Annotated in this window: 65 protein-coding genes, 1 pseudogene and 2 riboswitches (2 of these 68 running past the window's edge); of the genes and pseudogenes, 50 read left to right on the top strand and 16 right to left on the bottom strand. The window is 41.9% G+C overall.

Translation table 11 applies throughout. The features are described from left to right. Positions 1 to 53: the final stretch of a metallophosphoesterase family protein gene (locus tag DHBDCA_RS05685; protein ID WP_051014019.1), read on the top strand. Its footprint begins 259 nt before the window's first position; 53 of the gene's 312 nt are visible here — the last part of the coding sequence; its start codon lies beyond the left edge, outside the window; its stop codon occupies positions 51 to 53. Between the two features lies 1 nt (position 54). On the opposite strand, the gene DHBDCA_RS05680 is transcribed toward DHBDCA_RS05685, so the two are convergent. Both DHBDCA_RS05680 and DHBDCA_RS15555 read right to left on the bottom strand, forming a co-directional pair. Further along, positions 55 to 1175 (bottom strand): IS3 family transposase gene (locus DHBDCA_RS05680; protein ID WP_144020272.1). Its coding sequence is split into 2 segments (ribosomal slippage): positions 55 to 926 and positions 926 to 1175, totalling 1122 coding nucleotides; the frame shifts between segments, so codons are not numbered across the junction. 626 nt (positions 1176 to 1801) lie between these two features. After that, positions 1802 to 2218 (bottom strand): TOTE conflict system archaeo-eukaryotic primase domain-containing protein, encoded by a 417-nt coding sequence (locus tag DHBDCA_RS15555; RefSeq protein ID WP_015045250.1) that lies wholly within the window; start codon positions 2216 to 2218, stop codon positions 1802 to 1804. Between the two features lie 176 nt (positions 2219 to 2394). Here DHBDCA_RS15555 and DHBDCA_RS05665 point away from each other — a divergent pair. Both DHBDCA_RS05665 and DHBDCA_RS05660 read left to right on the top strand, forming a co-directional pair. Next, a pseudogene (locus DHBDCA_RS05665) lies at positions 2395 to 2544 on the top strand (oxygenase); the annotation flags it as partial. Between the two features lie 179 nt (positions 2545 to 2723). Next, positions 2724 to 3407, top strand: a complete 684-nt coding sequence (locus tag DHBDCA_RS05660; protein WP_015043231.1) for an SOS response-associated peptidase — start codon at positions 2724 to 2726, stop codon at positions 3405 to 3407. A 4-nt stretch (positions 3408 to 3411) separates the two neighbouring features. Here DHBDCA_RS05660 and DHBDCA_RS05655 read toward each other — a convergent pair whose 3' ends face one another. Further along, positions 3412 to 4665 carry a DNA polymerase Y family protein gene (locus DHBDCA_RS05655; protein WP_015043230.1) on the bottom strand — a complete coding sequence of 418 codons (1254 nt, stop codon included), beginning with the start codon at positions 4663 to 4665 and terminating at the stop codon, positions 3412 to 3414. A 12-nt stretch (positions 4666 to 4677) separates the two neighbouring features. After that, positions 4678 to 4938, bottom strand: coding sequence for a hypothetical protein (locus tag DHBDCA_RS05650; RefSeq protein ID WP_015043229.1), 261 nt, complete (start codon positions 4936 to 4938; stop codon positions 4678 to 4680). 363 nt (positions 4939 to 5301) lie between these two features. Between DHBDCA_RS05650 and DHBDCA_RS05645 the strand changes: the two genes are divergently transcribed. From DHBDCA_RS05645 to DHBDCA_RS05610, 8 genes are all read left to right on the top strand, one after another. Further along, a complete protein-coding gene (locus DHBDCA_RS05645; RefSeq protein ID WP_015043228.1) occupies positions 5302 to 5952 on the top strand; it encodes a cobalamin B12-binding domain-containing protein in 651 nt (216 codons plus the stop codon). A 6-nt stretch (positions 5953 to 5958) separates the two neighbouring features. Continuing rightward, positions 5959 to 6684, top strand: coding sequence for a GntR family transcriptional regulator (locus tag DHBDCA_RS05640; RefSeq protein ID WP_015043227.1), 726 nt, complete (start codon positions 5959 to 5961; stop codon positions 6682 to 6684). 117 nt (positions 6685 to 6801) lie between these two features. Continuing rightward, positions 6802 to 7401 carry a GTP-binding protein gene (locus tag DHBDCA_RS05635; RefSeq protein ID WP_015043226.1) on the top strand — a complete coding sequence of 200 codons (600 nt, stop codon included), beginning with the start codon at positions 6802 to 6804 and terminating at the stop codon, positions 7399 to 7401. A gap of 9 nt (positions 7402 to 7410) precedes the next feature. Further along, positions 7411 to 7842, top strand: a complete 432-nt coding sequence (locus DHBDCA_RS05630) for a hypothetical protein (RefSeq protein ID WP_041225777.1) — start codon at positions 7411 to 7413, stop codon at positions 7840 to 7842. Between the two features lie 78 nt (positions 7843 to 7920). Further along, complete coding sequence (locus DHBDCA_RS05625) at positions 7921 to 8547, top strand: cobalamin B12-binding domain-containing protein (RefSeq protein WP_015043225.1); 627 nt, start codon at positions 7921 to 7923, stop codon at positions 8545 to 8547. Further along, positions 8544 to 9671 carry a uroporphyrinogen decarboxylase family protein gene (locus tag DHBDCA_RS05620; RefSeq protein ID WP_015043224.1) on the top strand — a complete coding sequence of 376 codons (1128 nt, stop codon included), beginning with the start codon at positions 8544 to 8546 and terminating at the stop codon, positions 9669 to 9671. Before DHBDCA_RS05625 ends, DHBDCA_RS05620 begins: the two co-directional genes overlap by 4 nt. 10 nt (positions 9672 to 9681) lie before the next feature. Next, on the top strand, positions 9682 to 10485 hold the full coding sequence (locus tag DHBDCA_RS05615) for a dihydropteroate synthase (RefSeq protein WP_015043223.1): 804 nt from the start codon (positions 9682 to 9684) through the stop codon (positions 10483 to 10485). A 225-nt stretch (positions 10486 to 10710) separates the two neighbouring features. Next, positions 10711 to 11043 carry a class I SAM-dependent methyltransferase gene (locus DHBDCA_RS05610; protein ID WP_015043222.1) on the top strand — a complete coding sequence of 111 codons (333 nt, stop codon included), beginning with the start codon at positions 10711 to 10713 and terminating at the stop codon, positions 11041 to 11043. A gap of 48 nt (positions 11044 to 11091) precedes the next feature. On the opposite strand, the gene DHBDCA_RS15705 is transcribed toward DHBDCA_RS05610, so the two are convergent. The 6 genes from DHBDCA_RS15705 to DHBDCA_RS05585 all read right to left on the bottom strand — a co-directional run bounded on the left by DHBDCA_RS15705 (position 11092) and on the right by DHBDCA_RS05585 (position 14116). Then, positions 11092 to 11232: a WYL domain-containing protein gene (locus DHBDCA_RS15705; RefSeq protein ID WP_242825005.1), complete on the bottom strand. Its 141-nt coding sequence runs from the start codon at positions 11230 to 11232 to the stop codon at positions 11092 to 11094. Between the two features lie 241 nt (positions 11233 to 11473). Further along, positions 11474 to 12241, bottom strand: coding sequence for an ABC transporter permease (locus tag DHBDCA_RS05605; protein ID WP_041225898.1), 768 nt, complete (start codon positions 12239 to 12241; stop codon positions 11474 to 11476). Positions 12242 to 12305: 64 nt separating this feature from the next. Continuing rightward, complete coding sequence (locus tag DHBDCA_RS05600) at positions 12306 to 13067, bottom strand: ABC transporter ATP-binding protein (RefSeq protein WP_015043220.1); 762 nt, start codon at positions 13065 to 13067, stop codon at positions 12306 to 12308. A gap of 15 nt (positions 13068 to 13082) precedes the next feature. Next, the gene (locus tag DHBDCA_RS05595; RefSeq protein WP_015043219.1) at positions 13083 to 13433 is read right to left on the bottom strand and encodes a DUF1048 domain-containing protein; all 351 of its coding nucleotides are present in this window, start codon (positions 13431 to 13433) and stop codon (positions 13083 to 13085) included. A 9-nt stretch (positions 13434 to 13442) separates the two neighbouring features. Next, positions 13443 to 13790, bottom strand: a complete 348-nt coding sequence (locus tag DHBDCA_RS05590) for a DUF1048 domain-containing protein (protein WP_015043218.1) — start codon at positions 13788 to 13790, stop codon at positions 13443 to 13445. Then, positions 13790 to 14116 carry a PadR family transcriptional regulator gene (locus DHBDCA_RS05585; protein WP_015043217.1) on the bottom strand — a complete coding sequence of 109 codons (327 nt, stop codon included), beginning with the start codon at positions 14114 to 14116 and terminating at the stop codon, positions 13790 to 13792. The genes DHBDCA_RS05590 and DHBDCA_RS05585 overlap by 1 nt, the downstream gene beginning before the upstream one ends. Positions 14117 to 14642: 526 nt before the next feature. Between DHBDCA_RS05585 and vanR the strand changes: the two genes are divergently transcribed. Next, entirely contained in the window at positions 14643 to 15341 is a 699-nt protein-coding gene (vanR, locus tag DHBDCA_RS05580) for a VanR-ABDEGLN family response regulator transcription factor (protein ID WP_041225775.1), read from the top strand. Beyond that, a complete protein-coding gene (gene vanS / locus DHBDCA_RS05575) occupies positions 15331 to 16485 on the top strand; it encodes a vancomycin resistance histidine kinase VanS (RefSeq protein WP_041225774.1) in 1155 nt (384 codons plus the stop codon). The genes vanR and vanS overlap by 11 nt, the downstream gene beginning before the upstream one ends. Before the next feature lie 21 nt (positions 16486 to 16506). On the opposite strand, the gene DHBDCA_RS05570 is transcribed toward vanS, so the two are convergent. Then, positions 16507 to 17220 (bottom strand): VanZ family protein, encoded by a 714-nt coding sequence (locus DHBDCA_RS05570; protein ID WP_242824979.1) that lies wholly within the window; start codon positions 17218 to 17220, stop codon positions 16507 to 16509. A 282-nt stretch (positions 17221 to 17502) separates the two neighbouring features. On the opposite strand from DHBDCA_RS05570, the gene DHBDCA_RS15215 reads away from it, so the two are divergent. From DHBDCA_RS15215 to DHBDCA_RS05535, 9 genes are all read left to right on the top strand, one after another. Continuing rightward, positions 17503 to 17673 carry a hypothetical protein gene (locus DHBDCA_RS15215; protein WP_343205479.1) on the top strand — a complete coding sequence of 57 codons (171 nt, stop codon included), beginning with the start codon at positions 17503 to 17505 and terminating at the stop codon, positions 17671 to 17673. Further along, complete coding sequence (locus DHBDCA_RS15210; RefSeq protein WP_015043212.1) at positions 17657 to 17833, top strand: DUF3102 domain-containing protein; 177 nt, start codon at positions 17657 to 17659, stop codon at positions 17831 to 17833. The genes DHBDCA_RS15215 and DHBDCA_RS15210 overlap by 17 nt, the downstream gene beginning before the upstream one ends. A 125-nt stretch (positions 17834 to 17958) precedes the next feature. Beyond that, positions 17959 to 18270, top strand: coding sequence for a hypothetical protein (locus DHBDCA_RS05565; protein ID WP_015043211.1), 312 nt, complete (start codon positions 17959 to 17961; stop codon positions 18268 to 18270). A 14-nt stretch (positions 18271 to 18284) separates the two neighbouring features. Beyond that, a complete protein-coding gene (locus tag DHBDCA_RS05560) occupies positions 18285 to 19607 on the top strand; it encodes a reductive dehalogenase (protein WP_015043210.1) in 1323 nt (440 codons plus the stop codon). A 471-nt stretch (positions 19608 to 20078) separates the two neighbouring features. Beyond that, complete coding sequence (locus DHBDCA_RS05555) at positions 20079 to 20780, top strand: Crp/Fnr family transcriptional regulator (RefSeq protein WP_015043209.1); 702 nt, start codon at positions 20079 to 20081, stop codon at positions 20778 to 20780. Positions 20781 to 21015: 235 nt separating this feature from the next. Then, positions 21016 to 21399 (top strand): dehalogenase, encoded by a 384-nt coding sequence (locus DHBDCA_RS05550; protein ID WP_242824978.1) that lies wholly within the window; start codon positions 21016 to 21018, stop codon positions 21397 to 21399. A 1-nt stretch (position 21400) separates the two neighbouring features. Further along, complete coding sequence (locus tag DHBDCA_RS05545; protein WP_015043207.1) at positions 21401 to 22795, top strand: reductive dehalogenase; 1395 nt, start codon at positions 21401 to 21403, stop codon at positions 22793 to 22795. Between the two features lie 116 nt (positions 22796 to 22911). Then, positions 22912 to 24090: an FMN-binding protein gene (locus DHBDCA_RS05540; protein WP_015043206.1), complete on the top strand. Its 1179-nt coding sequence runs from the start codon at positions 22912 to 22914 to the stop codon at positions 24088 to 24090. Positions 24091 to 24118: 28 nt separating this feature from the next. Further along, a complete protein-coding gene (locus DHBDCA_RS05535) occupies positions 24119 to 24325 on the top strand; it encodes a hypothetical protein (protein WP_015043205.1) in 207 nt (68 codons plus the stop codon). An 11-nt stretch (positions 24326 to 24336) separates the two neighbouring features. On the opposite strand, the gene DHBDCA_RS05530 is transcribed toward DHBDCA_RS05535, so the two are convergent. Continuing rightward, positions 24337 to 25026, bottom strand: coding sequence for a Crp/Fnr family transcriptional regulator (locus DHBDCA_RS05530; RefSeq protein ID WP_242824977.1), 690 nt, complete (start codon positions 25024 to 25026; stop codon positions 24337 to 24339). A gap of 384 nt (positions 25027 to 25410) precedes the next feature. On the opposite strand from DHBDCA_RS05530, the gene DHBDCA_RS05525 reads away from it, so the two are divergent. The 3 genes from DHBDCA_RS05525 to DHBDCA_RS15415 are packed head-to-tail and all read left to right on the top strand — an operon-like array spanning position 25411 to position 27385. After that, the gene (locus tag DHBDCA_RS05525; RefSeq protein ID WP_015043203.1) at positions 25411 to 26049 is read left to right on the top strand and encodes a cobalamin B12-binding domain-containing protein; all 639 of its coding nucleotides are present in this window, start codon (positions 25411 to 25413) and stop codon (positions 26047 to 26049) included. Positions 26050 to 26052: 3 nt separating this feature from the next. Then, entirely contained in the window at positions 26053 to 27225 is a 1173-nt protein-coding gene (locus DHBDCA_RS05520; protein ID WP_015043202.1) for a uroporphyrinogen decarboxylase family protein, read from the top strand. Between the two features lie 16 nt (positions 27226 to 27241). Next, positions 27242 to 27385 (top strand): hypothetical protein, encoded by a 144-nt coding sequence (locus tag DHBDCA_RS15415; protein WP_015043201.1) that lies wholly within the window; start codon positions 27242 to 27244, stop codon positions 27383 to 27385. A 306-nt stretch (positions 27386 to 27691) separates the two neighbouring features. Here the strand turns inward: DHBDCA_RS15415 and DHBDCA_RS05515 are convergent, their stop codons facing one another. Then, positions 27692 to 27997: a pyridoxamine 5'-phosphate oxidase family protein gene (locus DHBDCA_RS05515; RefSeq protein ID WP_015043200.1), complete on the bottom strand. Its 306-nt coding sequence runs from the start codon at positions 27995 to 27997 to the stop codon at positions 27692 to 27694. A 125-nt stretch (positions 27998 to 28122) separates the two neighbouring features. Between DHBDCA_RS05515 and DHBDCA_RS05510 the strand changes: the two genes are divergently transcribed. The 16 genes from DHBDCA_RS05510 to DHBDCA_RS05435 all read left to right on the top strand — a co-directional run bounded on the left by DHBDCA_RS05510 (position 28123) and on the right by DHBDCA_RS05435 (position 45765). Continuing rightward, positions 28123 to 28497 (top strand): winged helix-turn-helix transcriptional regulator, encoded by a 375-nt coding sequence (locus DHBDCA_RS05510; RefSeq protein ID WP_144020271.1) that lies wholly within the window; start codon positions 28123 to 28125, stop codon positions 28495 to 28497. A 405-nt stretch (positions 28498 to 28902) separates the two neighbouring features. Further along, on the top strand, positions 28903 to 30444 hold the full coding sequence (locus DHBDCA_RS05505; RefSeq protein WP_015043198.1) for a reductive dehalogenase domain-containing protein: 1542 nt from the start codon (positions 28903 to 28905) through the stop codon (positions 30442 to 30444). A gap of 12 nt (positions 30445 to 30456) precedes the next feature. Then, a complete protein-coding gene (locus tag DHBDCA_RS05500; protein ID WP_015043197.1) occupies positions 30457 to 30762 on the top strand; it encodes a hypothetical protein in 306 nt (101 codons plus the stop codon). A gap of 258 nt (positions 30763 to 31020) precedes the next feature. Further along, the gene (locus DHBDCA_RS05495; protein WP_015043196.1) at positions 31021 to 32226 is read left to right on the top strand and encodes a 4Fe-4S binding protein; all 1206 of its coding nucleotides are present in this window, start codon (positions 31021 to 31023) and stop codon (positions 32224 to 32226) included. Positions 32227 to 32545: 319 nt separating this feature from the next. Beyond that, positions 32546 to 33211 (top strand): Crp/Fnr family transcriptional regulator, encoded by a 666-nt coding sequence (locus tag DHBDCA_RS05490; RefSeq protein WP_015043195.1) that lies wholly within the window; start codon positions 32546 to 32548, stop codon positions 33209 to 33211. A gap of 117 nt (positions 33212 to 33328) precedes the next feature. After that, positions 33329 to 33529 carry an FmdB family zinc ribbon protein gene (locus DHBDCA_RS14855; protein WP_041226353.1) on the top strand — a complete coding sequence of 67 codons (201 nt, stop codon included), beginning with the start codon at positions 33329 to 33331 and terminating at the stop codon, positions 33527 to 33529. 57 nt (positions 33530 to 33586) lie between these two features. Continuing rightward, positions 33587 to 33767: riboswitch (cobalamin riboswitch) on the top strand. 120 nt (positions 33768 to 33887) lie between these two features. Beyond that, complete coding sequence (locus tag DHBDCA_RS05480) at positions 33888 to 35381, top strand: ABC transporter ATP-binding protein (protein ID WP_015043194.1); 1494 nt, start codon at positions 33888 to 33890, stop codon at positions 35379 to 35381. Next, positions 35368 to 36093: an energy-coupling factor transporter transmembrane component T family protein gene (locus tag DHBDCA_RS05475; protein WP_015043193.1), complete on the top strand. Its 726-nt coding sequence runs from the start codon at positions 35368 to 35370 to the stop codon at positions 36091 to 36093. Before DHBDCA_RS05480 ends, DHBDCA_RS05475 begins: the two co-directional genes overlap by 14 nt. Positions 36094 to 36195: 102 nt before the next feature. Next, entirely contained in the window at positions 36196 to 36732 is a 537-nt protein-coding gene (locus DHBDCA_RS05470; protein WP_015043192.1) for a hypothetical protein, read from the top strand. A gap of 45 nt (positions 36733 to 36777) precedes the next feature. Next, complete coding sequence (locus DHBDCA_RS05465; RefSeq protein WP_015043191.1) at positions 36778 to 38145, top strand: UbiD family decarboxylase; 1368 nt, start codon at positions 36778 to 36780, stop codon at positions 38143 to 38145. Between the two features lie 40 nt (positions 38146 to 38185). Then, complete coding sequence (locus tag DHBDCA_RS05460; RefSeq protein ID WP_015043190.1) at positions 38186 to 40261, top strand: hydantoinase/oxoprolinase family protein; 2076 nt, start codon at positions 38186 to 38188, stop codon at positions 40259 to 40261. Beyond that, positions 40258 to 42009 carry a hydantoinase B/oxoprolinase family protein gene (locus DHBDCA_RS05455; protein ID WP_015043189.1) on the top strand — a complete coding sequence of 584 codons (1752 nt, stop codon included), beginning with the start codon at positions 40258 to 40260 and terminating at the stop codon, positions 42007 to 42009. The genes DHBDCA_RS05460 and DHBDCA_RS05455 overlap by 4 nt, the downstream gene beginning before the upstream one ends. Before the next feature lie 60 nt (positions 42010 to 42069). Beyond that, positions 42070 to 42630 carry a UbiX family flavin prenyltransferase gene (locus DHBDCA_RS05450; RefSeq protein WP_015043188.1) on the top strand — a complete coding sequence of 187 codons (561 nt, stop codon included), beginning with the start codon at positions 42070 to 42072 and terminating at the stop codon, positions 42628 to 42630. Next, entirely contained in the window at positions 42627 to 42986 is a 360-nt protein-coding gene (locus DHBDCA_RS05445) for a prenylated flavin chaperone LpdD (RefSeq protein WP_015043187.1), read from the top strand. Before DHBDCA_RS05450 ends, DHBDCA_RS05445 begins: the two co-directional genes overlap by 4 nt. Before the next feature lie 39 nt (positions 42987 to 43025). Beyond that, complete coding sequence (locus tag DHBDCA_RS05440; RefSeq protein ID WP_015043186.1) at positions 43026 to 44480, top strand: amino acid permease; 1455 nt, start codon at positions 43026 to 43028, stop codon at positions 44478 to 44480. A 7-nt stretch (positions 44481 to 44487) separates the two neighbouring features. After that, positions 44488 to 45765, top strand: a complete 1278-nt coding sequence (locus DHBDCA_RS05435; protein ID WP_015043185.1) for a DUF2284 domain-containing protein — start codon at positions 44488 to 44490, stop codon at positions 45763 to 45765. 6 nt (positions 45766 to 45771) lie between these two features. On the opposite strand, the gene DHBDCA_RS05430 is transcribed toward DHBDCA_RS05435, so the two are convergent. Next, entirely contained in the window at positions 45772 to 46149 is a 378-nt protein-coding gene (locus DHBDCA_RS05430) for a hypothetical protein (RefSeq protein ID WP_015043184.1), read from the bottom strand. Positions 46150 to 46487: 338 nt separating this feature from the next. Then, a riboswitch (cobalamin riboswitch) is annotated at positions 46488 to 46688 on the top strand. A 94-nt stretch (positions 46689 to 46782) separates the two neighbouring features. On the opposite strand from DHBDCA_RS05430, the gene DHBDCA_RS05425 reads away from it, so the two are divergent. From DHBDCA_RS05425 to DHBDCA_RS05385, 9 genes are all read left to right on the top strand, one after another. After that, complete coding sequence (locus tag DHBDCA_RS05425) at positions 46783 to 47826, top strand: zinc-dependent dehydrogenase (protein WP_015043183.1); 1044 nt, start codon at positions 46783 to 46785, stop codon at positions 47824 to 47826. 85 nt (positions 47827 to 47911) lie between these two features. Beyond that, positions 47912 to 49036: an anthranilate phosphoribosyltransferase gene (trpD, locus tag DHBDCA_RS05420; RefSeq protein WP_242824976.1), complete on the top strand. Its 1125-nt coding sequence runs from the start codon at positions 47912 to 47914 to the stop codon at positions 49034 to 49036. Further along, positions 49036 to 49251, top strand: a complete 216-nt coding sequence (locus DHBDCA_RS05415) for a hypothetical protein (protein WP_015043181.1) — start codon at positions 49036 to 49038, stop codon at positions 49249 to 49251. The genes trpD and DHBDCA_RS05415 overlap by 1 nt, the downstream gene beginning before the upstream one ends. 202 nt (positions 49252 to 49453) lie before the next feature. Next, entirely contained in the window at positions 49454 to 50317 is an 864-nt protein-coding gene (gene fdhD, locus DHBDCA_RS05410; protein WP_015043180.1) for a formate dehydrogenase accessory sulfurtransferase FdhD, read from the top strand. Between the two features lie 133 nt (positions 50318 to 50450). Further along, positions 50451 to 50816 carry an iron-containing alcohol dehydrogenase gene (locus DHBDCA_RS15700; RefSeq protein ID WP_343217392.1) on the top strand — a complete coding sequence of 122 codons (366 nt, stop codon included), beginning with the start codon at positions 50451 to 50453 and terminating at the stop codon, positions 50814 to 50816. Continuing rightward, on the top strand, positions 50782 to 51144 hold the full coding sequence (locus tag DHBDCA_RS15695) for an iron-containing alcohol dehydrogenase (protein ID WP_015043178.1): 363 nt from the start codon (positions 50782 to 50784) through the stop codon (positions 51142 to 51144). Before DHBDCA_RS15700 ends, DHBDCA_RS15695 begins: the two co-directional genes overlap by 35 nt. Next, the gene (locus DHBDCA_RS05395) at positions 51116 to 52600 is read left to right on the top strand and encodes a sensor domain-containing diguanylate cyclase/phosphohydrolase (RefSeq protein ID WP_015043177.1); all 1485 of its coding nucleotides are present in this window, start codon (positions 51116 to 51118) and stop codon (positions 52598 to 52600) included. Before DHBDCA_RS15695 ends, DHBDCA_RS05395 begins: the two co-directional genes overlap by 29 nt. A gap of 180 nt (positions 52601 to 52780) precedes the next feature. After that, on the top strand, positions 52781 to 54343 hold the full coding sequence (gene hcp / locus DHBDCA_RS05390) for a hydroxylamine reductase (RefSeq protein ID WP_015043175.1): 1563 nt from the start codon (positions 52781 to 52783) through the stop codon (positions 54341 to 54343). 221 nt (positions 54344 to 54564) lie between these two features. Next, positions 54565 to 55698 carry a GGDEF domain-containing protein gene (locus tag DHBDCA_RS05385; RefSeq protein ID WP_015043174.1) on the top strand — a complete coding sequence of 378 codons (1134 nt, stop codon included), beginning with the start codon at positions 54565 to 54567 and terminating at the stop codon, positions 55696 to 55698. Positions 55699 to 56195: 497 nt separating this feature from the next. On the opposite strand, the gene hpt is transcribed toward DHBDCA_RS05385, so the two are convergent. Both hpt and DHBDCA_RS05375 read right to left on the bottom strand, forming a co-directional pair. After that, a complete protein-coding gene (gene hpt / locus DHBDCA_RS05380) occupies positions 56196 to 56729 on the bottom strand; it encodes a hypoxanthine phosphoribosyltransferase (protein ID WP_015043172.1) in 534 nt (177 codons plus the stop codon). After that, positions 56726 to 56991, bottom strand: partial view of a cytidylate kinase family protein gene (locus DHBDCA_RS05375; RefSeq protein ID WP_242824975.1) — the 3' portion only. 673 nt of this gene lie beyond the right edge of the window; the window shows 266 of its 939 coding nt (coding positions 674–939); its start codon lies off the right edge, out of view; its stop codon occupies positions 56726 to 56728. Before DHBDCA_RS05375 ends, hpt begins: the two co-directional genes overlap by 4 nt.

Genomic DNA, 56991 nt, shown 5'->3' with positions numbered 1-56991 from the left:
AAGATCTAGATGCCCAATCGGTGGAATGGATAAAATTGGATTGTCAACAGTAAACTAGACAGATTTGTTAAGGTAAATGGTTTTATACTCCAGAGGACTAAGGTAGCCTAGTGTTGAATGAATTCGCTTTTCATTGAACCACTTAATATAAGACTTCAATTCATTCTCTAGGTGTTCCAGTGATACAAAGCGTCGGTTTTTCACAAGCTCTGTCTTAACTAGTTTGAAGGTAGCCTCGGATACGGCGTTATCATAAGGACAGCCCTTCATACTCAAAGAACGCTGAATATTAAAGGTTGAAATTACTTCATCAATTAGCTGGTTTTTAAACTCGCTGCCACGGTCTGTATGAAACATCCTAATATTATGTAGATTGGACTTCACGCTAGCAAAAGCCCGATATACCAGGGCAGCGTCTTTCGCTTTGCCACAGCTCTGTCCAATTATCTCCCGATTAAATAAATCAACGAGAAGGCAGATATAATGCCATTTGGTTCCTACTCGAACATATGTCAGGTCGCTAACAACGGTCTCCAATGGCACCGCTTTTTCAAATTCCCGATTCAATTCATTCTTGATTTCAGCTTCGTTGCATTTGGTTTTGAATGGCTTATATTGAGCTACTGTGTATGTTGAAACTAAGCCATTTTTCTTCATCAATCGACCGATTCGGCGACGAGAGACTGTTAAATTCTTCTTTTGAAGCTCAATCTTAATCTTTCTGGTACCATAGACCCGTTGATTTGATTCAAAAATCTCGATAACGTGCTGCTCAACATCGTCTTCAACTTCCTGATAGGTTGATTTGTAGTAATAACTACTGCGATTCACTTGTAGGACTTTACACATTGCTGATACCGAGTATTTGTGGGCATTTTGCCTTATCACGTCTACTTTCGTCCCATGATCAGCGCGGCTTGCTTTAAAATATCATTTTCCATCAACAAGCGCTGGTTTTCTTTGCGAAGTTTTATGAGTTCTTTCTGTTCATCACTAAGATTATCTTTTTCACGAAATGAACCTGTTTTCTCATGGTGTTTCGTCCATCTGTCAAAGGTTGAACCACCTATATCATATTCCTTCAGAATTTCGGCTCTCGGTTTGCCGTTCAGATATAACTGAACCATTTGATTCTTGAATTCATCGGTAAAAGATCTTCGTTCTCTTTTGGTCATTGTCTTTTGCTCCTTTGATTATTACTTTTAATTTACAAGACCTTAAGAAAACTGTCCAGTTTAGTGTAGCCTATTCAAATCATTAAGTAGTACATGTGTATTTCAAGATAATTATTTCCTCTGTCATGGTACACCTGAAGTCGATGATAAATACTTACTTGAAAATATTACTCAAAATAATATAAGTTTGCGACCTGAAATCGAATTGATAAAGGACCTGAAGAATATAAATCAGCAAATTATACTTTGTGGACATAGTCATATATCAAGAACGGTGTATGTATCTTCCGGAAAGATGATTATTAATCCAGGAAGTGTTGGATTACAAGCTTACGAAGATGACATACCATATAAGCATTCTATGGAGTCTGGCAGCCCACATGCCAGATATTCTATAATAACCAAAAAAGACGGAGACATAGAAGTGGAGAATATAGTAATTCCCTATTGTTATGAAAAGGCAGCCTAATGTGCATTCAAAATTGAAGTTGATCTTTCTCATCTGAAAAGGATCAACCTCATTCACCGCCACACCAATATATCCGAGATGTCACACTCTTCTTGGTTGAGCTGTAAAACTCCGCTGTCGACACGAGCCATATCCAATAAATTATTAATTAACCGGTTCATCCGTGTATATTTGGTTTGAAAATAAGATTTGCACCTGCTAATCGTATGGAATTAAGCATATCTAAAAAAGCAGACTTATCCTTTTCCTTATAATCCGTTTCCGGCCTTGTGACTATTGTGATCTTAGCCCCATTATTAATGCCGGAGGACAGGATATTGAGCATGTGATTTAGCTGTTTATCGATAGCTGCTAAATCAAAGATTGCGTAATCCTTATTCATGCAACCTGAACATTTAGTCTTAGGTTTATTGCAAACCTCTTTAGCCCACTCATTCAGGCAAACAGGCGAATATCCGAATTTACCCTCTTTGTTCTGCCATTTCCTTGCATATACATCATCCCTACCTCTGAACAGCGACATAAATAGATTAATTTTTTCCAGTGGAGAACTGTTATTGGTTACTTGCTCCAAATCATCTGCTCTATGGCTTGGGGGAATTAATCACACCAAATATACCATGCCGCCAAGGGGGTTCCAGAGGGATGCGGCATCTTTTTTGTATCCTCAAGGCATACAGAAGTTGTAGTCCTGTTGCAGAAAAAATAGTTAGAGAATATCATTAATGCTGAACTTGGAGGTAAATTAAAATGAAAAAAATAAATATTAATGAAAAGCTGAATACTTTCAGTGAGTACTGGAGTCCCAAAATTGTTGGTGACATCAATGAGTCATATGTCAAGCTTGTAAAGCTTAAAGGCGAATTCGTATGGCATATGCATGAAAATGAAGGAAAGATAAGGAACTTAGACCACAAGATGTAGTGGTTTGGAACAAAAAATGGGCAAAAATTAGGGTAAAAAAGTGCGTTTTTTGACCTGGTTTTTTGAGGCATTTTATAGATGACATACATTGGAGTTATGAAATATTATTTTTGATAAGAAATGAAAACAGATCAAACAGACGGAGTGAATGCGTTATGTGCGGCAGATTCACCTTGACGTTAACATTTCAAGAAGTTGCAGAAATCCTGAAAATTACTGACGAAATTGATTGGAAACCGCGTTACAACATTGCACCGATGCAACCGATTCTCGCCATGACCAATGACGGAATGAACCATGTAAAACTGTTTCAATGGGGGCTTGTTCCTTTCTGGGCTAAAGATCCATCCAGTGGCAGCAAAATGATAAATGCCAGAGCAGAAACGGTTGATACAAAACCAAGCTTTAAAAATAGTTTTCAAACAAAACGGTGCCTGGTTCTGGCTGATGGTTTCTATGAATGGAAGCGAGAAGGGAAAAGTAAGATTCCATATCGTTTTACGCTTAAAGACAGGAACGTATTTGGCTTTGCTGGAATATGGGATTCTTGGACGAGTCTAGACGGAAAAACAATCGACAGCTGTTCCATTATTACTACGGAAGCCAATGCGTTAATGGCATCCATTCATGACCGGATGCCGGTTATCCTGGATAAAGAAAAAGAAGAAATTTGGCTTGACCCAACGCTAAGTGATCCGATTTTGCTTAAATCGCTATTGATCCCGTATAATGCCAAGCAAATGAATCATTATGAAGTATCCCCAAAAGTAGATTCACCTAAATATGATTTAAACGAATGCATTCAGCCGATAAATAAACAAGCAGTACTATTCTGCTAGATAATCATAATAAGCTGGACATCATGGGATATTCCTCGTCAGTAACCGTTCCGCCGGATATGGCACTCAGCCCGCTATGGAGGAAAGAAGCTCTCATAACGGATCTCAGACCAAATCGACTACGAATCTCATCGACAGCGTGATCCATGGCACGCTGTTTTTCTATATCCTGTTCAAATAAACTCGGTTGAATAAAGCTGTTGGTGCACAGTTCAGATACCCGGACCCCGAGGTGCCTGATGGGCTCATTTTTCCAGATTTCGTCGAATAAGTCACAGGCAATTTTATGGATCTTATTCGTGGAATCGGTAGGGGTATACAATTTCCGTTGGTGGGAGTAAGAATAAAGGTCATTGGTTCGGATAGAAACAGAGACAAGCTGAGCTAAATAGTCTGCCTGACGCAATCTGGCGGCAACACTTTCAACCAAAGAGAGTAAGACAAGATGCGCTGTTGGTGTATCTGTTACATCGAAAGCAATCGTCGTCGAATTGCCGATACCTTTGATTATCGGCCTCCGATTGATCTTGACAAAGGATTCGTCTCGGCCATTGGCGAAATTCCAGATCAGAAAGCCAAAACTTTTGAGAAAAAGCTTTAGTTGATTGGGATCGGCATTAGCCAGATCCCCAATCGTATAGATTCCTCGGTCATTTAATTTTGGTGCGGTTGCCCTGCCGACACCAAAAAGTTCTGCCACCGGAAGCGGCCACATTTTAACAGGCATTTCCTCAGGGAATAGTGTATGAACCCTGTCGGGTTTTTTTAGCTCCGATCCCATTTTAGCCAGAAGTTTATTGCTGGAGATTCCGACATTGACGGTGAAGCCTAATTGCTCCCTGATCTGATCTTTTAGGTGGTAAGCAGCGGCAATCGGATCACCAAGCACTTTCTCCATTCCGATATAATCCAGAAAGTATTCATCTATCGAGTATTGCTCAACTAGTGGGGAGTATTCCCGTAATATATCGCCAAAAGCGGAACTGCATTGCATATAAAGATAATAATTAGGCGGGACAATGATCAGGTTCGGACATTTTAGTTTTGCTGCAAAGAGAGATTCGCCTGTAACGATGCCATAGTTTTTGGATGGAATCGATTTCGCTAAAATAATACCATGCCGTGTTTCTTGATTGCCGCCAACAACGGAAGGCACAGTTCGTAAATCCAAAGGATCACCATGCTGAAGCCGATGGACTGCTTCCCATGAGAGATAGGCTGAATTCACGTCGACATGAAAAATAATACGCCTGCTCAAAAAAAGTCACTCCTAAATCTTAAACAAAAACCATTTGCCGGTACCTGGTTCAAACTTCAATTCAAATACTTTTAGTAATCCGTTAATCGTACTCTGACAGCGAAATGTAATCATTTTATTGCCTGCCAATTTATCCTCGGACCTGAAACAGACCTGTTCAACGGTAATGATGGAAGGGGAATCATGTTCATCGATTCTAAACCTTAATGGTGTGGACATTCCGTCAATTTTGAAGGAGGCTATAACTTCGATGGGTTTCATTACGACTTTCATAAGCATCCCGCCTAAAAAACAGATTCACACAGAACGTGTGTTCGTATTATAGATTATACAGTTGCACTGAATATATGACAACATCTTGAGGGGTGGAAATATAAACCATAGATTGAATCATATACTCCTCCGGAGTTTTGTATCCATTACCGGCATGAAGCCTTTTTCTTTTGTAGTAGACCTCAATATACCAGAATATTTCAGATTTTGCCTGCTCCCTTCTTAGGAAAGTTCGTCTAGTGACTGTAAGGCGTTTATATATCAATTCGGTATAATTAATTATGAGGGTGTGCAAAACATATGCAAAATAGCAGTATGTGTGTATAATAAATATACGTACATGTACATGTACGTAGGGGGGTGATGTTTTTGAGAAATAATCTTGTCGAATATGTCAGCGAACTGAATGTTGATAAAGCTGAGGCCGAAGTTAAGAAAATGCTTAATGAAGGTGTATCCCCGAAAGAAATCTATCAGTCTATGCTGGACGGATTATATGAAATCGGCAAGAAATACGAGGCGGGAGAATCCTTTATTGGAGATCTTATTGTATCCGGGATGTTAATGAAAGAGGTCTTGTCAATTGACGAGATGAAAACATACAATACAAATAAATACACTACATATAAAGGACGAATCCTTATGGGGACTGTATCTGAAGATATCCATGATATTGGCAAGGACATCATGATTGAAATGTTGACTGCAGAAGGTTTTAAAGTTATGGATTTAGGAGTCGATGTAAGGCCGGAAAAATATGTGGAGGCAATTATAGCATTTAAACCACATATTGTGGGTATCAGCTGTGTGCTGACTACATCGATCAATTATATATTTGAAACAATTAAAGCAATAGAGAAGTCGGGACATAGAGATTCACTTAAGATAATTGTGGGTGGAGCTGTAATAAATAAGAAATGTTACCGCATTGGTAATGCAGATGCTACTACCAATGACGCTTACGAAGGACTTCATATATGTGAAAATTGGATTAAGGAAATGGACGTAAGGTAGAGGATTATGACGAATGTACTTTATTTAACGATTGTTGAGGAAATTAAAAAGAAAATAATGGAAGGTTTGATAATACCAGGTGATATGCTAAAATCTGAATCTGAAATGATGAAAGAGTATTCTGTCAGCAGAATGACGATCAGGAAAAGCCTTTCGCTGCTCTCAAACGAAGGATATATATACTCTGTTCCCGGAAAAGGTAACTTTGTCAGAAAGCCTGAAATCGATATTTTTCAGCTTCGATTTAGCGATTTTGATTCCCTTGCCTGTGAAACTGATGAAATCAAGCTGATTTCAGTAAGAGTGGAAGAGCCTGACCCGGAGACAAGATACGAATTTGGTATGAAGTCAGGCGATCAGGTGGTTGTTCTTGAGAGGCTGTCTTTTTGCGAGCACAAACCAATAGCGCTTGAAATTGTTATCTCACCGTATATATCGAAGAAGCCTGTTGTTGAAGATATACTCAACTTTGCCAATTATTCCAAAGCTTTAGAATCAAAATTGGCCTTTAGCATCAGAAAGGAACTTGAAATCAACGTTATTGCAGCTCCTCTAAATGTAGCAAAATGCCTGGAAACTCAACCAGGAGATGCCATTTTTTTAATCAATAAGAAGATAATAAAGAGAGATACAAATCAGATACTTAATATCAATAGGTTTTATATAAAAAAACAATACTATTCAATAAAAGCAGCGACTCCTGAGGAGGATGACAGCAGAAAAATATTTTAAGCCCGAGGGGCTTTTTTTTTATTGCAAAGGCATTAAATTTTATATTGACATGATTAAATATAGGGAATATATTATACATACATACATATACGTACAGGTAAGTAAATGAGGTGTGTCGTGAGCAAGATTTTTTTAACTTCTGGATTTCTCGGTTCAGGAAAAACTACATTTATTAAAGAACTGATAGAGTATCTTTCATCAAAAAATATAAAAGTTGCGCTAATCATCAATGAAGTGGGAGAAATAGGGATAGACAACAGATACATGAAGCAGCTTGGATACAATGTATGGGAAATTTTTGGCGGCTGTATATGCTGTACTATGGCATCTGGTCTGGAATCCACTCTGAAGCAACTTGAAGTCTATAATCCGGATGTTATTGTAATCGAACCCAGTGGCGCTGCAGACCCTGGAATAACAATAAATTCACTAAGCAATCTCGGAATTGACAGAAAACAAATCTCTGATTTTTTTATATTTGATCTAACCAGGCTCGATATGTTCCTTACAGTATTGGGACCGCTCCTTTTCGCTAGCATTGAGAAAGCGGATTTTATTCTGATAAATAAGCTTGAACTTGTAGATGAGCAGGTTGTAAAAGCTGCTTATGAGGTTCTGAAGGAACAGAATGCAACTTGTCCTGTGATCACAATTTATGAGAGTGTCTACATAAATCCACAACTTAAAGAAAAAATAGACAATATTTTGAGGAATTGAGGGGTTTGCATGTATCAGAATGAATTCAATCCTATTACATTTATCTTAGAACTAAAATTGCCGGACCCAACAATTGTGAAAAGATGGACAGATATTACTAGCTACATAATTGAAAAGTATGCTCAAGAATTATCAAAAAATGATGACGTTTTTATTGGACATATCAAAGCTATTTTCACAGGCGGGGAAAAGGATTATATAAAGCTGAGCATATATAGAAAAGATATCCCCGTAAACTCCGAGTGCTCGGGCGACGGAACATACAACGAAATAAAGCTGATAATAAACTCTATTGTTCACAATGTCGATGAGGAAACCTCAATTCGGACGTTGGATCAAATATGTGATAAATGTAGAAAACAGTTTCTGATCGGTTACGATGTAAAACTAGAAAGCCATAAAGAGCATAGTCAGTACAATGGACATGTCCATGACAATTAATCTCTTCACCATTAGTAAATGGTATTAACTCTCGGGAGTTAATCATAAATCTAACAAAAGAAAGATGGAGGTTTTGAAATGAACAGTATCGCACAAATGCTAGCAAATCTTGAAGACGACAATCTAATGGCAGAAGTTCAGAAACAGCTGGAGAGCGGTGTAAGTCCGCTGAATATTCTAAAAGAATGTCAAGCAGGAATGATAGAAGTGGGAAACAAGTTCGCAAGTGGTGATTTCTTTGTGTCAGATCTTATGATGTCAGGAGCTATCTTCAAAGAAGCCGGCGAGCTGATAGCTCCCTATCTCAAGGGTCAAAGCGGAGAGAGCGCAGGAAAGGTTATCGTGGGGACAGTATTAGGAGATATTCACGATATTGGCAAAGACCTTGTAGTAGCTATGCTTAGTGCTGGAAATTTCGAGGTTATCGATGTGGGAGTGGATGCTAGCCCTGAGGTATTTCTAAGCGCACTGAAGGAAAACCCGGATGTAACCGTCTTGGGACTTTCTTGTCTTCTGACAACCAGCTACGATGCTATTAAAGAAACTGTTGATGCGGTAACAGAAGCAGGGCTTAGAGACAAAGTCAAAATCATGATCGGCGGCGGTCCGGTTGACCAAGGTGTGGTAGAATACTGCGGAGCAGATAGATTTGGCAAGGACGCACAGGATGCAGTCACGGTATGTAAGGAGCTGATGGGATTATGATGCCAAGTAAGCTGTTTTTAGAGAGAAATGAAAAGATAGAAAAGACCATAAATTTTAAAAATGACAGCCCTACTACATGCTATGCAGGCGGAGCGACACCTGCCGGACATATGGGTATTACCATGGCAGAGTTTGCTAATAATCCTGACAAAAATGTTGAAACAACGATCGCATACATCAACGAAATTAACGAGCTTGCTCCAATAGATTGTCTCAATATGTCTGGTGGCGGATTTATTAACGTCATCCTGTCGACTTTATGGCTGTCTAAAATAAACATGCCAGGGAGAGAACTTCCGGAAAACTCCTTATGGCAGGTTTCTGAGAAGAAAGTAATGGAGAATGAGGATTACGATCTGATATTAGATAAAGGATATCCAGCTCTGCAGCAGAAAATATTGCCAAAAGTTCTTGATATGAGTGAATTGGGAGAATTTATGGACTATTCGCAGAAGTTTGGACAAATCAATGCAGAAAAACATATATCGGCAGGTTATCCTTCCGTAAATACAGCAGCCTTCAGTCCTCCTTTTGAGATACTCTGTGGCGGTAGGTCAATGAACCAGTTTTTTATGGATTGCTATAAAATGCCGGATAAAGTTAAAGCTGCCCAGGATGCCATGATGCCCGCAATCATTGGAGATATGTTGAATATAATGAAAGCAACTCACGGAAAAGCTTGCTGGGTAGGCGGATGGAGAGGAGCAAGTGCACTTGTATCTCCAAAAATATGGAACAATCTTGTATGGCCATATATGAAAGAGATGGGTATGGCTCTGGTAGAAAATGGATTTACCCCATGTTTTCACTTAGACCAGAACTGGGATAGAGATATAGAGAGGTTCCTAGAAATTCCCGAAAAAATGAGTATCCTGAACCTCGACGGAATGACTGACATGAGAAATGCCAGAAAAGTATTGGGGGATCACGTTGCACTTATGGGAGATGTACCGTCGCAATTGCTTGCAACTGGAACACCGGAAACAGTCTATAAATATGTCACGGATCTGATAGATGATATTGGATACAAAGGATTGTTTATAACACCTGGTTGCGACGCTCCTGCAAATGCCAAATTTGAGAATATGGTAGCCATGTTTAAAGCAGCTAAAGAATACAAGTAAGGAGTTAAGTATGATATTCATTGGTGAAAAAATAAACGGCACAAGAAAAATTATCAAAGAAGCAATTATAAGCAGAGATGCAAGCTATATACAGAGCATTGCACTTTCCCAAGCTGAATCGGGCGCAGATTTTCTGGATATCAATGCGGGAACAGATCCTGAAAGAGAAACGGACGATATTATCTGGCTAATAGAAACTGTTCAGGCTGTAACGGATACGCCCATATGTATTGATAGTTCAACTCCATCAGCGATAAAAGAAGCATTGAAAGTGGTTAAGTCCACCCCAATGATTAATTCCATCAATGGAGATAAGAAAAGACTCGATGATTTTTTACCCTTCATAAAAGAAAGGAACTGTCCTGTAATTGCGCTGTCTATGGATGAATCAATGTCTGGCATGCCCAAATCAATTGAAGAAAGGATGCATGTGCTGGAGAATATTTTTGCGGCCACTCGGGCAATGGGTATAGAGGACAGCAAAATCTACATTGACCCGCTGATCATGTCAATAGCCACTGACCAGAAGGCGGGGAACGTTGTATTCGATTGCATAAGGACGATCCATGCAACTTATCCTGAGGCTCATATTACTGGAGGCTTAAGCAACATTTCCTATGGACTCCCTAACAGAAGTCTGATTAACAGGACTTTTTTGACACTGGCGGTGGCTGCAGGAATGGATAGCGCGGTGGTTAATCCATCGGATACAAATCTCATCGAATCAATGTTTGCCACAAATCTTTTGCTTGGCAAAGATAAATTCTGCAGGAAGTATACAGTAGCTTCTAAAAACGAGTTTAAGAAAAAATAGATTGTGACTTCAGTAAGTATAAATAATCATTATGTACTTCCACATGGATTATGTCGACTAATCTAATAGTTCTATACTTTTGCAGCCTAGACAAATGCCTTTAAAACAAAGGTATTTTGTCTAAGGCTGTATTTAAATGTTAAGGTATGATTCTATTACTAAAACAAGGTCAGAAACCCCAGCATATTCAGAAATTATTTCAAGAGATAGATCATCATCGGTTAAATGATTTTCAATATAGTCAATCACTTGGTCAAAGGCAGTACTGATAATATTCCGCTATCAGATGATTCGATTGATATTGTGCTTGCTTCATTAATATTACATGAAGTTCAGCCGTTATCCAGGACCATGCGGCAAATTAACCGTGTGCTTAAAGAGAACGGGCAACTTTTGTGCTTGGAATATGAAAAAAGTGAAGGCGCAATGGATGGCCCTCCATTGCATATTAGGGTACCTTCATCGGTTATGGAGCAAGAGTTAGAAAAAGCCGGATTAAATGTAACACAGAAGGTATTTTTTAGAGACAATCTATATGTCATTACTGCTAAAAAGTGAATCACTATCATTTATCAATTAGAATGGTAATACCATGAATTAATTATTTCAAGTACTGATATCTTTTGTAGTTAGTTCAAAAATTGTACTAATTCTTTCTGAGAAAGACTTGGGCGTCATAAGGACATCAGACATTCGTGCGATTTTGAAGGTTCTATATGTGCTTCTGGTTAAGCAGAAGGCTTGCAGATACCAGGCGTTAATTTGGCGGCTTAGGATGGCGTCTTTTATAATATGAAATTGGAGATCTTGTTTTCATCGCTGCCCCAGAGACTGAAATCCACCTCAATCCAACTCGTTTTATTTTGTGTTTAAGACTTCAAAATCGAGCTTAAGTTCTGAGGACGAATAGTGGTCAAAAGGATGTGGTTTTATAGATGGCGTTAGGAATATGCATCTGTGCTGAGGTTGGATACAAAAACGTTGATTTTTACACCCGCTTTTTATACGCCCTCATCGCGAAGATATAGGCCACAAACATAATTCCAACGCACCACGCAAGAGCAACCCATATATCATTACCAACCGGTTGGTTGGACAATAACGCTCGGATGGCTTCCACGATCGAGGTCACCGGCTGATTTTCGGCAAAGGCGCGAACGACCGCCGGCATCGTCTCGGTCGGCACAAAGGCCGAACTGATAAACGGCAGGAAGAGAAGCGGATAGGAAAAGGCACTTGCACCGTCCACTGATTTGGCGGACAGTCCGGCAATCGCTGCGATCCAGGTCAGGGCAAGGGTAAACAGCGCGAGTATACCCGCCACGGCAAGCCATGACAATACGCCTGCTGACGAGCGAAAGCCCATAATGAGCGCTACGAGAATGATAACGACAACCGAAATCGCATTGGATACCAGCGAGGTCAGTACATGCCCCCACAGCGCAGCCGAACGCGCAATCGGCATCGAGTGGAAGCGCTCAAATATGCCCCGCTGCATATCCATAAACAGGCGGAAAGCTGTATACGCTATACCGCTGGCAATCGCAATCAACAGGATACCGGGCAGCAGATAATTCACATAGTTATCCGTGCCGGCTTGAATGGCACCGCCGAACACATAGACGAACAGCAGCATAAACGCTATCGGCATGATAGTGACCGTGATGATGGTGTCCATGCTGCGGAAAATATGGCGCATAGAACGTCCCAGCATAACGCTCATATCGCTGAAAAAGTGTTGCTTTACTGTATTCATTTTTATCGCTTCCATTTACTTCTCCTCCTTTTTACCGCTCTTTGCCATCCATGGCACCGCGGCATTAGTCCATCCGTGGACGTTTGCCGATGATGGCCAGGAATATCTCTTCCAAGGTCGGTTGTTTTTCCACATACTCCACCTTAGCGGGCGGGAACAGCTTTTTCAGCTCAGCAAGCGTGCCGCTGATGATAATCCGGCCTTCATGCAGAATGGCAATCCGGTCGGCGAGCTGTTCAGCTTCCTCCAAATACTGTGTCGTTAAAAATACTGTCGTGCCGTGGCCGGCAAGCTCTTTGACCGTCTTCCAAACCTCGATGCGCCCCTCGGGGTCAAGCCCGGTGGTCGGCTCGTCAAGAAAAATGAGCTGCGGTTTCCCTGCCAGGCTCATGGAGATGTCCAGCCTACGGCGCATACCGCCCGAATAGGTGGAAACTCTGCGGTCAGCGGCCTCGTTCAGACCGAAGCGGTTCAGTAAATCATCCGCGACTTGACGGGGATTTTTGAGGTGCCTGAGCCTCGCGATCATGATCAAATTTTCCCGTCCGGTCAAAATCTCGTCCACGGCGGCAAATTGACCGGTCAGGCTGATCGACTGCCTCACATTGTCAGGCCTTGAAGCAACATTGAAGCCGTTGACGGTGGCAGTTCCGCTATCCTGTTTGAGCAGCGTGGTGAGGATTTTGACAATCGTTGTCTTGCCCGAACCATTGGAGCCGAGCAGGGCGAAAATACTGCCTTTTTCCACCTCGAAATCCACGCCCTTCAGGACATGAAGCTGCTTGTAAGACTTTTGCAGCGCTTTCACTTGGATTGCTTTTTCCATCCCCATATCACCCCTTTACTTTGTTTTTGCCGTCACCTTTTTCATGGCCTTGTTAACTTCTTGGTTAATAGATTCTTGGTAGATGTCAGCGTAAGTTTTTGAATCTTTGATTAGATCGTCGCAGAAAGCCGCTACGTCACTGCCCGTCACTTCGAGCACGCCTTTCCCCAAGGCCGCGCCCTCTTCAAAAAGATCGATAATCCCCGAGAGCAAGCCCGTCCCTTCGGTTAGCTCAACAGGGCCGACCTTAAAGAGATATTTTTGAATCTCTTTATAAACAAACTGATAATCTTGCGGGAGCGCTTTGACACGCGCCATGTGCGCCCGCCACTCTTTTTTGCCTTCGATAATATCTTGTATTCGCATTTTATCCTCCTATTTACCTAATTTTTTAGCGATATTATTGTTGAGTTGCTCGCGCCACTTGTCGCGAAAAGACTTTGCCCCTTCTTCGCCGGCCAGCGCTGAACAGAAGCCTTTGATATCGTCACCCAAAACCTCTTGGACACGCTGACCGTCCGCAGCCGTTTCTTCGAGCAGGCCAAGCACACCGTCAAGAATTGGCATGAGGTTGCGACCGGTGAAATCTGAGTGCGGCCAAAGATTGGCTTTAATTTTTTCCCATGCCGCTTGATAATCAGCCGGCAGCTTTTGGGCTCGCAATTCAAAAGTTTTCAATTCTTTAGTCATGTCACTGCCTGTGATTTTTTCCCAAAAATTCATTATATTTTCTCCTTTAACTCGTCAATTTTTGATGATACGAACTCCCATTTTTCCCAGAACTTCCGGAGTTCCTTGTGCCCCGCGTCGTTGAGCACGAAAAACTTGCGCGGCGGTCCCATATCGGAGGGCTTCTTGGTGGTCTCCACCAACTTGTTTTTTTCAAGCCGGATCAGGATGGTGTACACCGTTCCCTCCACAACATCTGTGAAGCCCAAAGCATTGAGCTTGCGGGTGATTTCATAGCCATAGGTTTGCCCCCGACTGATGATTTCCATCACGCAACCTTCCAACACGCCTTTGAGCATTTCCGTTAGGTTTTCCAACACAATCACCCCTTACTATTCTGTATGACTAATATTTTGTATCACTTACTACCGCTATACAGTAATACATATTAGGTGGTTTGTCAATAGCGGTTGTTCTGATAATGAATTTCAACGAAAACGCAAGATGCTAATCGGCAAGCATTTGACAATGGCTGTCTTGCCCACGAACAGCATCATCAGCTGGGTTGGCGGCAAAAAGGCGCTGCGGGAGCTGATCTACCAATATGCTTTAGGTTGACTTTAACTATATTTGTTACAAAAGCGTTAACTTAGGCCGGATAAAGGCGAATAGAAAACAATTTAATAGTTTTCGTTTTTTATTTATTACTGTTCTTTAGGGGGATAAAATAGTGAAAAGTCCAAAAATCAAGGTTTTGATTGCAGATGGGTAGACATGGCCTACTATCAGTATCGCGATATTCAGAAATTCTTAAGATTATAATAAGTAAAAAGCTATAAAATGGATTATTGCTTTGCGGTATAATAATTATGGGGATATATACTTAAAAGAAAGAAGATGACGCTTTTGGCCGCAAATATTTTAATAGTTGATGATGAACAGGCTATTGCCGATTTGGTAGAAGTTTATCTGAAAAACGAAAATTATAATGTCTTAAAATTTTATGACGGCAAGGATGCTCTTAACTGCATTGAAAGTGAACGATTGGATCTCGCCATTTTAGATGTCATGCTTCCTGATGTAGATGGTTTTTCTATCTGTCAGCAAATCCGGGAAAAGCATAACTTTCCGGTTATCATGCTGACAGCCAAAGAAGAAGAAATCGATAAGATCACCGGACTGACCTTAGGTGCGGACGACTATATCACCAAGCCGTTTCGTCCCTTGGAGCTTATTGCCCGTGTCAAGGCGCAGCTCCGGAGATTTACCAAATATAATTCTTCAGAGCGAAATCAGGAAGAACACTTGATTGCTTTTTCCGGCCTGGTATTGGACATGGACACCCATGAATGTACGTTGAATGAAAAAAAGCTAGCTCTCACTCCTACTGAATTCTCCATTCTTTGGGTCCTTTGTTCCAACCGCGGACGGGTAGTCAGTTCGGAAGAATTGTTCCAAGAGGTATGGGGAGACAAGTATTTCAGCAACAGCAATAATACGGTAATGGTTCATATCCGGCATTTAAGGGAAAAAATGCAAGATAGCGCGGAGCATCCAAAATATATCAAGACGGTATGGGGGGTTGGCTATAAAATTGAAGAGTAAGAGAGCTAAAAGAAAGAATGATTATTCCAAATTAAAAAGGAAAGTATTTTTGCAAATCAGTCTGATCACAGTTGCCGCTGCTGTGACTGTTTTTCTGTTGCGCGAAATCCTGCGTGGACAGTTCGGAGATCTTATCGTTCAATTTTTAGTCAATGCTTTTCATTTTAATTATTCAGACGCCCTGACAATCTATCAGTTGGTGATTCGCAACAATATGGATATGATTCTTATTGTTGTAAGCCTGATTTTTTTAGTTATCCTTCTTCGGTTTTTTGTCTCTTGGTTCACAAAATATTTTGATGAAATCAGCGCCGGAATGGATAAACTTGCTGAGGAATCTAATGCTGAAATTATCTTGGCACCGGAATTGGATTTTATGGAAAATAAGCTTAATCAGATGAAAAACAACTTGGGAAAACAAAAGAAAGCCGCGCTTGAGGCCGAGCAGCGCAAAAATGATTTGGTAGTTTACTTGGCTCATGATATCAAGACACCTCTGACCTCCGTTATAGGATACTTAAGTCTTCTGGATGAAGCTCCTGATATGCCTCCTGAGCAGAAGGCAAAATATGTCGGTATTACCTTGGAAAAAGCTTATCGTTTAGAGCAGCTTATCGATGAGTTTTTTGAGATTACAAGATTTAATCTTCAAACAATTGTTTTGAATAAAGAAAAAATCAATTTACAGTTCATGCTCCAGCAGATGGCGGATGAATTCTATCCCATGTTGACTCCACAAGGAAAGCAGGTGTCCGTCAATGTGCCCGATGGACTCACCCTGTGGGGAGATGCAGACAAACTGGCCCGGGTGTTCAATAACATCCTGAAAAATGCGCTGGCCTATAGCTATGAAAACAGCGTCATTGACATTTCTGCTCAGCAGCAGGACAAAAATATTGTTATAACTTTTACGAATCAAGGTAATCCTATCCCACGAGAAAAACTGGAAACGATATTTGAGAAATTTTTTCGGCTGGACACATCCCGTTCTGCCAATACAGGCGGTGCCGGGCTTGGATTGGCTATTGCCAAACAAATCGTAAACGCGCATGGAGGCAATATTTTCGTGCAAAGTAATACAGAAAAGACAGTCTTTACTGTCGTGCTTCCACAAAAGCAAGAAAAGGACAAGTTATCTGCATAAGTCAGATAGCGTGTCTTTTTGTTAATTAAATAAAGATCTTAAAAATGGGTAAATTAAAAATGGGTTATACACAAAGAACATACCGGCGAATGCGCAGGCCATATAAAAACATGCCTCTTCACGAAGGAGTAAGGGAATTTTTTCGATATTGGTACTTTGGACAGAAACCTTGTCCTGTAATTTTGATAAATGTTCTTTCAGCAGCCTAAAAATTACCCATCCGATTAACGCTCCGAGAGTATTCATCAGTAAATCATCAATATCCGTTACTCTATTTCTATTGAACAATTGACTCAATTCTATGATAAGAGAGAATGTAATACCGGATAATGCTGTTTTCCATAACACTTCATACTTTTTCCAAATACATGGAAGCATAAATCCAAGAGGTATAAAAAGTAATATATTTTCTATGTATGGGCGAACACCCTCTGTAAGCCAACGAAATGGAATCAGATTAATCTCATCAGGTGGAATATTCAACCCCTTTGGTGTTATTATACCAAAGCTGTTATGAACGATATCCCTCAAAATGGTATAAATACCAGTAAAATCTAGAACACCAGTAAGGTAGTACACAAAGATATATACGATTACAATATGTTCAATTGACAGTTTATAGCCAATCTTTCTGCTTTGAGAGGTCAGTAGTATATGGTATGGAACCAAGAAGGGCAAAGTACTAATAAACCATGTAATCGACACTATAATAAACATTAAAATCGTAATGATCACTAAATTCACCTCCGTTGTAATTAACTTGTTTATTCTAGGATATTTAAAAAAGAAATGTCTTAATAAAACCTTAAGATACGGTGATTTTCTCCTTAATAAAGTTTTATTCCTATTTTTACAACTATTAGGATGCAGTAGTGTCGCAAAGAACATGTATATCACAGTGAAACTCCAGATACCGTTATAAGAAAATCTTAAGAAATTCATAAGCTGGAATTCCAAAATAGCTCCTTGTTCTGTGGTTGAATAATATCAGCACAGAATAAGGAGCTGTTTTAGAGTATGGCACGAAAAGTAAAAAAGAAAAAGTCAGGAATACGTATATTTGTAACATTTCCGTTAATAATTGTCATTGCCGCTTTGGCTTACAAATCTATCATTACTCCAGGAAACCACCAAATATTTGAGAAAGGGGCTGTATCACAACTTAGCCCCAATGAAGGACGTCAATAAAAATGGCGTCTTTTCTTTTGGGGGTGGAGAAAGTGGCCTGCCAAGTTCGGATTCGAATCCGAATTTTAGTTTTTTCCAAGCGGTCATCCCCCTGGGGATTCCGACAGAAGAGCAGGAGGAATTTATGGCCTGCCATGATGTTAATATAGTTAAATTTTAATCAAAAAACGCTTAAGAAATACTAAGCGTTTTTTTTAGAATAAATGCTATATTTAATTGGAAATTGTGGTTTCCGGAATCAGAGCAATTGCGGAAGCTGCTAATAAAAAATAAAGGAGGAGAAATATGGGTACATTTTTGGTGTTTCTAGCGGGTGTTCTTTTTTTAGCCGGCCTACTATTTATTAAACCTAGAGCAAATACGGACAAAAAATGGAAAACTATTCTTAATTGGGTTTTATACGTCGCATGGTATGCAATTACTTGGATGGGGATTTCTTTCATTTATATTAATGCGAGCGTAGGGCATGTCAAAGCAACGAGTACAGCAATCTTTTTGTTTTTAGGTATTTCAGTTGTACTAGCAGTAGTCTTAGCAAGACTCTTGGGATTTTTCGGTAAACAACAGAAAAAAGCAAATACAAGCTTAGAAGCTTAAAGAGGTGAAAAAGGATGTCTATTGAAAAACAAGAAGGGCAGAAACAGGAGCAGGAGCTAAGGATAAACCGACGTAATTTCCTAAAGGCAGGAGCAGCCTCAGCTATTTCCATGGGTATTCTTGGTATGGCAAATGCTTTGCCGGTGCAAGCCGCCGAGACGGTGTCAAACTCCGCAGGACAGTCGAAGCTTCATCCGACGAATTACGGCAGCGCCTCAGTTAAAATGGCTGATTTTAACGACCAATGGTTGGGCACAACCAAGATTGTTGGTCCTATAAAAAAATTCCATGAGGCAGATCAGGGATTCAACTTGGTTTTCCGCCATAAGGTTTCCGAGGCGGCTTTTAAGGCGAACATGTTTTACCATGCTGCTGCAAAATATCCTTTGGGAGATGCTTTAGCCAAGTTTACTTTAAGCTTAGCTCCGATGGTCTCTGGAAAAACCGCCCCTGAAAAATTGAATATTCCCGACCCTGAACAGATGTCCCAGCATATCAAAGACTGCGCCTATTTCTTAAGGGCTGATGAGGTCGGCATCGGCAAAATGCCTTCATTTGCATACTATGAGTTCAAGGCGCCTCCTCTTGCAGATATGATGAAAGATGACTTGTCTAAATCAGTACCTGTCACAGAGAGCCTGCCTTATGTCATCGTTGTCATGACTGATCAGCATTTGGAGACCATGCTGGCATCTACCGGCTATGACGGCATCAGCGGTTCCCAATCATTCCGTTCTTACCATGCAACCGCCGTTATTACGGTGATTTTGGCAAACTATATCCGTAATCTTGGTTACAACGCCAGAGCGCATCATTTTTCCAATTATGCCGCGATCATGGCTCCTTGTATGATATCCGCAGGACTGGGAGAGATGACAAGGACAGGTGACTGTGTAGCTCACCCAACACTTGGATTCCGCAACAAAGTTGCCGCTGTGACCACGGACTTGCCGCTAGCTCCAGATAGGCCAATTGATTTCGGCGCTCAGGATTTCTGCAGGGTGTGCAAAAAATGTGCCGATAATTGTCCTTCGGGAGCGATTACCCAAGACGAAGATTATATTGAAAAGAATGGTATTTTGCGTTGGCAGAGTGACATTAAGAAATGCGTTGAATTCCGTGTAACCAATAAAGAAGGGTCCATGTGCGGACGCTGCATGAAGGTTTGTCCATGGAATTCCAAAGAAGACTCCTGGTTCCATCAGGCCGGTACATTTCTCGGTAGTCACGGTGAAACTGCGTCAAGTTTGCTTAAACAGGTTGACGATATGTTTGGCTATGGTACTGAACAGATTGAGAAGTACAAATGGTGGTTAGAGTGGCCTGAACGTTATTAACTCATTGAGTATGTAAAATTCAAGGGAAAATTTAGTAAGAAAATGCATAATGTCTCTGATAGCCCTTCGGATATAATAGTGGAAGGAATAGTCCTAAGTTGTTATATCCGAATGTTATCAGAGACAAATTGCTATGTAAAAAAAAATACACTTAGCTTTACCATTAAAAAATTTAAGAAAATGAACAATATATTCATAATTTATGTTACCGATACACAAGATAAAAATATATTATCTTTTATATTGATTTCGTCTTCTAATAATTGACAAACTCTTTAAAATAAAATAATTCCTGATAAACTAAGTTTAGACCCAATTCTTCATTTGTTTAAGCAGGTGAAGGCATAATATCTAATCTTTTTGTATTATCTAAAACTAATTTTATACACTTTTATTAACCTCCTGCTAAATCTAATCTTAACATAAGAATCGATAAAGGATATTAGTATATGCAAAAGGAGGAATTAGATAATGGATGATATTAATAATAAGCAAATTCCCCGGCCTTATATGCTTGAGAATTTTGAAAAAATTGAAAGACTAGAGAAGTACTTGCATCTGGCACATAAACGTATATTTCCTAAAGGAGCAATCGTTCAAGCACAGGGTAAAAATGCTAATTCTATTCTTTATGTCAAGTCCGGATGCCTGGGTGTAAGCATTGGTTCAGATGATGGCTGTACCAAATTTCTTTTTCATGTTAATGAAAAAACGATCGGGGCAACAATCAATTCAAATGAAGACAATAGCGAAGTTCAGGTTTATGCGATCAGAAAAAGTACGGTTTATTTTTTTGCGCTTGAAGATATTCTGGAAATATTTAATGAGGATAAACAGGTACTTCTGGAAGTTATTCAAAATATTCTTGATAAGTCTTATTGTCTTATGGCAAAAACAAGGGATTTAAGTTATTACCGGCCGTCAAGCAGAATATTACGGTTTATCTATAATCTCTGTATCTCTGAAGGAAAGCTTGTGGACAATTATTACATTATAAACACCAAACTAACGCAAAAAACTATCGGAGACATTACTGGAACTCATTATGTTTCAGTGAGTAAACTGTTTAAAATGCTAGAAGAGCAGAGAATACTCAAAAAAACAAAAGATAAAATTTACATTTACAATCTTTCAAAATTAGCTTCTATGATTAATGAAGTTTTAAAGTACTGACTTTGGATTGTTGATGGTAAAAAAATACAAACCAGGGCCCACTCAAGATTATACTTTTGAGTGGGCTTCTTGTTATGTGTATCGTAACACAGAAAATTCTAACATTATGCTTTATATTATGAAGCGGATGACGTATGAAGTTGAAAAAAGTATTTACAAGGAGGGGATATAGCGTGAAAAATACATGAAAAGTTCCCATTAATGATTGTGTTTATTAGGTTCAGGTCACAAAAAATTGGTAAAAAAGCAAAAATTACAAAGAAAAGGAAAAGTAGAGAAGAAGGGAGACGTGGTAGATAGTATGGGTGGAATCATCGCATATATTTTGGGTCTTGCTACGGTATTGCTTATTCAATTATACAAAAAGTCTGTGGAGAAGAAGAACCGCAAGTTCGGCATCTGGAGCTGGGTATTATCAATATTTGTTACACTCTATGTAGATTTTTTAATATATTGGCTCTACATGGGAGTATGGGAGGGGCAGCCCAAAGCCGGAATAGTCGGATTATTCCTGATGGGTATTATTGGGGTCGTTATCGTTGCTGTTGCTCAATTATTGGTCAGCAAATCTTTTGGAAAAAAAACGATTGCCAAGTTAATGAAAGGAGAAAAAGCATAAAATGTCTAAGAAACTTAGCAGAAGGTCCTTTCTGAAAAGTACTGCACTGACTGGAGCCCTGACCAGTATATTGACACTTACGCCCGGAGCAAGAGAGAAATTACTTGGAGACGGTGCTGCGAGTGCGCTGGAATACCCCAGAGTGGATAAACCGCCTTATGAGGTTGAAGGTGAAGTCGGGCGATTTGATAATAGAAATAACGCTCATTCCCGCGGGTATTGGGATGAAAGCCAGTCGTTTTATATGTTTGGCCCACAAGGGATGACAGCCTTTCATGATACTTTAAAAAATATTGCTACCGGGACACCAAAACCTGGGTTTGATCATCGCGATCTATCATTATTTATGAGTTCCGCGTTGATGTTTAAAGTTGGTAGCTTTGCTGCGTCGCACCTGTGGGAGCCAGAACTGCCTCCGGGATTAACACAACCATACAAGACGACTCCGGAAGAAGCAGCCCAGACTGTGAAAATGGCCGCTAAACATTTCGGCGCAAGCGTTGTGGGAACCTGTAAGCTTAATCGGAATTGGCTTTACAGTCACAGGTATCACGTTGAGAATTGGAAGACGGATGCCAAAGACTTGTTTACAAAAGTGTTTGGTCTTGAAAAAGGCCTGTTGGGGCCGGTGATGACACCCGAAGAAAGAAAGAAATTACAACTGCCGAATGTAGATGATGAATTGCCTCAAGAGATGAATAACGTTATCGTCTGTGGTATTGAAATGGACTACGAGGCCTACCAGCGTACCCTTTCCTGTGTTGAAGTAGCTGAAACGTATCGGGCATACAGCTTTGATAAATTCTTGATTATGCACTTGGCCCTCTTTATTAATTATATGGGTTACCGTGCTTGGCCATTTGGCAGTTATGGACCAGGCTTGGGAATTCCGATGGCTGTCGATGCAGGGCTGGGGGAAATGGGACGGAATGGTCTGCTTATCAACCCGGACTTTGGACCTCGTCTGCGTATTTGTGGTGTTATCACCGACATGCCTATCCAGCCGGATAAACCTATAGATATGGGAGTGACCAAGTTCTGCGAGACCTGTGCGGTTTGCGCTGATAACTGTCCTTCCGGGTCTATTCCCAAGGATAATAATCGTACTGCCGAAGCCGTATATTCCACTACAAATTCTGGTGTTAAAAAGTGGCCGATTGATGCTTGTAAATGCAAAGCCTATTGGGATGATCATAACATAAGTGCTTGTGGTAACTGTGTTCATTATTGTCCGTACAATAAACCCAAAACTGAAATGCATAAGTTAGCAGCGCATTTGGCACCGACGCTAGGATCCACGCTTGTCAAGATGGAAAAAATGTTAGGCTATTCAGAACCCAAAGATGTGGCAAGCTGGTGGGCACAGGATCCTAATAAATTCTTTCCAAGGAAGTAAGTAGAACTACAAAAGAATTGCCGGCTCCCAAGCGGGAGTCGGCATATCATTATTAGGTTTCTTATTTACTTCATTTGTCAGCCTAGTTATTAGTCACACTTCTGGAGGAAGCAGTAATGTTAAAACGCATAATGATAGTTGTTGCGGTTGCTATATTGATTGGGGCTTTGGCATATTCCAATATGGCAGCAGAGAAGGATGAACTCCTTTACATGAAACAGATTTTGCCGCAAACAAACTTTGAAAAAATAAGTAACAACCCTCCAACTTTTAAAACGGATCAAAGCAACGGCAAGGAACATTATTATGTCGTATTTGGAGAGGCCAATGGTTACGGCGGGCCAATGAAGGTAGCTGCAGTAATTGATCCGCTGGGGGAGATCCAACAGGTTGTGGTTGTGGAGAGCAGAGAGACGCCTAGTTTTTTGAACAAAGTCTTAAAGGCAAAATTTCTGGATCAGTTTAAGAACATAAAAGCAAATGATCCGATTGAACTGGGTGCTGACATTGATTACGTCACCGGGGCCACGGTAAGTTCCAGGGCTATCGCCAATGCTGTACGACAGGGAAGTCACGAAGTGGCAGTCAATCAACTTGGTCTAAGCATATCGGAAAAGCCGGAATCCTGGAAGTTTGGGTTAGCGGAAGCAAGCGCGATCATTCTGCTTTTAGCCGTATGGGTCCTAAGCTTGGTGTGGAAAAAGTCCAAAATGCGGTATATTACTTTACTTGCTGCAGTCATTATCTTTGGATTCTGGCTTAAAATCCAGATTTCCTTATCCTCTATCTCGGCATTATTGATGGGGTATTGGCCTTCTATACACAGTAATATGATTTGGTATGTAATCGTACTAGGTGGTTTAGGAATCGCTCTTTTTTCAGGACGCAACCTATACTGTTACTGGCTGTGTCCTTTCGGGGGAGTACAAGAATTAACAAGTATGGTAAGAGGTCGCAGCAAGTGCCGAAGGGTATCTAATCAGCTCCTGAAATTATTGCCTAAGATACTGTTATGGTCTGGCTTACTTTTAACTTTCCTGTACCGGAACCCGGCTATTGGTAGTTATGAACCATTTGGCACGTTGTTTGGGCTTACAGGGACTTTTCTTAATTGGCTATTATTGCTTGTGATTATGACGGGGTCCATCTTTATCTATCGGTTCTGGTGCGATTGCTTCTGTCCAGTAGGTGCTTTTCTGGATATTTGCGCTAAAATCAGGCGTAGACTCGGAAAACTCGTGCACTTACCTGAGAAAGTTACCCAGCACCAAATGCCGATGAATAAAAACGAGTAGGTGTAATTAAATCAACGCGAGGGAGAAAATGAATAATAAATACAATATCGGTGATATCCTAAACCATGCCTTATGTGTTGTTACACTTGTAATAATCAGTTTGATCTTTTGGCAGAACATAGATTCTAATTCTGTTGCAGACTTAAGTGCCCAAAAAATTAATATGGAATCCCAAACTCCTCAGGAGCCTGAAATTCCAGAAGATATTGATATGCATAACTTTGCAGTAGAATAAATGAGGCCAGTTTATAATTGGGATTCAACCCATGATTTGAAGTCTTCGGGAAAATATATATTTCGATCTATTACTTTGATCATACCTTTGTTTTTTAAATCAGAGAATTGCTTCGTAACAAATTCTCGTGTAGCACCAATAGAATCTGCAATCTCTTGATGAGTAAGGATATATGGGGCTTTATACCAATTATCATATTCTGAGTGATTGAGTGAATAAAGATTACGTAAGAATAGTAAAAACCGCTGTCTTGGAGGGAAAAACCATAAGGATTCGAAATTTTCTACAAGCGCAATAGCGTAATTACTCAAGTAGTCCATAAAAGCAAAGGCCAAGATGGGGTTACCATTAATTCCTTCAAAAATTTGATTTTTCGTGACATAACAAATTGTGCTGTCTTCACAAGCCCTTATCTCAAGGGGAGACGATTTTACTTCCAGAAGTACGGGAACTAAACCGTAAATTCCTCCGGCTTGAATAATACTCACTGTTCTTTGTCTTCCGTCTTTACTTAACATCATGGTCTTCAATGTTCCTTTTTCGACACACTGGATGTAGTTTATTTCTTCACCGGTATTTATGACTCTTTGTCCTTTGCTTACAGTAAAACGTTGACCATTCGTCTTCATAAAATCAAATAGTTTTTCAGATGAAGGCTCCCATGGGAAATGTGAATAGTCAAACACTGCAATCACCTCCACATACAGATTCCCCTATACCTTATCATATCATTTCTGTTTCTGAAGATATGTGAATCAAGACACACTCTGTCTTTGATTATCAGAAAAGCAAAACAAAGGAATCGTCAGAAAATAAGGATAATTAAAGCATTTCCAAATAATATAAAAATTATTTGTTATTATTTGTTAGGCCAATAAAAATAATCCACAATGAAATTGGGTAAAAACTGTTGTATAAATAATACGGTAAATAATTTTGAAAATTTAAAATATATAAATTATACCCTTAGTAAGCGCTAAGCTTTATTAAATTTTATCTATGATATATTTACTTGTATAGACAGCAAACTTTATTATCAATAGACTAAAAAATAGCTGTAAAAAGTTTAAGGAGGATGGTTTGAAGTGATGGATTTGAAAGCCCTGATTCAAGCGATGTCCGATTTGGACGAAGACGTGTTAAACAAGGCGATTGATGAAGTGCTAAGCAAAGACGACAACGCCGCCGAAGTTCAAGAAGTTGTTAAAGCCTGTCAGCAAGGTATGACGCTCGTAGGTGAACGCTATGATTCGGGCGAGTACTTTATCGGAGACCTGGTCTTCGCCGGGGAAGTTTTGCAAAACGTAATGGACAAGCTCAAACCGGTTTTAAGTGCAGGATCTTCAGCAAAAGGCGGAATGATTGTCCTGGCTACCGTTTTCGGAGATCTTCATGATATCGGCAAAAATATTTTCAGATCCATGGTTGAAGCCGCAAATTTCGAGGTGATCGACCTGGGGATCAATGTTCCGGTTAGCCAGATCGTGGACAAGGTTAAAGAGGTTAACCCTGATATCGTAGGCTTAAGCGGCGTACTGACTTTAGCGCTGGATAGTATGAAAGAAACGGTTGATGGACTGAACAATGCGGGCCTTAGAAATTCAGTCAAGGTGATTATCGGCGGAGTACCCGTTAATGAGAATGTATGTCAAAGCATAGGGGCGGACGCCTTTTCGACAAACGCAGCTGAAGGGGTCAAAATATGCCAAAGATGGGTGGGTTGATTGATGAGTGAAATAATGAACCTTTACCAAAAACGTGTAGAAAGAGTTTACAAAGCCATTAATCTAGAACAACCGGATCGAGTTCCGATCTCTTCCGCTCTTGGAACATGGTCTTCCTACTATGCAGGGTACACTGACTCCGAATCCAACTGGGATTTGGATAAATGCAGTAAGTCTCTTCTAAAAGTAGTTAACGACATACCGATGGACGTCTTGCACATGTTTTACGCCAGACCCGGTGGCATGTATCAGGCTTTGGGCAGTAAATCTTTTCATTATTTGAATGAAAGCAACATTGTTCAATATTCAGATGAGAATGCGGAAGTAATGACTAGCGAAGAATATCCTGAATTTATTAAAGACCCATTTAGGTTCATGGTGGAAAAAGTTTTGCCGCGGAAATATTCGGAATTGGCAAAAGAATCACCTGCAAAGGATTTAGCACTAGCAAAAGGCGCTATGCAATTTGGTATGTATGGAGCGAAAAAGGGCGCTGCAGAGGCTAATCTAATAACCCAGTATGGAATACCTATGCTATTTGATGGTTTAGCAATAATGCCATTAGATTGGATTGCCGATTTCTTCCGGGGTATTAAAGGCGCATTTATGGATATGCGTCGTCGGCCTGAAGAATTGCTTGAGGCTGCGCAGGCACTTACTCCGTTAGTAATAAGGTTTGGAATGGGTCAGATGTTTTCAACACCACCGAAAGCAAACCCCAAAATCATCCTACTTCCTTTACATTTACCTACTATGCTTAAAACAGCAGATTTTGATAAATTTTACTGGCCTATGTTTAAAACGATTATCGAGGCCTTCGTGGCTAATGGAGTAATTCCAATGCCATTCTATGAAGGAGATTGGTCACGCTACTATGATCATCTTCAAGATCTGCCTGCCAAGAAAACACTGGGATGGTTCGAACACGGCGATTCTAAAGAACTTAAACAGAAGCTTGGAAATACCATGTGCATACTAGGTCTTTTTCCGTTAACGTTGTTACAATATGGCACGAAGGAAGAATGTATTACCAAAGCGAAAGAATTATTGGATGATCTGGCTCCTGGCGGAGGATATATTTTCTCAACCGATAAGGAACTTCTTTCGGCAGCTGACGGCAAGGTGGAAAACATCATCGCCGTAAACAAGTTTGTCATGGAGTATGGTATTTATTAATAGGAGGTGCTTCACGGTGGAAGAACAATTGTTGATCTCTTGGAGTGATATCGTAAAAGAGCATCCGGAGCTCGCAGATAAAGATCCTGCGATGGGTATGAATTGGGATATCGGGCAGGAAATGATTTTTGCCTATGTAACTTTCCTGGCGCTCTTTTAAACAAAGAGAATAAGGGAAACTAAGAAAAAATAACCGAAATAAGTTAATAGGTCAATTTCAGGCTGTTTTATTTAATGTCATAGAAGATTACTACAGTCTCGAGCCAGGAGAAAATCCTGGCTTTTTATCACTTCAAATATTGTAGCTGCGAGAATGTGTGAGTGGAGTATCCAGCGGAGTATCTTGTATGTCTACGCTGCCCAAGAAAAAAGGAAAACGCCTCAAAATAATATTGAAGCGTTAGAGATGGGACTCATATTACCTTAATTTATTTACATTAGTGTCAATAGCTCCTAGAAAGAAGGTTTATATCAGAGCATCAACTTTTGCTGGGGTGAAAATGAGCTTCTTATCCTTGACCTCAGCTGTACCATTGAGACGATAGCCTTTAGGTCCGCCGTCCATTGTGGCTGCAACAACCCATATGTTTTTGTCAGCTGCTAAATTCTGTTGTGTTACGTCCATTTTGTAAATGCCGAAGACTACTGTGTCACCTACAACTTCGCCTTTGCCAACAATAATTGGGTGAGGAATGCCATCTGCACCCAGTGTGACAAGGGAAAGAAAGGCCGAACCCTCAATGACTGCTTTGACCCCTTCATTAATAACCATCTCGCCATCTCCTTAATATTTTTTGATAGTCTTTACTTTAGTTTTGCTACCTAGTACAATATTACTACCTGGATTTTATTTTTCAAGTACGCAGAAAATGATGAGTAGGTAAGGAAAAACTGACTATGAAAAGCGATCAAAACAACAGCGCATGCAGAAATAACTGCCCATGTATGGAGGATTGTCCATTAGGAAGTGCATTAAGGTTAATAGGCGGAAAATGGAAAGTACCCATTTTATGCGCGCTTAATCAAGACGGTATAACAAGGTATAATGAACTGAAACGCAAGATTAGAGGCATAACAAATACGATGTTGGCAGGTTCATTGAAGGAATTGGAAGAAGACGGTCTTATCTACCGTAAACAATATATGGAGATGCCGGTGAGGGTTGAATATGCATTGACGGACCTTTGTAGTGACCTGATGCCGATTCTAAAACAACTTGCACATTGGGGGATTCAGGTTCAGGAGTCTGAATACACATTGAACAAAAACTAAGAAGTGCCCCGATAATATATGTTGTATAAAATAATAAGGCGAATATTTTGGGGAGCATTAGTCTGAAATAGTCTATTGCTCCTTTGTTTGCATTATACAAAAATACTTAGGGTTGTCAGAATGGGGCTTATCCTAAAGGAATACATCATTTGATCAAAGCCAGTTTTACTTTTACTTTTCTGAATATTCAGAAAAGTATTTGTTTAACATACACAAAAAGTTGACTGCTATACACTGAATACGAGCGCTCGTGTTTAAGATATGATCTGTATTTTAAAGTAAAGGAGGAAAGGTATAGACTCACAAGTCTAAAAAAACCAGAACTTCATAGCGCAAATGTTTAGCATCTAAGGGACTTTTAACATTATCTTTTTTATTTTCACAAATTGGAATGGAGTGAACAGGATGGAAAATAACCAGTTAGAAAATGGCTCGGTAGCAGACAAGATTAAATCTGTTCAAATCAGCAGACGTTCTTTATTTAAATTTGCCGGGCTTGCTGGAGGGGTAGCGGCACTCGGGGGAATTGCTGCCAGCAGCTTTGGTGATGCAAAGTCCATTGATACGATGATGGGATGGGAATCAGAACAAGGGGAAGTATATTTTAATCGTGAGCCATTTAGAGTAGATAAGCCTGGTTATGAGATTAAAGGACCAGTCAATCGTGTGGATCAAGACGTTGATTCACCAACCTTTCGTCGTCTGTACTATCAGGAAGATGCCTTATTAAGCAAAAAAGGCGAAGAAAATTTAATGCCCAGATTGAAGGAATATTACGCAAAGCATCCTGATAAACTGGAAAGCGATAGAGCATGGTTCACCAAACTTCTTCCGAACCTCGCTGAAGAAGAGAAAAAAATGAATAAGGATATGTGGGGGATTGCAACTGCATGGAACAAGGCTTGGACCAGCATGCTTGCTCCCTTAGTAGGGGACCCAAAAGAGTGGGACTTTAAGGGTGTAATTAAAGAACCATTAAAAGTTAAGGATCCAAAAGAAACAAGCAAACTCATTAAAAAAATGGCAGGCCTCTTTGGTGGGACTTTAGTGGGTATTACGAAAGTCAATCCGAGGTGGATCTTAGGCTGGGGTGGTGGTGTGGACCCCAGGATGCTTCCAATTTTAGCTGCGGTAGGAATCGATCCAATAACGCCAAGAGGGGTAAGAGGTGGTCCCATAGACATCCCGGATTGGTGGCAATATGCAATTGTCATTGCTGTACCCCATGAACCTAATTTGATAGAAGCAACACCGCTTTTTTACAGTCCATTTGAGGCATATACGCGGTCAGGCCTTGCTGCTGCAAGACTTACGGGTTTTATCAAAGCTTTGGGGTATCCTGCCAGATATAACGGAAACCCAATTGTAGGGTGGGATGAACTTTTACCCACGCCGTTAGCAATTGATGCCGGATTAGGTGAGATGGGAAGGCCTGGCATATTGGTTACACCTGAATTTGGACCCTCGGTAAAATTGGCTGTTGTACTGACCAATCTTCCCATGGAGCCGGATCGGCCAATCAACATGGGCTTAAAGGATTTCTGCGACAAGTGTGGTATTTGTGCGGAAAAATGTCCTGGTGGCTCTATTCCAAGCGGACAACCCGAACTGCAGGACGATGGCGTAGTACGTTGGATGTCAGACAGAGAAAAATGTCAGAACTATTATGCTTCTGTTCCCATCAGACATATGTGTGGTGTTTGTTATTCTGTGTGTCCGTGGCGCAGATATGACAATGCGTTGCATAAGTATAGCCGTGAATTGGCTGTAAGAGATCGAACCGGAATAGCACATCAAATCATGCTATGGGGGCAAAAGAGCTTTTATCCGAGTCCGTCAAAGGATGATTATAATGCTCCGACGTGGGCGACTTATAAAGACGTGCCTTGGTGGATGAGAACGGATATGTTCTTTGACGGAATACCGGAAGGCATCTTTAAGAAATAGGAGGGATAGCGGATGAGCCTTTATTCGTTCATTGCAGGAATGGGAACAGCGGTAGCTGTGTATTGGTTGTATTCATGGTCGAAGCAACGTGGTCAAAGCTTAAATTGGTGGAAATGGTTAGTCGTTTGTGCGTGGGTTTTATTACTCTTTTTAACGGATATATTTATTTTCACTAGTCTCGGTGAAAATGAGTCTCGTGCTGCTTTAATGGGCGGAGTCTTTTTGACTGCAATCACTGTAATTTCAGGAGTCGGGATCTGGCGTTGGTTTTTTACTGTACCGAAAGCAAAAATAACTGATAATGCATCTAAAATGTAATTATTTTTGTTCTCAGTTTTAAGGTAAGACTGAATGGTTTGCTGCCCAGAGAGAAAACAAAAATATAATCGCTGGGCAGTCAAACCGTTTGTCGTAAAAGCGTGGTTGGCAGTTTGAGAAAATTTGAGGGACACTCTTGTAGCCGGATCCAACAAGACTTGGAACTACATGCACTATGTTTCAATTGAGGCGGGAAGTGCTGAGAAAGGCACGTAGTGCGGATATAATAAACGATGGTATACCGGGAGATGTGTAATTTTGTCTAAAGCTCATTTGAAAAAACTGTTCTTATTTATGTTTTATGGATCTTTAATGATTGCATTATTGTTTAGTTTTAAGGGCAGACAGATGGATGTCCAGCAATTCTTACCCTCAATGCTGAGCAATACTCAGGAGTTTAAAGCGATTGAAACTCACCCTCTGACCTATGCTGGCTATAAGAATATCAACGGTCAGGATACGCTGCAGGGATACGTAGTTTTTGGACAAGGAAACGGGTATGGCGGTCCTGTATCTGTTTTAACGGCTACAGACCCCAACGGTAACGTTTTAAAAGTTCGGGTTGTAGGGTATGCTACGGAAACACCATCCTATATTCATTCAGTTTTAAGTGGGGATTTTCTAAAACAATTTATAGGTAAATCTGTAGATGAACCGCTGGAAATTGGCCGGGATATCGACAGGGTGACCGGCGCTACGCTTTCATCGAGAGGGATTACCAATGCAGTCCGCCAGGCTAGTCATGGGTTGGGCAGAAACCAATTTGCCTTGAATATCTCCGAACCCTCGGAAAATATTCATTTGGGGACCAAAGAAATAGGTTTGGCTTTATTAATACTTGCAACGATTATTGGGGTGCGTTTAAAAATCACTAAGCTGCGGTGGCTAGTTCTTATATGCAGTATATTTTTTACAGGTTTCTGGTTTAATTGTTCAATTTCGCTTGCGAACATTGCCAGTGGATTAATGGGATTTTTCCCAGCTTTTAAACAAAATCTTTTTTGGTATATTTTGATCGTCGGGATTCCATTAATTATTTTCTTAAGCGGGAAGAATCTATACTGTTATTGGTTATGTCCTTTTGGAGGAATTCAAGAGATACTGGCAAAAATCGGAGGCGGAAAACTAAAATGTAATCATCATGTAGCGACATGGCTGCAAAAGATTAAATACATGTTAGTTTGGATCGTACTGATTGTATGCTTTTGCTTGAAATCACCAAGTGTAGGAGGTAGTTATGAGCCTTTTGGAGTCCTGTTCGGATTTCAGGGGGTGAGTGTGCAATGGATACTGCTCAGTATTATCCTGGTTGTATCGCTGTTTATTAGAAGATTTTGGTGTTTATATTTTTGTCCGGTCGGGGTGATCAATGAAATCATCATGAAAGTAAGACGGTTCGTAAATTCCCTTTTCCAAAAGAAACAGGAACAAGGTATTCTAACGAATAAAGGAAGGTCACTATGAGGCACCTTGGCTTTAAGGAAATATTTTTCTGTACTTTGACAGCAATCATCTTATTTTTAGTTATGATCTTAGTATTTAGCAACATAGAACAACTCTTATAACCATTCACCAGCGTTAATTAAATTGACGCTCGTCGTTAGATGTCCATTATCTGCATACTGTATCCACGAAGAAGAACAATAATATATAATCAAGGTAGGGTAGTTCTGTCTGTCCGTGTCTCTAATTACCAAGAGACTTAGGTAGGACAAGGAAACATAATTACATTTTCACACATTAATTAGTCTAAATACAAGGCTAAGTACAAGGGAGTGTAATCATGAGTGATAATGATATACCGTGGCTGAAACACACAAAATTATTCCGGTCGCCAATAGATGGATGGAAGAAAGTTTTTGCGGATAGAGAAAGATTGTTATATCCCAAAGGAAGCATTATTATTAAACAAGGCATTACGATTGAGAAGCTATTATATATTTTTACAGGGACGGTTGAATATTCGAAAGTTGACGAAGAAGGCAATGAGGTTCTCATTGATGTCTTGGGTGCAAATAATTTATTTATGATTGCTCCATTGTTTACCGGTATTCCCCCTCTCGGTTCATTTACGGCTGTTGAAGACACAGTAGCAGCTGCAATTTCAATTCAGGAAATGAAAAGCTTGATGAAGTCTGATTTTACGCTTACTGAAGAGTTGCTCTACGACCTTTCAATGAAAAGTAATAACCACATAAAACGGCTGCAAAAACATTACGCTTACAAGGTAGACCATAGAATTATCGAAACTTTGTGTGCACTTGCTGATCAACAAGGGATGCGATTATTTATCAATCAACAAGGTTTGGCTGAACTTGCAGATACAACAAGAGTAACGGTATCAAAATTATTTCGCGATTTGAAATCTGAGAACATTATACGGCCAATATATGGAGGGATCATTATACAGGATTATAGCCGTCTAAAAAACTGGCAGAAACATATTTAAAGATCTGTAATTAAGACCAGCTAGTATTTTCTCCTGATGTCATACGGATATAATGTTAGGGACGCAATGAATTTATTATTGATTTGATGAAGAAAAGATATTTTAGGAGGTTATTAAATGCCAACTTATGACTTTATTTGCGAAAAGTGTGGTCACAAGTTTTCTGTTTTTTGTAGTGTTAGTTCAAGAGACAAACAAGTATGTCCGCAGTGCGCTGATGATAAAATAAGTCAGCGGTTTACAACGGTTAATACCTATGGAGTTAAAGGTGGTAAAACCTGTTCATCTGGGAAATGCGGTTCTGGCTGCAAATGTTAGGATCTGCACCATCTTTTCTCTTGACTTTTCTCCAATTTCATTTAGAATAATACGTAATAATCATATATTCTTTTTGGTGTCTCTTATGGAGAAGAATAGGGAATCAGGTGCAAATCCTGGACGGACCCACCGCTGTAAATAGTTGTGATGACTGTACAATGCCACTGAGAAATTGGGAAGGCACAGAAGTCGGTTAAAACTATGAGTCAGAAGACCTGCCAATAAAGATATCGTAATGAAGCGACGGTAAAGTTTCAGTTTGAGAGTTAGTATCTCTCAAAACTGGAACTTTTTTTATTTTGCATGCATGTAGTTTACATGTATATAGTTTACATTTTTATATGGAGGCTTTCATCCGATGGAACCTGCGGTACAGCTTAAAATAGAATCTCTTACTTTTCCGCCTGAGACAAAGAAAGTGTTAAAAGATATCGACTTAACCATCAATAAAGGAGATTTTATCGCCATTACAGGGGAAGCGGCATCGAGAAAATCGATGTTGCTCCATAGCATCACCGGAGCAGCGCCTCAATTTTTCAATGGGCAGTTAAACGGCACCATTAGGGTCATGGGGCAAGATATCCATGATATTCCCCTGGCCAAAATGTGCGATCACATCGGCTATATGATGCAGGAGCCGCAAAATCAAATTGTCAGTATCACGGTAGAGGAAGAAGTGGCTTTTGGTATTGCCAATATGGAACTTCCTTGGGAGGAAATGAAGAACAGAGTCAAAAAAACGTTGCAATTCGTTGGACTGGAGGGTTTTGAACAAAGAAATACGGATGGACTGTCCGGCGGACAAGCCCAAAGAGTGGTATTGGCAAGTGTTCTCGCTATGGAAACTCCCATTCTTGTTTTAGACCAGCCCACCGCAGAATTAGACTTAAAGGGAAAACAAGACCTCTATTCTCATATCGGTTTTTTAAATAAAGAAAAGGGAGCTACCGTGATTATGGTGATGGACCGGGCCTGTGATATTCTCCCTTATACCAATCGTATTCTTATCATGGCTGAAGGAACAATCAAAGAAGAATGCAGCCCTGATGACTATCAGAAACGTTTAAATAAAACAAGGCCAGCAAGAAACATTACGGCAGCAAATGAAAAAATAATTGAAGTGAAGGATCTATCCTTTACCTATAAAGGAGATTTTAAGGGATGTGAAAAAATCAATTTAGCCATTAATCAAGGGGATTTTATTGGGTTGATTGGACTCAATGGTTCAGGGAAAACGACGCTCTTAAAGTTAATGGAAGGTTTGCTTGTCCCGGATGCTGGTGCGATTCAGATATTTGGCAAACCCCTGACCAAAAGAAATTTAGCAACCATACGCAGTCAAATAGGTTTTCTGTTTCAAAACCCTGATCTTCAAATCTTTACGAACACAGTAAAAGACGAGGTAGCTTTTATTTTAAGAACAAGAAAACTGCCGGAAGAGGAAATTGAAGAGAAGGTGAATGGAATTTTAGCTGAAGTCGGGCTGTTGGCATACGCCGATATTCATCCTCATAGGCTCAGCCGCTGCCAGCGTCAGAAACTGGCAATTGCCTCTGTTTTAGTAGGAGGTCCCGAGATTATCATGGCTGATGAACCAACCTCAGGCTTAGATGAAGAACAAAGTACTCTGATCATGGAGCTGCTTTCTGCATTTCAGCAACAAGGTAAAACGGTTATTCTCGTTACCCATGACCTGAGTTTGGCCAAACAATATACCAATCGAATCATGGCGATGCATAAGCACCATCTGGCATTGGATATTGCGACCCCAAAAATTGGTTCTTTTGAAAAAACATTGAAGGACATCGGATTAGATTTTCAGAAGGAGGGCATTGCTTATGGCCTTCATTGAAGAAATTGATCCGCGCACGAAGTTGGTATGGTGTTTAACACTGATCCTTACAGCTTTGCTTTCGCAGAATCTGATCCAGGAAATTGGGATGATTGCATTGGTAATGATTACGGATTGTATTTTTTCTAACCATTTAAAAAAATATAAAATACTTTTGCCTGTAATGCTTTTAGTAGCCTCGCAAATTCTTGTGATACAGCTTTTGTTCTGCCGGGATGGAGAACTTGTTTGGCAGTGGGGAATCGTATCTGTTTATACTGGCGCTATTCCGGCCGCTGCTTTAGGTATTACCCGCACGGTAGCTATAACCTTTGCTGCCGTTCAGTTTATGACCTGGACTTCTGCCACAGATGCCGCTTTAATGCTCATATCATGGCGTGTTCCTTATCGCTATGCCATGTTAGTTGTTATGACAAAACGGTTTTTTCCTCTGATGCAAAAGGAATATCTGGCAATTTCAGAGAGTCAATCTGTTCGGGGTTATCCCTCTGAAGGGATTAAAAATAGAATAAAAAATCTTCCGTTAACGTTTATGCCGTTGCTATATCGTACAGTCCGGCATACTTCAGATATTGCTCTTTCGATGGAATTAAAAGGCTATGGCAGAAGCAAGCAACGAACTTTTGGCAAACAATTGCATTTAAAAAGCTGGGAAATGATCAGTATGGTGGTTTTTATCCTATTTTTCATTACAGTTAACTTAGTACCTTGATAACTCCAAAATGCATGTAAACAATTTAACGAGAGGGAACAAGTAGATTTAGGGTTGACCTGGTACTAAAATATAAAAAATATTTTATTTTAGGAGGACATTATGAATAACAAATTTTTCAGAACCGACACAAAAGCACTCGTGGGGTCCATTCTCTTAGGTATTGTCTTTGTCATAGCCTGTCAGGCTACAGGTTTTATTGACAACCTGCTTCCCACAGGCAAAGCAGGCATGTACTTAATTAACGGTACGGTCTGGGCATCCTTTACGGCACTCATTGTCCTGCTCTATAAACAGCCTGCCGGAATCATTGCCGGGGAAGTTGAAGCTATCATTTCCATCTGGTACAGCCCGCTGTGGATTGCTTTTGTCTTCGCGAATGCCATCGGGTCACTTGCCGTATCATTGGTGGCAGCCAAGTGCTCCATGGAAAAATGGTGGCACCACATTCTCGCCCAATTTCTCTGCAATGTTTTAGGGAATGCTGTTGTTTGTATTGGATTAATCAATATTTACCAGTTACCCATCAAGGTTGCCGTAATTGAAGCATTGATTACTATTGCAGTCTGCTGGCCTCTTTCCACAATCATCACAAAATTGGTGTATGACAGCATTAAAAAATCAGGTTTAGCCCAATAAAGAATCATTCGCGGGAGACAATGCAGTAAGAAAAGAGGTTAGGACATGAGCCAAGACTTAAGAGATTTTTTGAAGCAGCTCGAACGAGATGGTGAAGTAAAGCATGTCACGGAAGAAGTTAAAAGAGCATATGAAATCAGCACCCTCATTATGGAACTGGAAAAAGAGCATCGTTATCCCGTCATGGTTTTTGATAAAGTAGAGAACAGTGCGTTTCCTGTGGTGACCAGTATCTTAAGCACCAGAGAACGGTTTGGCAAAGGACTGGGTGTCGAAGCGTCTAAAGTTTCTGAAACCTATGCCGAGCGTATCAAAAAACGGATCGAAGAGGTCAAAGTTATTAAGAACCCTCCTTTTGCCGAGCATTGTATCACCGGCGATGACATCGATCTCTATAAGCTTCCGATTCCGACCCACTTTCCGATTGACGCCGGGCCCTATGTAACCTCTGGACTGTGTGTTGCCAAAGACCCTGTAAGCGGTGTGGAAACCTTAGGTTTCCACCGCATGCAGTTAAAAAACAAGAATACCTTAGGGATATCACTCCATTCCCGTCAAAGACTCTGGGAATATTTTCGAAGAAGCGAAGAAAAAGGACAGAGCCTGGAAGCCGCCATCGTGATTGGTGTTCATCCCAATATTGCCTTGGGATCGATGGCCCTCGTTCCATATGACCAGGGGAAATATGGTGCGATTGCCGGACTTTTCGGTGAACCATTAGAGGTTGCACCTTGCGCAACGGTCAATTTACAGGTTCCGGCCTATGCGGAAATTGTCCTGGAAGGTGAAATACTGGCTGATGTGCGGGAAAAGGAAGGTCCTTTCGCTGAATTTACGAATTACGCCTGCTATCGCAGTACGGAGAATGTCTTCAAAGTCAAAGCAATCCGCTACCGGCAAAACGCTTTTTATCATGACTTGACACCTGGGATGAGCAGTGAACATATCACGGTTGTGGCCATTCAGCGAGAAGGCGATGTTTTAAACGCTTTACATCAGACTTTGCCGAATATCAAAGCAGTTCATGCACCCTTTTCGGCCTGCGGATTGTTTCATTGCTATATTTCTATGAAAAAAATTGCCGAAGGGCAGCCTATGCAAGCCATTTACGCCGCTTTTGCTGTCGACCACAATATCAAGATGGTCATTGTGGTGGATGAAGATGTCGACGTCTTTAACGAAGAGGAAGTCCTATGGGCACTTGCCACTCGGTTACAAGCGGATAAAGGGGTTTCCATTTTACCGCAGCACCTGGGAATGGGTGTGACCCTTGACCCCTCAACGGATGAATTAAGCCGTACGTCCAAAATGGGGATTGATGCCACAAAGCCCTTAAGCGGTTTCGCCCCTAAAATCCAATTGGACGATGAAGTAAGAGCGGCAGTGCAACGGCTTCTTAAATATGCCAAATAAGGGTTGTGTGTTCTAAATATACCGATTAAGGGATGAGCGTATGATTAAAATTGCCATTGATACAGGAGGTACTTTCACCGACTACACCGCGGTAGGGACGTTTCAGAACAGTGAACACAAAACGGTCTTTGTCAAAAATCTCACGGATCATAACCATCTTGCCCAGGGGATGATCGCTGGCTTAAAAAAATTAGCAGATGCCTGGCATACGGATTTAGAGACACTCCTCTCAGAAACGGAACAAATTATTCACGGCACCACCTTAGCGTTAAACGCCCTTTTAGAAAAAAAAGGCGCGGTCACTGCACTTTTTACCACGGAGGGTTTCCGTGATGCGCTGGAGATACGCCGTTCTCAGCTTGAAAATCAATGGGATCTGCGAGCGGAAACGCCGGATGTACTGGTTCCGCGCAGACTGCGCTTGGGTATTGCGCAGCGCATGGACTACAAAGGGGACATCCTTAAAGTGCTGGATGAACAAGCTGTCCGAAATGCTTGTCTGAAATGCAAGGCATACGGCGTACAGAGCATTGCGGTTTGCTACCTTTTTTCTTTTCTAAATCCGGAACATGAAAAAAGAACGGCAGAAATTATTCGAGAAGAACTACCCGGCGTTTTCGTGGCGCTCTCTTCGGACGTAGCACCAAAAATCAGAGAGTATGAAAGAACTTCCACGACGGTTCTCAATGCTTATCTGACGCCGGTTCTTCAAGATTATCTCCACACCGTCAAAAAGGAACTGGCCCAATATGGTTGGGGCAAACCGATTCATATGATGATGAACAGCGGTGGCTTAAGCGATACGGATGCGATGTCCAGTTTCGCTGTCAAAACCCTTTTTTCGGGACCTGCCGGTGGTGCCTGCGGCAATGAAGCCATCGGGAAAATGACAGAAAAGCCCTATACGGTGTTGGCAGATATGGGGGGGACCAGTTTTGATGTGCATGTGTCAGACAGTAAAAATCAGCTGATTCCCCAATCGAAGATCGCTGGCTATCCGTTATCGATTCCGACCATTGACATCACTTCCATTGGAGCCGGCGGGGGTAGTATTGCCCGTCTGGATGAAAGTGGAAGATTATTGGTGGGACCGGACTCCGCCGGATCAGTTCCAGGCCCTGCCTGTTACGGTTTAGGCGGGACCGAGCCTACGGTTACGGATGCTCTGGTTGTTTTGGGACTGATCGATGAAGATAGTTTCCTCGGTGGTCAAATGGGCCTTAATAAGAAGCTGGCTGAAAAAGTGATTCACGACAAAGTTGCTGCCCCGCTGGATATCTCTGTAGCAGAAGGGGCCAATATCATTTACCGGATTGCTACTGAGATGATGGCTGATGCGGTGCGTCTTGTCACAATCCAAAAAGGCAATGACCCCAGAAAATTCTCCTTGATCGGCGCGGGAGGAGCTTTTCCGTTGTTTGCAGCCAACATGATGGATGCGCTGCATATGAAAGAAGTCTTATTTCCGGTCATCGGTCCTGTCTTTTGTGCATGGGGTATGTTAGGGGCAACCCGTCGCTGTGATTTCACGCGAAGTTTCTTTATGGAAAAGGGACAATGGGACCCATCGAAAATTAACGTGGTTATTACCGACATGAAAAAAGAAGGAAAAGCGGAGCTCGGGCGTTTGGGAGTACCGGAAAATGAGCAGAATTTCCGACTTACCCTGGAAATGCGTTACATCGGACAGCACCATGAAATAGCAATACCCTGGCAGGGAGCGTTTACCTCAGAGAGCCGGGATGCTTTAGAAATCGCCTTCAATCGTACCCACGAAAGCATCTATGAATATGCAGAAACAGACAAAGAATGGGAAATCATTAATATCCATCTGGCTTGTCTAGAACGGGAAAAGGAAAACACACGCTTTCCGTTCCCTGAGAATGACATTCTCTTAGCGAATAGGACAGTGGCAGGGAATCCCTTCGGACAAACGGGCGAAATTTCCGTCCCTGTCTACCACGCCGGTGATTTAACCGGCAATGGTACAAAAGGTATCAACGGCCCGGCTCTGATCAATTTTGACTACACCACGGTTTTGATCCCCGCTGGCTTTGCAGGCAAATCGGTTAAGAACGGTGTTTTATCTATAACAAAAGAAGGTGCAGAAGCATGACAAGGACAACGACGGAAGATATGATTAACCGCACCGTTATCGCCAATCGTCTCGATAGTATCACCAAAGAAATGGGACTCGCCTTGGAGCATTCTGCCCATTCCCCGATCTTCGCCGAAGCCTGTGACTTTGCTTGTTGTATTTGTGATCGAGACGGTCAATTGGTCTCTCAGTTAAGCGGTATTCCGATTTTGGCGACAGCAGGCTCCTTCAGCGTCAAATCTGTTTTGCGGAAATATCCGAATAGCATCACAAACGGTGATGTTTTTATAATCAATGATCCTTATGACGGTGGAAATCACCTGCCTGATATCGGAATCATTACCCCTGTCTTTTTTGAGGACAATTTAATGTTTTTCTGTGTCAGCCGCGCCCATCACGGGGATATCGGAGGTTCCACCGCGGGCAGCTATAATCCCAAGGCAACCGAAATATTTCAGGAAGGAATTCGGATTCCCCCGACAAAACTAATGCGCAACAACGAATTCATTGGTGAAATTTTAGATCTGATTTTAATCAATACCCGTAATCCCGACATGCTCAAAAGCGACCTCTTAGCCCAGATCGGTGCCAACAAAGTTGCTGCGAAGCGCATTCTGGAGATGGTGGAAGCCTATACGCCCGCTGTCGTAAACAAAGCCATTGCCGAAACCCTGGAACAAACCGAGATGCTCACGAAGAAGCGGATACGGGAGATTCCTGACGGTATTTACCGGGCGACCGAATACATTGATGATGACGGTTTTCAAGAAGAACCTGTTAAAATTGAGATTGCAGTGAAAGTAGAAGGCGAACGTCTTTTAGTTGACTTCGCAGGGACAGACCCGCAGGTTAAAGGCTTTATCAATACTTCAGTGGTCACAGCGACGACTGCTTCGGGTATTGCGGTCCTTTGGTTTTTAGGCGACGATATTCCCAGAAATGATGGTGCCTTCCGCTGCATCGATGTCCATTTGCCCAAAGGGTCTTTAGTAAATCCTTATGAACCGGCACCCATGACGCTTTGCACTTTAACTCCGGCCAGTGAAATGATCGGCGCCATTTTTCAGGCACTGAATCAAGCAGTCCCCGGAAGGGTTCCTGCGGGATATACGCGCTATGCAGGCCCTTCTTATTATGGCAGAGACCCCAGAAATAACCGTTATTATGTAGGATTTTCTTTCTGCTCGACCGGAAGCGGCGGTGCAATGCAAGGAAGAGACGGAAAATCCTATATGTCGCCCATGTCTAATTTCGGCGGCGTCAAAACGCCGGATATTGAATCCAACGAAATCCAATATCCGCACATCACCCTTTATCATGAAATGGAAACGGATACGGCCGGCGCCGGAGAATATCGCGGCGGAGCAGGGATGAAATATGCGTTTGAGCTATACGATGAAGGCAGCCATATCGTGAATTTTGGGGATGGGATGAAATTTGCGCCTTACGGTTTAAACGGCGGAAACCAAGGGAGTTTAAATAAAGGGGTTTTTCTTCATCAGGGGGAACCGGTCGTTATGGCAAGTAAAGAAGCGCCAAGATGTGTTGCCAAAGGTGACCAGGTCATTCTGAGTTCCTGCGGCGGCGGCGGATGGGGCAAACCGCTGGACCGCCCGGTAGAAAAGGTATATGCGGATGTTTTGGATGAGATCATCTCCGTAAAAACGGCTAAAGAAATTTATGGTGTTGTCATAACTGAAACGGGAATTGATTATGATAAAACGAATCAATTCAGAAACAGTAAAAATGGGAATAGAAGAGTGTAAGAAAAAATAAGGCGACAAAGACAAAGACAAGGATAAGGATAAGGTAAGGATTGATAAGTAATGAAGATTCTTGTTGCTCTGACAGGTGCCACCGGGGTGATCTATGGCGTGCGTCTGTTGGAAGTCCTCAAAGAGACAGAGCATCATGTTTCGCTGATCATGAGCGGGTGGGCAAAAGAAACGCTCTCGCTGGAAACGGATTATGCTGTGGGTTACGTCCAATCTTTAGCAGACAAAGTATACGACCATAACGACTTAGCTGCCGCCGTTGCCAGCGGTTCTTACGGGATCGAGGCGACCATTGTCGCACCTTGCAGTATGAAGACTCTGTCCGGGATTGCGAATGGCTACAGCGATAATCTGATTGTCCGCGCTTCCGACGTGGCCTTGAAAGAGCGGCGTCCTCTCTTATTGATGGTCAGAGAGACACCGCTTTCGTCCATTCATCTGAAAAATATGACGACCGTAACAGAAGCTGGCGGCATACTCATCCCGCCTATACCGGCTTTTTACCACCGGCCCAAAACCATTGACGATATTGTAAATCAAAGTGTCGGCAAGGTATTGGATTTGTTGAAGATTCCGCACAATCTCTACGAAAGATGGCGAAGTGACCAATGAAAATAGCGATCGGCCAAGATAAGCTCGCCCTGTCCTACGAGATATCCGTCATTGGACACGACATTCTGATTAGCGTTACCGGAGGGAGACAGCATATCGGCAGCGTTGCGGTCGGGAACTGCGGGACGGTGACAACGTATACGGCAGAAGGTCATCGTGATGATGCCCTGGCGGAACCGCTGGCGCAGGAAGTGTCCAGGGTTTTGCAATGCGTTTGTTTGGTGTCCGCCGGATTTCACCAAGACAATCTTACTAAGGAAGAAATTGCAATGGTGCTGAAAAATCATCAGCAAGGGATGCAAGCGGTGATGAAGTATTTGAAAGAAACGGAATGTTTTTTTGATTCTGAGAAATAATAATGGAAGGTAAAAACCTTCGTTATGGAGAACAGAATCATGGAAAATAAACATCAGGGATTATCTGCCTGGCAGCTTACGATGATGGCTTTAGGAACAGTCATCGGGGGTTCTTTTTTTCTAGGTTCATCGGTAGCGATTAATGCCGCGGGACCTTCCATTATCCTATCCTTTATTCTGGGAGGCGTCATCGTTTATTTTATTCTTTTTGCTTTGTCGGAGATGACGGTTGCAAATCCGGATATAGGTTCCTTTCGTACCTTCGCAGCCCAAGCTTTTGGCAGAGGAACCGGTTTTGTAGTTGGCTGGGTATACTGGGCTGGGATGGTTTTGGCAATGTCCAGTGAGGCTACTGCTGTATCAATCCTAATGCGCGAATGGGTTCCCAATATATCGATTGCCTGGCTGGGAAGCTTTATTATTATAGGCATCACACTTCTGAATTTACTGGGAGCCGATAAATTAAGCAAGCTTGAGAGCGGCCTTGCTGCCGTAAAGCTGCTGGCGCTGGCCTCATTCATCCTTATTGCCTTACTTTTAATTCTGGGATTATTTCCGGCTGTCTCAAGCATTGGTATCGGAGAATTAGTCAGGGAACCTTTGATGCCAACGGGAATTAAAGGGATCGCAGGGAGTATGCTTATCGTCATCTTTTCCTATGCCGGTTTTGAAATCATCGGACTGGCTGCTTCGGAAGCCAACAATCCAATCAAAACGATTCCGAAGGCAATTTCTCATACAGTATTAATTCTGCTGGCATTTTATATCATCTCTATTGCTGTGCTGCTTCCGTTGATCCCCACTTCCAGCCTGAGTGAAAAATTCAGTCCCATGGTAGCGGCGCTTGATCGCTGGGGAATCGGCTGGGCAGGCAGCGTTATCAATTTTGTACTCATTACAGCGATCCTTTCTACAATGCTGGCAGCGATGTTCGGATTGGGCAGAATGATGCGCTCTCTTGCCGAAGAAGGCCAGGCGCCCAGATGGCTTAAGGACCGGGGAAATGTTCCGCATCGGGGGATCCTGATTTCGGGTTTAGCCATGCTTGCGGGATTGGGTATTGGTCTTTTGCTCCCGAGCGTGTACTTGTTTTTAATAAGTTCGGGCGGATTTGCTTTGTTATTTACCTATGCGGTCATTATGGCAACGCACTTACGCTTTCGGAAGAAATATGGGTGCCCGCCCTCAGGCAAGTGTCAGATGCCTGGCTATCCGTATTCTACCTGGATCGTATTTTTAAGCCTCATCTTGATCATCATCAGTATGCCATTTATCTCCGGGCAGGGAACTGGCCTCATTGCCGGGATCATTATGATCGCGTTATTCTCTGTTATTTATATGTTCTTGACCAGGGTTCATATTTTACAAACTGATCGGTCACAAAATAAACGTTTGACCGGAGATCTTTATAAGACGAAACTGACTGCAGAATTTTCCGAAGCGTTGATCGATAAAAATAATTGCCAGAAAAAAGAAAAACCAGATAAAGGATAACAATAGGATGAATAAATTTGATTACCAGAACGACAACTATGACTTTTTATTGCAAATCAAAGCGGAACAGGATGCAGCGGAAATCCTTCACAAGGCGATGGATTGTGAACTTTTTACCGCAATTGAAGAAGGGAGATCTTTTAGTGATCTGGCGAACGGTCTTCATCTTGATGACCAAGGGACACACCTTTTTCTCGGCGTCCTAGAGAAGATGGGTTTAATCATCAGGAAAGAAGGATATTTGTCTAATACCCCCGTAAGTACGAAATACCTATCAAAGACAAGTTCTTTTTATAGCCTGGATGCATTAATAAACGGCGAATTCAGCGGAATGTTTATCGCCGAAAAACTTATGCCGATATTGGAATATTTCAAAGGAAATGTCTGCATTGAAAGGTTTTTATCGGATGAAATATCTTCATCAATCCGGAATTTTCTAATGAAACAATGTACCGAGATTTCTTTTGATGTCCATTTGCCCTATGATCTGGTCATAACAGGCGGAAATTATGAAAAATGCGCGCAAACCATCACCGATGATGCAGTGATTGCCGTCATTGGTACTTATGCCGAAGAATCTTCTCTACCAACGGCAATTCGCTCGTATCAAGCTTACCTCAAAAAAGATAGTTCCATGTTTTCGGTTAACGCCCTAGCGGCAAAGGATGTTACTGCATTCTTTGAGAGAAAGCAGATGATGCAAACACCTTTATTACAACTTACCAGGGATATTTCGGTGATTTTTGCATCCAAGAATAAGAACAAATTACAGGAACTTGCGATATCAGCTGAAGCACAGCTTCGTGCAAAGTTAAAAAGGCTGCCGGTCCAGTCTGTCACGCTGATTCATCCTCAGGATGTTGTTACGGCCCATTGGGCAAAAGATCATTGCCGCTACGGATGCTCCAGTTATGGGGAAAAATGCTGTCCCCCAAACAGCCCTTCCTATGAGGAAACAAGCGTAAAATTAGACGGCTATACTAAAGCTTTTCTGATTGAAGGCCAGCCGCCGACCCGCATGTTTCAACGTGTCATGCTGGATGCTGAGAAGGCCGCTTTTAAGCAGGGATTTTATAAAGCTTTTGCTTTTTGGGCGGGACCATGCCATCTTTGCAGCGAGTGCAAACAGCCTGCACCGCCAAAAAAATGTACGGCTACGCGCCCTTCTATGGAGAGCGCCGGTATGGATGTTTTTGCCACGGTTGCCAAACAAGGCTTTACAATGCGGACCTTAAAAGACAAAAATGAATTTGTCAAATACTTTGGATTATTGCTTCTGGAATAGATTAGCTTAACGGCAAGCCTCCAGTTCCTGAACCTTATTTGAGAACCAGGCCGTGTGCAGATCTTCATCAATGAGATTGGCCCACAGGACAGAAAATAACTCATGATCTTTTCCGATTTTCAAAATCAAGTCTTTATAATCACTCATTGCTTTCCTCTCCAGAAGAATATCGGCTTTTAACAGGGGGACAATTCCAAACGCAGCCGTAATATTCCCGGCTGTTTTTCCCAGAAGCGGGGAAACAATATCCCCAAAAATGGTCGGTTCGCTACCATATTTTCGTATTTGGGCAGCAATATTATCGACATGCTGCTGTTCAATATAAGATGATCGTTCCAATACTTTGCTGATATAGATATCTTCGACCAATTTACTTTGAGCCATATAAAGATCAACCTGGTTCAGTTCCAGGCTGTAAAACCAGTTGAGCTTGGCGATGATTCCGTCCGTATCCAGATTTTATTCCACCACCTGACTGACTCAATGTCTTGATGTTTGTACTGAAAGAAGTCTTTCATAAGTCTATTCTATTATTGATAAAATGCCTTGCAAATATACTGAAATCTGTTTGAATTGTCTACGCATGTACAGACGCTGATTCCACGATCGATATGAGCAGAACAATTGTTTTTAGCTCTCAGGATAACGGGGATATGCCTGTCGTAAGAATAGCATTACGAAGATTATTGCTTGACAATATCCTCCAGTACTGTTTATAATTTTAAAAAGAATTAATTCTAGGTGTCCCAAGTGTTTGTGAAGACATGGTACAAACTTGGGGAGAATAGGGAACCGGGTGAGATTCCCGGACGGACCCACCACTGTAACGTTGAGCTCCTATCAAACCACCCAGATAAAACGGGGAAGGGATAGGCAGGCAATGAGACGGAGTCAGGAGACCTGCCTTTAATTAATGTGGCCAAAAGATTTGGCCGGTGAGGAGACGGTAAATCCACGCCTATGATAGGGTGTGGGTTTTTTTATGTCGTGTGCCAAATTCGCATAACGGAGGTCGGGATGATGAAGGCTGCTCGCCTGGAGGAAATCCAAAAGATCAGAATAACGAATGTGGCCCAGCCAGAATGCAGGAAGGGGGATGTGCTGGTAAAAGTGATGGCCTGTGGGATCTGTCGGACTGATCTAAAAGCGTATCAGATTGGGCAACGTGATTTGCACCTGCCGCGGGTCCTTGGTCATGAAATCACCGGAGTAGTGGCCGAAACTGGAAGGGAAGTGACTTGTGTCAAGCCCGGAGATCGCGTTCAAGTTGCGCCCGGACTGCCCTGCGGGACATGCCGGTTTTGTCAGATGGGAATGCATCATCTTTGTGATGATATTAAAATCATGGGTTTCCATTATGACGGGGGATTCGCAGAATATGTATTGGTGCCAGAAAATGGGGTAAAGAACGGTGTCTTGAATAAGATACCGGAGACCCTGACCTTCTACGAAGCTGCCTTGACGGAGCCTCTGGCCTGCTGTGTGAATATGCAGGAAAGTGCTGGGATCGGGCTCGGAGATCAGGTTGTGATCTTCGGGGCAGGGCCGCTGGGGATCTTAAATGCCAAATTGGCGAGAAAAAGAGGCGCGGGCAGGATCATCCTTGTCGAAAAGAGAGAAGAAAGAATCGAGGCAGCCAAAAATGATTTTGATGAATGGATTAACCCTACCGGTGAAAATGCCGTCAGCAGAATCCTGACGTTGACGGAAGGAAAGGGTGCCGATTTAGCTATCCCCTGCTGCCCTGATCCTCAGACGATGGCTGATAGCCTGAACGTACTGGGGAAGAGAGGACGCTTTTGTTTCTTCAGCGGAATGGTCTTGAGCGAAAGTGTTCCGGCTATTGATTTGAATCTGATCCATTACAAAGAACTTTTCGTGTATGGCGCCTACGGCTGCTCGTCGCTGCACAACCGGGAAGCACTGGATTTGCTGGCTGCCGGCATGATCAAAGTAAACGATATGACAACATGTGCATTGCCTCTTTCCGACCTTGTCCAGGGGATCGAAAAGGTAGCAAAGAGGGAAGATACTAATACAATTATCGACTTAACATTATGAGAAAAAAATTCTAAAAATATAAAAACGTAAACTGCAAGCAAATGAATAGCGTTAAGATTCTAAACGAATAAAGAATAAAGGAGAAATGAGAAAAATGAGCGTGATGACCATGGATTTAAAAGAATTTGGAGCAGGAATTACCCAATTGATTGGCAAACAGAATTTATCCAGAGATAAGGCCAAAGCAATGTTTGTTCAGGTACTGACGAATCAGCAGCCGGATCTGCAGCAGGGTGCATTTTTGTCCGCGCTGACAGCGAAAGGAGAAACCGCTGAAGAGATCGCCGGAAGTTGGGAAGCTATTTATGAACTTGATACGGTGAAAGTGGTGCCTGATGTCCGCGGATGCCTTGTTGAAAACAGCGGTACGGGTATGGATACCGTTAAAACATTTAATATCAGTACTGCTGCAGCGATCATTGCTGCCGCCGCTGGGATCATGATGGCCAAACACGGATCCCGTGCGATTACCTCGTCCTGCGGAACAATTGACGTTTTGGAGGAAGTAGGCATCGATATGGAATGTACGCCGGATATTGTCAAGGGCAGTATCGAAAAGACCGGCATCGGAATTTTTAATGGCATGAGTCCGCAGGTTCATCCCAAAGCACTGGGACGGATTTTGTCGCAGATTGCATTCGGGACCACTTTAAACATAGCTGCTTCCCTGGCTAATCCCGCCGCCCCTCAATATGCTGTCCGAGGAGTGTATGACCGGGAATTGGTAGTGCCGGTTACCAAGGTTATGAAGGAGATAGGATTCAAACGTGCGCTGGTTGTCTTTGGGTCGGATCAAAATGGCCCCAAAGGGATGGATGAGGCTTCTACCTTGGGGGAAACGTATGTGGCTGAGTTAAAAGAGAGCGGCGAAATTGTTCAATACACACTTACCCCGGAAGAATTCGGAATCAGAAGACCTGATAAAAAGGAGTTAAGCCCTTCCGGGAATCGCAGGCAGGAAGCGCTGCGTCTGCTGTCCATCCTGTCCGGTAGAGGAACGGAGGCGTGTACGGATATTGTATGTCTGAATGCAGCCTTAATCCTCTATTTAATGGACAAAGCCCCAACGATTGCAGAGGGTGTCCGACTGGCCGGAGAAATCATTCAAAACGGCCAGGCAATCCGGAAGCTCAAGGAATGGGTCGGGGCCCAAAATACTGATCCGACTGCCGGATCAGGGAAACTCAATCAGCTTCTGGGGCAGATCTAATGATGAAACTCTACGCGTTAAAATGTGACCAGGGCTATCTCAAAAGGACAGAAACCGGCTGTCAATGTGTGGATCTGGAAAAAGCAACGGTCGTAACCGAAATAGGGCTGGATGCACTGGATAAGCTGGCGGAAAAAGCAGCCCAGGCAGGCTGCTGTAAGATATTTGTTATTGAGCTTCAGGTAACAGAAGGCAATTGTGTAAAGGGTTTTTGAAACTTCCGGCCGCAGATAAATAATTAGATCTTTCGTGGTGGGGGTATGGTTCGTTTGAATCATGCCCCATTAATTTCAGTAAATCTTATTTTGTGGTAAAATAGGGTGGGGCTTTCAGCCAGGAGATCGCTGCAGGTAAGAAAGACCAACTCCGATACTGTTGGAGGATACAAATGCAATATTGCTGCTTGGAGGGTAAATAATGAATGCTGCTGACGAAGGAATCGTCTACGAAGAATTTGAGGTAGTAGAAATCCAAAGAGAAAATGATGCCATTGTGATGAAAGAAGCGGTGAGAAAGGTTATCGCCGAAGTGTCCCTTAAAATGATAGTCAATGGACAGGAGCTAGTTTCCGTTCTCTGTCTGAACCGGCATCACGAGGAGTTGGCCCTGGGTTTTCTATATAATGAGGGTGTTATTGGTTCTTATGAAGATATCGAAAGCATCGAATACAATGAGAAAATGTTGGCAGTGCTGATTGAACTTAGAGAAGGAATCGTTATTGACAGACGCGAAAGTCTGAGAAGCATCACTTCCGGCTGTGGCAAGTGTTATACCTACATTAATCCGCTGAAAAAGACGCAGTACGCCGTCAGCACGAACAAATCCACTTTTTCCGCAGGAAATATCTTGACAATCATGGATAAGTTCATTGAGCAGTCTGAGATCTTTCATACGATTGGAGGCGTCCACAGTGTCTTATTTTACGTTGACGGATTTGAAGTGCTAAATGAAGACATTGGCCGGCACAACTGCTTCGATAAAATGACAGGAATACTGATGAAGGCAAACAAGATGGAGCTAGCCGCAAAAGGCATGGTTTTTATCAGCGGCAGACTTACTTCGGAAATGCTTATGAAAATGATCAGGCTTGGAGCACCCGTGGTAGTTTCCAAATCGACGCCCACAACAGCGACCATCAGGCTTGCCCGGGAATATAACATTACACTTCTTGGCTATGTCAGAGGAGGCAAAGGCACTGTTTATGCCTGCCCGGAAAGGCTGGCTGACACTCCGACAGCCGAATCTAAGGCCGCGCATATTTTGAAAAAATTTGTCGAATAGTAGGAATTTCTTAACTTATGTAGAAATAGTATACAAATCCTTTGAAATGACAGAATGTTTAAATTATTGAAATATTCTGATAAGGTAAAAATAGTTGAATTGTTCTAATTTGAGAAACTCTTTTTGGAAATAAATATGCATTACCGGCCTTGATGCAAGACGATTAGTTGGCCGGTATATCTCTCATTTTGGAACAAAAAAACCGATGATTGTTATGGACAATAGGATTCGTAATCAGAATTGGTATACGGAAACCCTTGAAACCATTAAAGTCCCCTATGTTGTTTTTGATGACGTTACTGAAAACCCCAAAGACTATGAAGCGATGTTGGGGAGCAAAGCCTTTCTGGACCGGGATTGTGATCTGATTATTGCTATCGGCGGCGGCAGTGTCATGGATTGCGCGAAGTGCATCAGCATACTGGTAGCCAACGGCGGAAATATTCTGGATTATGAAGGTGTCGATGAAGTCAAGATTTTTCAATTTGCCGCATGGTAAGTGCAACAGTATCCTGCTCGAGCATGTTATCGACATTAATTTTGATGCTGTACCTAACCGTTTCCGAAGGATTGCGGAGCAGTTGAATATTTTAGCTGATCTTAGTTCTGATCTAAATGTCAAAGAAAAAATTCTTAAACGGGTCAGATGCCTGCGTGAGAACTTAATGATTAATGCGACGGTAGAAATCGAACAAATTGACGAAAACCAGATGAACAAACTGGTTGAAAATGCAATGATTGATCCCTGTATGGTTACAAACCCCAAAAAACTCACGAAGCAAGAGGTTAAAGCAATTTATGAAAGAATATTACAATGCTTTCAATGAGAAAAAAATAACAAGGCAGGCCGTCATTGGTCTCGGGGAAAATTGGATCCGCAAAAATTACTATCCCGAGCTGCAGGAAAAGTTATTGGATCTTGAGCATATTAATATTCGGAACAAAGCTTTGATGGCCGCGATTCAGGACATTATGCTGGTCAGCGATTCAGATGGCCATATTTCGCCATTTACCGTCTCCAATAAAAAGGACGATCCTCTAACACGAGAGATCTTAAGGAATAACGAAATTGTTCAGAGAGTGCAGGAGGCAATTTATCAGGTTGTTCAGAAACGGGAGATGGTCACCTGTGATTTTAGGTTAAAGTATCAGGGACGGGACTACTATTTTGAATCACGAATTCACATCTCAGAGATTAATGAAATCTTAATACTGGTTCGGGATATGACTGAAAGAACCCTAATGGAAATGCAGTTAAGAGAGATGGTGGAAAGAGAAAGTCTGACAAAGCTATATAAACGGCACTGTTTAATCAACAAACTGGCAGAGTTCCATGGGAAGAACTTCGAAAAGCTTACTGTTTTGTTCTTTGATATTGATGGGTTAAAAATTATTAATGATACGTTCGGTCACCAAAAAGGGGATGAAGTGATTGTATCTGCAGCACGGATGATTACTGACCATTTCAGATTGATCGGGTACATCGCCCGTATTGGCGGAGACGAATTTTGCGTGATTGTCGAGGGCCTCTCCAGCCAGGAGATTGAGCAGCAGGTTGAACAGATGAATAAAATGCTGCATAAATACAATGAGCAAACAGATATATTGAAGATCTCGCTGTCTTCGGGCTATTCTTTCCATAAGGCAGGTATTGTCAATACGGATTGGATGTTTCAGGAAGCAAATAACAACATGTATCAAAATAAATTATTGAAGGAATCCAGCAACCGGAACGATTTGGTCAAGACCCTGATGAGAGCGCTTGAAGCGAAGGACTATATTACCGAGGGCCATGCGGAACGGATGGGTGAGCTTGCAACCCAAATGGGTGTAGCGCTGCGGCTGCCTCAAAGTAATCTCGACCGGATCAGGTTGCTTGCCAAATTTCACGATATCGGTAAAGTCGGAATTCCAGATAGGATCCTGTGTAAACCTTCCAAGCTGGACGAGGAGGAGTGGAAGGTCATGAAAACGCATTGCGGGATCGGGGAAAGAATTGCGGCCGAATCCTCAGAATTAAAGAGTATTGCACACCTGATTCTGAAGCACCATGAAAGATGGGACGGAAAAGGTTATCCTTTAGGATTGAAAGCAGGGGAGATACCGATCGAATGCAGGATTTTAAGTATTGTTGATACCTTTGATGCGATGACAAATGATCGGCCGTATCGTAAAGCACTGCCTGAAGCTGAAGCAATCAAGGAAATCGTATCATGTTCCCGGACGCAGTTTGATCCAAATTTGGTTTTCTTGTTCAAAGAGATTATTGAGAAATCATCATAAACATCAACGATGATTCCATGATTCAAAGAGAGAATATAACTGCGGATATGCGGATTAAAAATTATCAGAATATTAAGAAAATGGCATCTGATTTTTGTAACCTTGGATACCGATTTCTGGCAGTTTTTTACGTATGATTAAAAAATACGATTAAAAACAAAATATAGAGGAGGTAATTGTATGTCTCAAATGTTCTGTTTTCAATGTGAACAAACTGCCGGCGGAAAAGGATGCACGAACGCAGGGGTCTGCGGAAAGAAACCGGAAGTAGCTAATAAGCATGATGAACTCACTTGTGCCCTGATTGGATTGGCCAGAGCGGCATCCGGTCAGAAAACTGCACCGGAAACAGATGCTTTGGTGATGCAGAGCCTGTTTGCCACAGTGACTAATGTTAATTTTGATCCTCAAGATTTTGATGCCTTCATACAAAAGGTAACTGAAGAGAAAAACAAACTTGGCGGGGCGGAAGATTTTGCACCTGACGCTTTGTTCCATGGTGATCCGGATATCGTCTCGCTGCGTTCGACTCTCTTGTTAGGCATGCGCGGGATGGCGGCATATGCCTGGCATGCGTATGTTTTAGGTAAGCAGGATCCTCAAGTCACCGCCTGCTTTTATAAAGGATTGAAAGCTGTCGGGGAAGATCATTCCGTCGATGAATGGCTGGAGCTGCTGATGGAATTCGGCAAAACCAATCTTGCCTGCATGGCGCTGCTCGATGAAGCGAATACTTCGGCTTATGGGCATCCTGAGCCAACCAGGGTTACAACAACCATAGAAAAAGGCCCATTCATTGTGATCACCGGCCATGACCTGCTCGATCTGAAACAATTGCTGGAACAGACAGAAGGAAAAGGAATCAATATTTATACCCATGGTGAAATGCTCCCGGCTCACGCCTATCCTGAATTTAAAAAATATGTGCATCTGAAGGGCAATTTCGGAACGGCTTGGCAGAACCAGCAAAAGGAATTTGACAATATTCCGGCTCCGATCTTTTTTACGACGAACTGTCTGATGCCACCCAAAGCCAGTTACGCTGACAGGGTTTATACGACATCCGTCGTCGGTTATCCGGAAATGAAGCATATCCCGGATGTCAAAGTCAAGGACTTCTCACCCCTGATTAAGCAGGCGCTTGAACTTGGCGGCTACAGCGAAGATCAATACAGGACAGGGATCAACGGCGGAAATGAGCTGATGACAGGTTTTGCCCGGAATACTGTTCTCGGAGTTGCGGATAAAGTGATCGATGCCGTCAAGGGCGGAGCAATCAAGCATTTCTTCCTGGTTGGTGGCTGTGATGGTGCAAAGCCCGGCAGAAACTACTATACCGAGTTTGTGAAGCAGACGCCTATGGATACGGTCGTACTGACACTTGCCTGCGGAAAATACCGCTTTAATGACCTGAACATTGGAGAAATCGGGGGACTGCCGCGGCTGATGGATATGGGACAATGCAACGATGCCTATTCCGCTATCCAGGTTGCTGTTGCGCTGGCCCAGGCCTTTGAATGCGGCGTAAACGATCTGCCATTAACACTGGTGCTCTCCTGGTATGAACAAAAAGCGGTCTGCATTCTATTGACCCTTTTGGCCTTGGGCATAAAGAATATCTATATCGGACCATCCATTCCAGCTTTTTTCTCTTCCAATGTACTCAACGTTTTGGTTGAAAAATTCAATATCACACCGATCTCTACACCAGAGAATGATTTAACAGCCATTCTGGCTAAATAAAAGGGCTCACCGTCAATCCGAATGCTGCTGACACTATGTTGGCAGCATTTCATTTTGGGTGTTAATAGCCCCTTTTTTTTGCACATTTTGCATGACCTGCTGCGTTTCACATCCATGTTCGCTTGGACTACTAAATCACGTTACGTTACGTGAATTATTCCACAAAATTATGCTATAATGTTTTCATGCGTTGATCTTAGACATAAAGGCTGGTAAAAAGTATGCAGGTATTTTTACGGATTGATATTAATCTTGCTGCCCTGGTGTTGTTAGGGGTAGTATTTTTGATTGCTTACCAGAGTCTTGACCGGCAGGATAGTATCAATAAAAAATTTCTGACCACGTCTTTAGTCATTATGCTGGAGCTTGTTTTTGAAACGCTGACCTGCATGATCAACAGACGCCCTGAGTTATGGTTGATCCCGGTGTCGGAGCTGATGCATATATGTTTGTTTATTACGGCGCCGCTGTTAACCTATTCGTGGTACAAATTTAATTATAGCTGGACTGAACCAGACAGCACAATTTTTAAAACCAGGAAAATCCTGTATTTCATTCCGATTGTCATCAATACGGTACTGACCGTTTTATCGCCTATTTACGGTTTTATCTTCACTATAGACAGTGCGAATGTCTACCACCGGGGATCACTTTTTCTCGTTTCAGCCGTAATTACCTATTTCTATCTGATAATCAGTCTGATACAGATCCTTAAAAGAAAAGGGAAAATCATTAAACAGGAATGGATTCCTTTAATAGCATTTGGAATACTGCCGATTATCGGAGGGATACTCCAGTCCATGTTTTATGGTGTGCTTCTGATGTGGAGCTGTACGGCATTTTCCCTCGTGATTATTTATTATTTTCTGCAGCAAAGAATGGCTCATCTGGATAACTTGACCGGCGTATGGACGAGAGGATCTTTTGACTATTACATTTCCAGAAGGATCCACCATAAGGCCGATAACAAATTTGGGCTTATTTATGCCGACCTTGACGGACTGAAACAAATTAATGACCAATATGGGCATTCCGAAGGGGACAAAGCGATCCAGACTGCTGTTGGGCTAATAAGAAGTGTCCTAAGAAAAACAGACATTATTGCCAGGATGGGTGGCGATGAATTTGCGGTAATCATGGAATGTGACAGCAAAGAAGCTCTAGAGAAAACAATTGAGAGAATCAATGTGTCTTTTGAAGCGTATAATAAAACCTCCGAAAAGCGTTACAGGCTGGAAGGAAGCTTTGGGACTGACATCTTTGATATGAAATATGCCAGTATTGAGCAATTTCTGAACCATGTTGACAATCTGATGTACAGCCAAAAAAGAATAAAAAAAGCGGATTTGGGATGATCCGTGGGATTTGATTCCTTTTAGCAAGTAATTCTTTATGAGTTAAAGAAAAACCGTTATAATAGACTGAAAATTCGTAACATTTTATTAATTTTAGCCTAAATCACGATATTTGCAGGTTGACCAAAAGCCTGTATTTTATGTATGATAATAATAAGCTCCAAGGAATTCCTAAGATGGAATACCAGTGAAGCCTGAAAATGGAAACAAAACGTTATCATTGGACGATTAGGTCGGTGAACGAAAAGGTTCACTATATCTGGAGAGTTTCGAAGAAAAGAGTCTGCAACGGGATTGATAGAAATGAAGGTTTGGTTCAAGAAAATCTGTAAAAAGAGTTTTTAAGAGGCAAATTCTGAAATGAAATCAGACTGAAGTGGGTAATGAGTAAACGGAATATCTGTAGACGAAGGTCTTTTAAGGAAGATGGATAGCGGGAAACGAAATTGAGGGTAATACTGGGGATACATTGATAAAGGTTCGTTGGAGCTTCTTTTTTATTTTTCGCGTTTGTAGGCTGCGATATACGGAAGGTTTCGGTACTTTTCCTGGTAATCGAGGCCATACCCGACTACAAATTGGTCCGGCATAAGAAAACAGCAATAATCGATGTTAATGGTGAGGAGCCTTTCCGAGGGATTGTCCAGCAGGGTGCATATTTTTAGACTAGCCGGCTTCGCAGCTTCAAGGTGCTGGCAGATATAAGCAAGCGTAAGTCCGGTTCCGACCACATCTTCTACCAAAAGAACATGTTTGCCGGTGATCGAAAGGTCAAGATCTTTCGCAAATTTTACAATGCCAGTTTTATTCGTTTCATCAGGGAAGGCCCTGATCGACAGAAAATCAATGCTTAAGGGTATCGTCAGGTGCCGGGTCAGGTCAGCCAAAAAGTAAAACGATCCTTTTAGGACGCTGATCACAACCAGCTCCTTGCCCTGATAGTCGGTATCAATGATTCGCCCGGTTTCGGCGACTTTCCGTTGAATCTCCTCTGCGGTGAAAATGATCTTCCCGACAGCATTAGCGTTCATTGTGCAGATCCTTTCTTAATGCCGAATCTCTCCAAAAGGGAATAAAAATCATTTTTAAAGACAATGTTAATGTTGGTGCCGGGATAGAGCCGTTTGAGCAGCTTAACCTTTTTCTTTTTTTCTGAAGCATATTTTTGGTTCATCGTGGTCAGTTCAATGAACGTATTAAATCTGGGCAGGTAAAAATCAGGTGAAAACGCCATCGTAACATTGCCCTCTTCATCCCATTGAATCGGGAACGTACGAGGCTCGTACTCCCAGT

This window comes from Dehalobacter sp. DCA, assembly GCF_000305775.1.
GTDB lineage: Bacteria > Bacillota > Desulfitobacteriia > Desulfitobacteriales > Syntrophobotulaceae > Dehalobacter > Dehalobacter alkaniphilus.
This window is presented reverse-complemented; position numbering and strand designations above follow the sequence as displayed.

Bases quoted from the DNA above. Each gene is read 5' to 3' on its own strand.
- DHBDCA_RS05535 (WP_015043205.1), top strand. From the start codon at position 24,119: ATGAATAATAAATACAATATCGGTGATATCCTAAACCATGCCTTATGT.
- DHBDCA_RS05545 (WP_015043207.1), top strand. From the start codon at position 21,401: ATGTCTAAGAAACTTAGCAGAAGGTCCTTTCTGAAAAGTACTGCACTG.
- DHBDCA_RS05645 (WP_015043228.1), top strand. From the start codon at position 5,302: ATGTTTTTGAGAAATAATCTTGTCGAATATGTCAGCGAACTGAATGTT.
- DHBDCA_RS15210 (WP_015043212.1), top strand. From the start codon at position 17,657: ATGAAGGACGTCAATAAAAATGGCGTCTTTTCTTTTGGGGGTGGAGAA.
- DHBDCA_RS05500 (WP_015043197.1), top strand. From the start codon at position 30,457: ATGAGCCTTTATTCGTTCATTGCAGGAATGGGAACAGCGGTAGCTGTG.
- DHBDCA_RS05625 (WP_015043225.1), top strand. From the start codon at position 7,921: ATGAACAGTATCGCACAAATGCTAGCAAATCTTGAAGACGACAATCTA.
- DHBDCA_RS05510 (WP_144020271.1), top strand. From the start codon at position 28,123: ATGAAAAGCGATCAAAACAACAGCGCATGCAGAAATAACTGCCCATGT.
- hcp (WP_015043175.1), top strand. From the start codon at position 52,781: ATGTCTCAAATGTTCTGTTTTCAATGTGAACAAACTGCCGGCGGAAAA.
- DHBDCA_RS05475 (WP_015043193.1), top strand. From the start codon at position 35,368: ATGGCCTTCATTGAAGAAATTGATCCGCGCACGAAGTTGGTATGGTGT.
- DHBDCA_RS05425 (WP_015043183.1), top strand. From the start codon at position 46,783: ATGATGAAGGCTGCTCGCCTGGAGGAAATCCAAAAGATCAGAATAACG.
- DHBDCA_RS05565 (WP_015043211.1), top strand. From the start codon at position 17,959: ATGGGTACATTTTTGGTGTTTCTAGCGGGTGTTCTTTTTTTAGCCGGC.
- DHBDCA_RS05555 (WP_015043209.1), top strand. From the start codon at position 20,079: ATGGATGATATTAATAATAAGCAAATTCCCCGGCCTTATATGCTTGAG.
- DHBDCA_RS05430 (WP_015043184.1), bottom strand. From the start codon at position 46,149: ATGGCTCAAAGTAAATTGGTCGAAGATATCTATATCAGCAAAGTATTG.
- hpt (WP_015043172.1), bottom strand. From the start codon at position 56,729: ATGAACGCTAATGCTGTCGGGAAGATCATTTTCACCGCAGAGGAGATT.
- DHBDCA_RS05650 (WP_015043229.1), bottom strand. From the start codon at position 4,938: ATGAAAGTCGTAATGAAACCCATCGAAGTTATAGCCTCCTTCAAAATT.
- DHBDCA_RS05620 (WP_015043224.1), top strand. From the start codon at position 8,544: ATGATGCCAAGTAAGCTGTTTTTAGAGAGAAATGAAAAGATAGAAAAG.
- DHBDCA_RS05435 (WP_015043185.1), top strand. From the start codon at position 44,488: ATGAATAAATTTGATTACCAGAACGACAACTATGACTTTTTATTGCAA.
- DHBDCA_RS05630 (WP_041225777.1), top strand. From the start codon at position 7,411: ATGTATCAGAATGAATTCAATCCTATTACATTTATCTTAGAACTAAAA.
- DHBDCA_RS05385 (WP_015043174.1), top strand. From the start codon at position 54,565: ATGCAGGTATTTTTACGGATTGATATTAATCTTGCTGCCCTGGTGTTG.
- DHBDCA_RS05455 (WP_015043189.1), top strand. From the start codon at position 40,258: ATGACAAGGACAACGACGGAAGATATGATTAACCGCACCGTTATCGCC.
- DHBDCA_RS05440 (WP_015043186.1), top strand. From the start codon at position 43,026: ATGGAAAATAAACATCAGGGATTATCTGCCTGGCAGCTTACGATGATG.
- DHBDCA_RS05660 (WP_015043231.1), top strand. From the start codon at position 2,724: ATGTGCGGCAGATTCACCTTGACGTTAACATTTCAAGAAGTTGCAGAA.
- DHBDCA_RS05515 (WP_015043200.1), bottom strand. From the start codon at position 27,997: ATGGTTATTAATGAAGGGGTCAAAGCAGTCATTGAGGGTTCGGCCTTT.
- DHBDCA_RS14855 (WP_041226353.1), top strand. From the start codon at position 33,329: ATGCCAACTTATGACTTTATTTGCGAAAAGTGTGGTCACAAGTTTTCT.
- DHBDCA_RS05615 (WP_015043223.1), top strand. From the start codon at position 9,682: ATGATATTCATTGGTGAAAAAATAAACGGCACAAGAAAAATTATCAAA.
- DHBDCA_RS05610 (WP_015043222.1), top strand. From the start codon at position 10,711: ATGATTTTCAATATAGTCAATCACTTGGTCAAAGGCAGTACTGATAAT.
- DHBDCA_RS05465 (WP_015043191.1), top strand. From the start codon at position 36,778: ATGAGCCAAGACTTAAGAGATTTTTTGAAGCAGCTCGAACGAGATGGT.
- DHBDCA_RS05395 (WP_015043177.1), top strand. From the start codon at position 51,116: ATGAAAGAATATTACAATGCTTTCAATGAGAAAAAAATAACAAGGCAG.
- DHBDCA_RS05470 (WP_015043192.1), top strand. From the start codon at position 36,196: ATGAATAACAAATTTTTCAGAACCGACACAAAAGCACTCGTGGGGTCC.
- DHBDCA_RS05480 (WP_015043194.1), top strand. From the start codon at position 33,888: ATGGAACCTGCGGTACAGCTTAAAATAGAATCTCTTACTTTTCCGCCT.
- DHBDCA_RS05540 (WP_015043206.1), top strand. From the start codon at position 22,912: ATGTTAAAACGCATAATGATAGTTGTTGCGGTTGCTATATTGATTGGG.
- DHBDCA_RS05600 (WP_015043220.1), bottom strand. From the start codon at position 13,067: ATGGAAAAAGCAATCCAAGTGAAAGCGCTGCAAAAGTCTTACAAGCAG.
- DHBDCA_RS05640 (WP_015043227.1), top strand. From the start codon at position 5,959: ATGACGAATGTACTTTATTTAACGATTGTTGAGGAAATTAAAAAGAAA.
- fdhD (WP_015043180.1), top strand. From the start codon at position 49,454: ATGAATGCTGCTGACGAAGGAATCGTCTACGAAGAATTTGAGGTAGTA.
- DHBDCA_RS15695 (WP_015043178.1), top strand. From the start codon at position 50,782: ATGAAGTCAAGATTTTTCAATTTGCCGCATGGTAAGTGCAACAGTATC.
- DHBDCA_RS05505 (WP_015043198.1), top strand. From the start codon at position 28,903: ATGGAAAATAACCAGTTAGAAAATGGCTCGGTAGCAGACAAGATTAAA.
- DHBDCA_RS05595 (WP_015043219.1), bottom strand. From the start codon at position 13,433: ATGCGAATACAAGATATTATCGAAGGCAAAAAAGAGTGGCGGGCGCAC.
- DHBDCA_RS05605 (WP_041225898.1), bottom strand. From the start codon at position 12,241: ATGAATACAGTAAAGCAACACTTTTTCAGCGATATGAGCGTTATGCTG.
- DHBDCA_RS05460 (WP_015043190.1), top strand. From the start codon at position 38,186: ATGATTAAAATTGCCATTGATACAGGAGGTACTTTCACCGACTACACC.
- DHBDCA_RS05520 (WP_015043202.1), top strand. From the start codon at position 26,053: ATGAGTGAAATAATGAACCTTTACCAAAAACGTGTAGAAAGAGTTTAC.
- DHBDCA_RS05415 (WP_015043181.1), top strand. From the start codon at position 49,036: ATGATGAAACTCTACGCGTTAAAATGTGACCAGGGCTATCTCAAAAGG.
- DHBDCA_RS05590 (WP_015043218.1), bottom strand. From the start codon at position 13,790: ATGAATTTTTGGGAAAAAATCACAGGCAGTGACATGACTAAAGAATTG.
- trpD (WP_242824976.1), top strand. From the start codon at position 47,912: ATGAGAAAAATGAGCGTGATGACCATGGATTTAAAAGAATTTGGAGCA.
- DHBDCA_RS05445 (WP_015043187.1), top strand. From the start codon at position 42,627: ATGAAAATAGCGATCGGCCAAGATAAGCTCGCCCTGTCCTACGAGATA.
- DHBDCA_RS05490 (WP_015043195.1), top strand. From the start codon at position 32,546: ATGAGTGATAATGATATACCGTGGCTGAAACACACAAAATTATTCCGG.
- DHBDCA_RS05560 (WP_015043210.1), top strand. From the start codon at position 18,285: ATGTCTATTGAAAAACAAGAAGGGCAGAAACAGGAGCAGGAGCTAAGG.
- DHBDCA_RS05450 (WP_015043188.1), top strand. From the start codon at position 42,070: ATGAAGATTCTTGTTGCTCTGACAGGTGCCACCGGGGTGATCTATGGC.
- DHBDCA_RS15215 (WP_343205479.1), top strand. From the start codon at position 17,503: ATGGCACGAAAAGTAAAAAAGAAAAAGTCAGGAATACGTATATTTGTA.